Here is a 57,671-nt window from a genome sequence, read left to right on the forward strand (position 1 = left end):
CGCAGGGCTGCTCTGGACCCCCGCCTTCGCGGGGGAACAGGGTTTTTCCATAATCCTACAGCTGAAAATCCCCACACTCTCTAGAACAGAATGATATCCGTTGGAATCGTCATTGCGAGGACCCCGGACTTGATCCGGGGGACGCGGCAATCCAGAGTATGCGTAAACCGCTCTGGATTGCTTCCCCCGGCCTTCGCCGGGGTCGCAATGACGTAGCGGGTCAATGTAACGCCATCAGACTCTAGGTGACGATAAAGCGGCGCTGCGGCGGCACCTGCCCTCTTTGCGCCTTTGCGTGAAATCAATCAGCGCGCCGCCGCGTCGCTCCCGGCGCCGCTGTCGCCGCCCAGCGCGCGGAACAGCGCGATTCGGGTCTGCACGAGCAGCAGGCCCGTGCCGATTTCGCTGCGCCGTGCCGCATAGAGGCTGCGCTGCGCGTCGAGGCTGGCGAGGAAGCTGTCGACGCCGCCCTTGTAGCGCGCGTCGGTGAGCATCGCGGTGTCGGCCGCCGCCTCCGTGTTCGCCGCCGCGGCGCGGACGCGTTCCGATATCGTGCCCTGCACCGCGAGCGCGTCGGCGACGTCACGGAAGGCGGTCTGGATCGCGCCTTCATAGCTCGAAAGCGCGGCGTCGCGCTGCGCCTTGGTGACATCGACCCCGGCACGGCGGCCGCCGAAATCGAAGATCGTCGCCGTCGCGTCGCCCCCGGCGGACCAATTGAACGATCCGCCGTCGAACAGGCTCGACAGCGCATCGCTCGCGAATCCGAGCAGGCCGGTCAGCGAAATCGCCGGGAACAGCCGCGCGCGCGCGACGCCGATGTCGGCGTTGGCGGCGCGCAGGCGATATTCGGCCTCGATCACGTCGGGGCGGCGCAGCAATATCTGCGAACTGACTCCAGCGGGAAGCGACACGACCCCCGGCGTCACGTCGGCAAGCCCCGCGGGTAGCAGCGCGCGGTCGAACTCGGCACCGACGAGCAGCCGGATCAGGTTTTCGTCCTGCGCGAGCGCGGTCTGCTGCTGCGCGATCGAATCCTCGGCGGTCGCGAGAATCTGCTCGGCCTGACGCAGGTCGGTGCGCGGGGCGACCCCGCCGTCGAGCCGCGCCTTGGTCAGCCGCACGCTTTCGCGCGCATTGGCGGCGGTATCCCCGGCGATCCTGAGCAGGTCGCGGTCGGCGCCATAGGTGGCCCAGATGCCGGCAAGGTCGGCGATCAGCGCGAGGCGGACGGTGCGCGACGCCGCTTCGGTCGCGAGCGCGCTGTTGCGGTCGGCCTCGGCGGCATTGGCGAGGCGGCCGAACAGGTCGAGCTCGAACGCGGTGACACCGCCGCGCAGCGAGAAATCGCCGCTGCCGTTTCCATTGCCGCCCGAATCGGAATAGCCCGCGCCCGCGCTGATGCCGAGCGCGGGAAACTGGCCCGCGCGGCTGACCCGCGCCTGCGCGCGGGCGGCGGCGACATTGGCATAGGCCGTGCGCAGATCGCGGTTATTCTCCAGCGCCCGGTCGACAAGGGTTTGCAGGCGCGGATCGGTGAAGATCGTCTTGTACGACAGGATCGGCAGCGCTTCCTCGCTCTGAAGAAGATAGGCGTCGCCCACCGGCCAGCTTTGCGGCACCGGCGGCGGGGGCAGCACCGTCTTCGGCGCGAGCGAGCAGCCCGCCAGCAGGATCGGAACCGCGATCAGGAGCCCGCCTTTCATGCCGTCACCTCCGCGCCGCCGCCCTTCTTGCCGAAGCGCTGGCGCACCGCCGCGAGCCCGTCGCGCACGCCGCGACGGACGAGCACGAAGAAGAGCGGGATGAAGAAGATCGCGAGCAGCGCCGCGGTCAGCATCCCGCCGATCACCGCGGTGCCGATCGCGACGCGGCTGTTCGCGCCCGCGCCGGTCGCGATCGCGAGCGGCATCACGCCGAAGATGAAGGCGAAGCTGGTCATCAGGATCGGGCGCAGGCGGATGCGCGCCGCCTCGATCGCCGCCTCGATCACGCGCTTGCCCTTTCGTTCCTCCTGCTCGGCGAACTCGATCATCAGGATCGCGTTCTTCGCCGCGAGCCCCATCGTCGTCAGCAGGCCGATCTGGAGATAGACGTCGTTCTCCAGCCCGCGCAGCGTCACCGCGAACACCGACCCGACGAGGCCGAGCGGGACGATCAGGATGACCGCGAGCGGGATCGACCAGCTTTCGTAGAGCGCGGCGAGGCAGAGGAAGACGACGAGCAGCGACAGGCCATAGAGCAAGGGCGCCTGCCCCGACGCCTGGCGCTCCTGATAGGAGGAGCCCGCCCAGGCGACGCTGGTGCCCGGGATTTGCGCGGCCATCCGCTCCATCTCGTCCATCGCTTCGCCCGAACTGGTGCCCGCGGCGGGCTGGCCCGAGATTTCGAAGGCGGGAACGCCCTGGAAGCGCGAGGTGCTGGCGGGCGTCGTCGACCAGCCGATGGCGGCAAAGGCGGAGAAGGGCGACATCTGTCCGTCCGCCGAGCGGACATACCATTGGCCGAGATCTTCGGGCTTGGCGCGATAGGGCGCATCGCCCTGGACATAGACGCGCTTGACGCGGCCCTTGTCGATGAAGTCGTTGACGTAGCGCCCGCCCCATGCGGTCGCGAGCGTGCTGTTCACGTCGCTGTTGTTGAGACCGTAAGCGGTGAGCCGCTGCGTATCGATATCGACCTTCAGCGTCGCGACGTCGGGAAGGTCGGACAGGCGGACCGAAGTCAGTTTCGGATTGGCGTTCGCCATGTCGAGCAGCCGGTCGCGCGCCGCGGCGAATTCCGCGCGGCTCATCCCGCTGCGGTTCTGGAACTCCATCGTGAAGCCCGAAGTGTCGCCGAGGCCGCGCACCGCGCCGGGGACGAGCGCAAAGACCTGCGCATCGCGAAGGCCCGACAGCGCCTTGCGCGCGCGGTCGGCGATCGCGTCGGCGCTATTCTCCTTGCCCGGCCGCAGATCCCAGTCGACGAGGTTGACGAAGCCCTGCCCGGTGTTCTGGCCCGACGCACCGCCCCCGCCGCCGCCGGCGATCAGGAAGGTCGCGCCGACATTGGCTTTTTCCTTCGTCAGCAGATATTTCTCGACCTGATCGCGCACCGCAAGCGTGCGTTCCTGCGTCGCGCCCGCGGGCAGGCGGAACTGGACCGAAACGCGCCCCTGATCCTCGTTCGGCAGGAAGCCGCCGGGAAGCCGCACGAACATCACCGCGAGCAGCGCGACGATGAGGACGTAGATGCCAAGGAAGCGCCACTTGCGATCGACGACCTTGGTCACGCTGCCGACATAGCGCTTCACCGAACGGTCGAAGCGCGTGTTGAAGCCGTCCTGCGCGCGCTTCAGCACGGCGTGGAAACGCGGGAAGCGATGCGGACGATCGCTTTCGGCGCCGTGCGCCACGCGCGGTTTCAGCAAGGTCGAGGTCAGGGCCGGGCTGAGGATCAGCGCGACGAGTACCGACAGCCCCATCGCCGAGACGATGGTGACCGAGAATTGGCGATAAATGACCCCGGTCGATCCGCCGAAAAAGGCCATCGGCAGGAACACCGCCGACAGCACCAGCGCGATCGCGATCAGCGCGACCTGCAATTCCTTCATCGATTCGATCGTCGCCTCGCGCGCCGACATGCCCGGATTTTCTTCCATCAATCGCTCGACATTCTCGACGACGACGATCGCATCGTCGACGAGCAGGCCGATCGCCAGCGTCAGCCCGAACAGGGTCAGCGTGTTGATCGTGAAGCCCGCGATGTAGAAGATGCCGAAGGTTCCGAGCAGGACGACCGGCACCGCGATTGCGGGGACCAGCACCGCGCGCCAGCTTTGCAGGAAGACGAACATCACGAGGACGACGAGCAGGATCGCCTCGAGCAGCGATTTCCGCACCTCGCTGACCGACAATTTGATGAAGGCGGTCGCGTCGTTGGCATAGCTGTAGGCAAGGCCGTCGGGGAAATCGGCGGCAAGCTCTTCCATCCGCGCCTTGACGCGATCGGCGGTTTCGAGCGCGTCGGCCCCCGGCGACAGCGAGATCGACATGCCCGCGCCGGGGTGGCCGTTGACGCGGCTGACGGTCGTATAGCTTTCGGCGCCGATTTCGACCCGCGCGACATCCCTGAGCCGCACCGCCGACCCGTCGGGAAGCGTCTTGAGGACGATATTCTCGAACTGTTCGGGGGTCTGGAGGCGCGACTGGGCGGTAACGGTCGCGTTGAGCATCTGGCCCTTCGGCGCCGGCAGGCCGCCGACATCGCCCGCCGCGATCTCGCTGTTCTGCGCGCTGATCGCCGAAACGACGTCGCCGGGCATCAGCGAGACGGCGGCGAGCCGCTGCGGATTGAGCCAGATGCGCATCGCGTGCGGCGCGCCATAGACGTTGACGTCGCCGACTCCCTCGACGCGCGACAGCGGGTCCTGGATGTTCGACGCCATATAGTCGGACACGTCCTGGTTCGACCGCGTGTCGGTTTCGTCATAGACGCCGACGAGCAATAGCGAATCGGCGTTCGACTTGGTGACGCGCACCCCCTGCTGCTGCACCTGCTGCGGCAGGCGCGAGATCGCCGAGGCGATCTTGTTCTGCACCTGCACCTGCGCGATGTCGGGGTCGGTCCCCTTGGAGAAGATCGCCGAAATGCTGGCCTGCCCGCGCGAACTCGATTGCGAGCTGAAATAGAGGAGGCCGTCGATTCCGGTGAGCTGCTGTTCGAGCACCTGCGTGACGCTGTTCTCTATCGTCTCGGCCGACGCGCCCGGATAGCTCGCACGGATATTGACCTGCGTGGGGGCGATGTCGGGATATTGCTCGAGCGGCAGCGAGAAGAGCGCGCCCAGCCCGCCCAGCATGACGACGATCGCCAGCACCCAGGCGAAGATCGGCCGATCGATGAAGATACGCGACATGAGGGGCTATCGTCCTTTCGTCGCCGCACCCTTGTCCGCGGGCGCCCCGATCCGCTGCGGACTGCCGGCCGGAACCGGCTTGATCGGCGCCCCCTGCCGCAGGTTGCCGACCCCCTGGCTGATGACCTTGTCGCCGGGCTTCAACCCGCCGGTGACGACCCAGTTCGTCCCCACCGTGCGCTCGGCGACGATCTTGCGCCGCGCCGCCTTATTGTCCTTGCCGACCAGATAGACGAAGGCCGACCCGTCGAAATCGCGCTGCACCGCGGTCTGCGGTACGAGCATCGCAGCCGGATTGATCGCCTGGTCGAACAGCGCGGTCACGAACATGCCGGGAAGCAGCAGCCCCCCAGGGTTCGGGAAGCGCGCGCGCAGCGTCACGGTGCCGGTCTCCTCGCTCACCGTCACTTCGGAAAATTGCACCGTGCCGGGAAGGGCATAGTCGCTGCCGTCCTCCAGCTTCAGCCGCACCGAGGTGCCGCCCGGCGTCACCCCGCCGCTCGCGAGCGCCTGGCGCAGCCGGGTGAGGTCGGCGCTCGACTGCTGCATGTCGACATAGATGGGGTCGGTCTGCTGGATCACCGCGAGCGGGGCCGCCTGACTCGCGCTGACCAGCCCGCCCGGCGTCACCAGGCTGCGGCCGATGCGCCCGCTGATCGGCGCCGACAGGCTGGTGTAGCGCAGGTTGATGCGCGCGGTTTCGAGCGCGGCGGCATTTTGCGCCACCGCGGCGCGCGCGCTGCGCGCCTGCGCCAGCGCATCGGTATAATCCTGTTCGGCGACCGCCTGAATTTTCGCGAGCGGGGCGAAGCGCTTCGCTTTCTCCTCGGCCGCCTGCGCGCTGGCGCGGGCGCTGGCGAGGTTCGCTTCGGCCTGATCGACCGCCGCCTGATAAAGGCTCGCATCGATCTGATAGAGCGGCTGACCGGCACGGACGAAGCCGCCCTCGGTGAACAGGCGGCGGCGGATGACGCCGTTCACCTGCGGCCGCACCTCGCTCGTCTCGAAGGCGACGGTGCGTCCGCCGAGCGACGTGGTGACCGGCACCGGCTCCTGCCGGACGACGACATAGCCGACCTCGGCGGTGCGATTGCCGCCCTTCGCATCCTTGTCCGAACAGGCGCCGAGCGAAAGCGTCGCGATGCACAGAGCCCCGATCAGGAGCAGCGGCCTTGTCTTCGTCATCAGAATTCCGGTCTCGATTGGTGCCGGGCGGCTGGGGAGTCGGCGCTATTCAGCCGAACGGCAGGGGCCATGCAAGCGGTTTCGGGGCTTTGCGACAAAGTGCGACAATTTGGTTGCGCGCGATACCATCGCCGCGGCGATCGCGGTCCGGCGCCGATCCCGCGTCCTAAACGACGATCAGCGAAAAGACGATGAAGGCAATCAGCGCCTCGATCATCGCGCGCGAGGCATGCAGCGCTGCGCGCCAGCGGCTGACGCGCAAATGCTGCGCGAACCACAAAATCTGCAAGCTGCCGAACCAGAGCAGCGCGAAGGCGAGGAGCGCCAGCCCCGCGATTCCCGCCCCGAGCGGGTGCAACTGCAACAATATCCCGCTGCCCGAAACCATCAGCGCAAAGGGCGCGGCGACATAGCATTGGCTGTAGAAGGGCGCTTTCAGCGGTGCCCGGTCGAGCTTCACATGGCGCGCCTGCACCAGCCGCGCCGCCATGACGAGGGGAAACAGACTGAAAAAGGCGGCGCGCATCAGCACATAGGTCGAATCGTCGTTGACCAGCCCGCCGATGCCGGTCTTGTCGAGCACGACCGCGCTCTCGCCGACCGTCGACAGTTCGACCGCGTGGCTGATGACGAGCGTCAGCAGCAGGAACAGCGGCGGCGACAGCGTGTCGGTATATTGCCGCTCGGCCGGATCGTCCTGCTCGGCGTCCGAATAATCCATCATCTGCAAAGGCCGCGTCAGCGCGCGCCACAGCGTGACCGGATAGAAGATCAGCCATGACATCACTTCATAGAGAAGCTCGTCGAGCGATTTCAGGAGGTTGAAGAAGTTCATGGCGCGTGCCGCCTTCGACCCGCGCTCACGCCCGTGCGCCCGCCTCCTCGACCCCGGCACTGTTATGGCGCAAGGCTTTCAGCACCGTGTCGACGATCTGCGGCGCGTTGAGCCCCGCTTCGTCATATTGCGCCTCGGGCTTGTCCTGATCCTGAAAGACGTCGGGCAGCCGCATCGTGCGCAGTTTCAGCCCGGCGTCGATCAGCCCCTCGTCGCTCGCCAGCGTCAGCACATGCGCGCCGAGCCCGCCGATGCTGCCTTCCTCGATCGTCACGCAGACCTCATGGGCGGCCAGCGTCCTGCGGATCAGCTCCTCGTCGAGCGGCTTGGCGAAGCGCAGGTCGATCACGCTCGTCGACAGGCCGCGCGCTTCCAGCGTGTCGGCCGCCTTCAGCGCTTCGGCGAGCCGGGTGCCGAGCGACAGGATCGCGACCGTCTTGCCAGCCCGCACGACGCGGCCCTTACCGATTTCCAGTTTCTGCGGAACCTCGGGCAGCGCCACGCCGGTGCCGCTTCCGCGCGGGTAGCGGAAAGCGATCGGCCCCGCGTCATGTTCGGCGGCGGTATAGGTCATGTGGACGAGCTCGGCCTCGTCGGCCGCCGCCATCACCACCATATTGGGCAAGGTCGCGAGATAGGTGATGTCGAACGAACCCGCGTGGGTCGATCCGTCGGCGCCGACCAGCCCCGCGCGGTCGATCGCGAAGCGCACCGGCAGATTCTGGATCGCCACGTCGTGCACCACCTGATCATAGGCGCGCTGGAGGAAGGTCGAATAGATTGCCGCGAACGGCCGCATTCCCTGCGCGGCGAGCCCGGCGGCGAAGGTCACCGCATGTTGCTCGGCGATGCCGACGTCGAAGCTGCGGCCCGGATGCGCCTTCGCGAATTTATCGACCCCGGTCCCTGACGGCATCGCCGCGGTGATCGCGACGATCCGCTTGTCGGTCTCGGCGAGCTTCGCCAGCGTCTCGCCGAACACATTCTGATAGGCGGGCGGTCCCGGCGGCGCTTTTGCCTGCACGCCGGTGATGACGTCGAATTTCTGCACGCCATGATATTTGTCGGCCGCGGCTTCGGCGGGGGCATAGCCCTTGCCCTTCTGCGTCACCGCATGGATCAGCACCGGGCCATGGTCGCTGTCGCGGACATTTTCGAGCACCGGGATCAGATGGTCGAGATTATGCCCGTCGATCGGCCCGACATAGTAAAAGCCCAGTTCCTCGAACAAGGTGCCGCCCATCGCCATGCCGCGCGCGAATTCGTCGGTCTTCTTCGCCGCCTTGTGGAGCGGCTGCGGCAGCTTGCGCGCAAAGCGCCGCGCGATCTCGCGCAGCTCGACGAACGGCCGCGACGACACGAGCTTGGCGAGATAGGCCGAAAGCCCACCGACCGGCGGCGCGATCGACATGTCGTTGTCGTTCAAAATGACGATCAGCCGGTTGCCCGCGGCGGCGGCATTGTTCATCGCCTCATAGGCCATGCCCGCCGACATCGATCCGTCGCCGATCACCGCGATCGCGCGGCCGGGTTCTTGCCTAAGCTTGTTGGCGATCGCGAAACCGAGCGCGGCGCTGATCGAGGTCGACGAATGCGCGGCCCCGAACGGGTCATATTCGCTCTCGCTGCGCTTGGTGAAGCCGCTTAGTCCGCCGCCGGTGCGCAGCGTGCGGATACGGTCGCGGCGGCCGGTGACGATCTTGTGCGGATAGCATTGATGCCCGACGTCCCAGACGATCTTGTCGCGCGGCGTGTCGAACACATAGTGGAGCGCGACCGTCAGCTCGACGACGCCGAGTCCCGAACCCAGATGCCCGCCGGTGGTGCCGACGGCCGAAATCATCTCGGCGCGCAGCTCGTCGGCGAACTGGCGAAGATCTTCGGGCTTCAGCTTGCGGAGGTCGGCGGGGACATCCACCGTGTCGAGCAGCGGCGTATGCGGACGATCGGTCATCGCGGCGTCATACTGGTAACCGCAGATACTGTCGAACAAAAAGCCTCCCCTCCCTGCAAGGGAGGGGTGCGAAGACTTGGCAGCTTGCTGCCTAGTCGCAGCGGGGTGGGTAAGCGGCCCGAAGGAACGTCCGAAGGAAAGAACGCCTGCGGCGACCCACCCCCGGCCCCTCCCTTGCAGGGAGGGGAGCTATTCCTCTTCCTCGCGCCCTTTCATTGCATCGATCTGCGCATAGAGCCCGCGCACCATCAGGTCGGTGAACACCAGCATCGCCCCGACCATCGCGAGCAGCAGCACGACGGCGATCACCGGAAACGGCCCGATCGTCGCGATCGCCTCGCGCCGCGTCGCCGCCGCGATCAGCGCCGCGCCCGCGAGCAGCACATAGCCGATGAACCGTCCCGCGCGGCTCATCGGGAACCGATGCCCGCTCGCGCGGATAGAAAGAGGGGAAGGACGGAGCGATGCACGAAAGCCACGATGAAGCGAAAAGCCTTCCCCGGCAAGACGAAGTCTTTGCATTGTCGGGGCAATCCCATACACCCGCTCCCAGAGGGGCAAGAACATAGGATGGATATGCCCGATTTGACGCCGCTCTTCCGCTTCCTTCGCCTGGCGCCGATCCTTGCTTGCCTCGCGGTCTTCGCAGCGCCCGCCGCGGCCGAGGAAGCGGCGCCGCTTCCCTACGACCTGCCGCTCACCGCCGATCCGTCGCCGGTCGCCGCGCCCGCCGATGCGCCGGCGCGCTTCGTGCAGGACAGCGGCGACATCGACGAGAATATCCTGCTCCCCGCCGCGCGGCCGCAGGACGATCGAGAGGACCGCCGCTATGCGCGCGACTATTTCGCGCTCGCCGCGGGGGTGATCACCGTGCCGAGCTATAATGGCTCGGACGAGCGCAACGTCCTTCCCGCCTTCTATTTCCGCGGGCGCTACAAGGGCTACAGCTTCTCGACCCGCGGCACCAATTTCCAGGTCGATCTGATCCGCCAGAAGCGCGGACAGCGGACCGACATCAAGTTCGGCCCGATCATCAACCTGCGCAGCGACCGCACCGGCCGCATCAAGGATGCGCAGGTCGAGGCGCTCGGCGACCGCAAGGTGGCGGTCGAACTCGGCATTTCGGCGGGGATCACGCAATCGGGCATTATCACCAGCCGCTACGACCAGATCGGTTTCCGCGTCGTCGGGGTCAAGGATATCAGCGGCCGGCACGGAAGCTGGGTCGTCTCGCCGACGATCGATTATGGCACGCCGCTGTCGAAGCGCGCTTATATCGGCGTTTCGGCGTCGTTCAACGTCTATGGCAAGGGCTTCGGCCGCTATTATTTCGATGTCGACCCCATTGGCAGCGCGGCGAGCGGGCTGCCCGTCTATACCGGCGCGGGGCGCAAGGCGACGCTCGGCAAATATACGATCGGCATGGCCGGCGCCTATTCGCTGTCGGGCGATCTGCGCAAGGGCTTCGTGCTGATCGGCGGCGCGCAATATGGCCGGATGACAAGCCGTTTCGGGGCTTCACCGATCGTCGATGTCGCCGGGAGCCGCGACCAGTGGCTGATGGGCGGCGGGCTCGCCTATCAGTTCTAGAGTCGGTTTCCGCCGCTTCCACGTGAGTGGATCAACGCGCGGCATCGGCCGGCACCAGCAGGCTCCGATTCTCGCGCACCTCGGCATCCAGCCATTCGATGAAGGCGCGGATCCGCGGTTGCGGCGCGACGTCGCGGTGGAGCGCGAGCCAGAAGGCGCGCGCGATCACCTGATCGGCGCGGACGCGCACCAGCGCGGGGTCGTCCGCAGCCAGGAAACAGGGCAGGACGCCGACCCCGGCGCCGCCCGCGATCATCCGCCGCTGCGCGAGGATCGACGACGAGCGCACGGTGGCGCGCAGCCCCGGCTCGATCTCGCCCAGATAGTCGAGTTCGGGCGCATAGAGGATGTCGGGCATGTAACCGATCACCGGAATCCCCGCGCGCGCCAGCGGCGTCCGCTCGGCCGCATCCCGCCATTCGGGGCGATCGGCGGGCGCATAGAGGCCCAGGCTGTAATCCGACAGTTTGCGCGTGATCAGCGGGCCTTTTCGCGGCCGCGCGAGCAGGATCGCCATATCGGCTTCGCGCCGCGACGGGTCGAGGAAGCCCGACGAAGCGACGAGATCGATCTCCAGCTCGGGGTGCGCGGCGACGAAACCACCGAGCCGCGGCGCGATGAAGCTGTTGCCGAAGCCTTCGGAAACGCTGACCCGCAGCTGTCCCGACAGGCCCATTTCCTCGTCGCGCGCATGGATGCGCGCCGCCGCCGCCGCCATCGCTTCGGCGTGCGGCACGAGCGCGCGGCCCGCCGCGGTCAGGACGAAGCCGGTGGGCGCGCGCTCGAACAACGTCCGGCCGAGCGCGGTCTCGAGCGCGCTCACCCGGCGGCTGACCGTCGTCGCATCGACGTGCAGCGCGGCGCCCGCCCGCGCGAGCGTGCCGTGACGCGCGACGAACAGGAAATATTGCAGCTTGTCCCAATCCATTTGCCTGCAAATATGCAGTATCGTCCTGCAAGTCTATCCCTTGCAATCGGGCCGCAACTGGTCTGTGGCAGGGGCAAGATTTTACGGGAGACTCAACAGCTATGCGACAGATCGACCATCACATCGCCGGCGGCGCCGGTGGTTCGGGGCGCTTCGGCGACATCCTCGACCCCAACAACGGCGGCGTCCAGGCGCAGGTCGCGCTCGGCGACCGCGCCGTGCTCGACCGCGCCGTCGCCGCGGCAAAGAAGGCGCAGCCCGGCTGGGCGATGACCAATCCGCAGCGGCGTGCGCGCGTGATGTTCGAATTCAAGCGGCTGGTCGAGGCCAATCTGGAAGAGCTCGCGCAGATGCTGTCCGCCGAGCATGGCAAGGTGATCGCCGACGCGCGCGGCGACGTTCAGCGCGGGCTCGACGTCGTCGAATTCGCCTGCGCCGCGCCGCATGTGCTGAAGGGCGACTATACGATCGGCGCCGGTCCCGGCATCGACGTCTATTCGATGCGCCAGCCGATCGGCATCGGCGCGGGCATCACCCCGTTCAACTTCCCGGCGATGATCCCGCTGTGGATGGGCGCGATTGCGACCGTCGTCGGCAACGCCTTCATCCTGAAGCCCAGCGAGCGCGACCCGTCGGTTCCCGTGCGCCTGTCGGAGCTGTTCCTTGAGGCGGGGATGCCCGAGGGTATCTTCCAGACCGTCCACGGCGACAAGGAGATGGTCGACGCGATTCTCGACCACCCCGATATCGGCGCGGTCAGCTTCGTCGGCTCGTCGGACATCGCGCATTATGTCTATAACCGCGGCGTCGCGAACGGAAAGCGCGTGCAGGCAATGGGCGGCGCGAAGAACCACGGCATCGTCATGCCCGACGCCGACCTCGACCAGGTGGTGAACGACCTCACCGGCGCCGCCTTCGGCTCGGCGGGTGAGCGCTGCATGGCGCTGCCGGTCGTCGTGCCGGTCGGCGAGGACACCGCGAACCGCCTGCGCGACAAGCTCGTCCCCGCGATCGAGGCGCTGCGCGTCGGCGTGTCGACCGATGCCGAGGCGCATTATGGCCCGGTGGTCACCGAAGCGCACAAGCAGAAGGTCGAGGGCTGGATCCAGAAATGCGCCGACGAGGGCGCCGAACTGGTGATCGACGGCCGCGGCTTCACGCTGCAGGGGCATGAGAAGGGCTTCTTCGTCGGCCCGACCCTGTTCGACCATGTCACGCCCGAGATGGAAAGCTATAAGGAAGAAATCTTCGGCCCCGTGCTCCAGATCGTCCGCGCGGCGGATTTCGAGACCGCGCTCGAACTGCCGTCGAAGCACCAGTACGGCAACGGCGTCGCGATCTTCACCCGCAACGGCCACGCCGCGCGCGAATTCGCGGCGCGCGTCAATGTCGGCATGGTCGGCATCAACGTGCCGATCCCGGTGCCGGTCGCCTATCACACCTTCGGCGGCTGGAAGCGCTCGGCGTTCGGCGACACCAACCAGCACGGCATGGAAGGCGTGAAGTTCTGGACCAAGGTCAAGACCGTGACCGCGCGCTGGCCCGACGGATCGCCCGACGGGGGCAACGCTTTCGTCATCCCGACGATGGGCTAGGCAACCCCGTGCCTGCGCCGGACATTTCTCCTCTCGAAGGAGAAAGAACATGATCCGATATGCACTCCCCATGGGGCTTCTGCTGCTCGCTGCGTGCAGCGGCGGCGCCAAGGACGGCAGGGACGAGCAGTCCGGCGCCGGCGGCAGCGCCGCCAAGACGGCGCCGATGGTTCCCGAGGCGGCGCCCGCCGCACCGGCCGCGGCGCAGGAGAGCGTGCCCGACTATGTCGCCGACCCCGCGGTGAAGCCGCCCGCGAAGCTCGACCCCGGCATCGGCCAGGGCGACGCGGCGATTCCCGTCGCGCTTCAGGGGCGCTGGGGATTGGTCGCGGCCGACTGCACCTCGACCAAGGGCGACGCAAAGGGGCTGCTGACGATCGGCGCGGGGGACCTTCGCTTCTACGAATCGCAGGGAATCCTGGCGCATATCCGCGAACGCAGCGCGACGCGCCTCGTCGCCGATTACAAGTTCAGCGGCGAAGGCGAGGATTGGGACCGGCTGATGCAGCTCACGGTGCAGGACGGCGGCAAGACGCTCGTCCGCCGCGATTATGGCGAGGGTGCCGCGCCCAAGCCGATGCGCTATAGCCGTTGTGCCTGATGGCCAGAAAGGGAGATTCACGATGGACATTCGCCTGCTCGCAATCGCCGCTGCCGCCCTGCCCCTAGCCGCCTGTGCAGGCGGCGAAGGCCCCGCCGAATCGACCCCGCCGCCGACCGCCGCCATGACGTGCAACGCCGATGCGGGCGCGAGCTTCGTCGGTCAGACCGCGACGCCGGAACTGGGCGGCGCGATCGTCAAGGCGACCGGCGCGCGCACGCTGCGCTGGGGGCCGCCGCGTTCGGCGATGACGATGGATTACCGGCAGGACCGGGTGAATGTGATGTACGACGATGCGTACAAGATCACGCAGGTCACCTGTGGCTGACGCTTCGCGCCGCAATCATAGTTCCGCATCCCCGTTCGAACCGCTCTACGGCTATAGCCGCGCGGTTCGAGTGGGCCGCCGCATCGACGTCGCCGGCTGCGCGCCGATCGAGCCCGATGGTTCGTCGACCCCCGGCGACGCCGGGGCGCAGGCGGCGCGCTGCCTTGCGATCATCGGCGAAGCGCTCGAAGCGCTCGGCGGCAGTTTCGCCGACGTCGTGCGCACCCGCATGTACATCACCGACGCCGCCGATGCCGACCGTGTCGGCCATGCCCATGGCGCGATATTCAAGGACATCCGCCCCGCCGCGACGATGATCGTCATCCCCGCGCTGATCCGCCCCGAGTGGAAAGTGGAGATCGAGGCCGAGGCCATCCTTCCGGATTCGCCAGCATGACGACAGAGAAAAAGATATGACCGACCAGTTCCAGCTTACCGACGACCAACTCGCCATTCAGGACATGGCGCGTAAATTCACCGCCGATCGCATCACGCCCTTCGCGGCCGAATGGGACGAGACGCATCATTATCCCGTCGACGTGTGGAAGGCGGCGGGCGAGCTCGGTTTCGGCGCCATCTACGTCGCCGAGGAGTCGGGCGGCATCGGGCTCGGCCGGCTCGAGGCGGCGCTGATCATGGAGGCGATGGCCTATGGCTGCCCCGCAACCAGCGCCTATGTCTCGATCCACAATATGGCAACCTGGATGATCGACCGCTTCGGCGGCGCAGAGATCAAGGCGCGCTTCCTGCCCGAGCTCGTGAGCATGGAGAAGATCGCGAGCTATTGCCTGACCGAACCGGGTTCGGGGTCGGACGCCGCGGCGCTCAAGACGACCGCGAAAAAGGACGGCGACCATTATGTGCTCAACGGCACCAAGCAGTTCATTTCGGGCGCGGGCACGAACGACATCTATGTCTGCATGGTTCGCACCGGCGATGAGAAGTCGAAAGGCATCTCTTGCCTCGTCATCGAAAAGGATACGCCGGGCCTGAGCTTCGGCGCGCCCGAGAAGAAGCTCGGCTGGAACGCCTCGCCGACCGCGCAGGTGATCTTCGAGGATTGCCGCGTGCCCGCCGAAAATCTGGTCGGGGCCGAGGGCGACGGCTTCCGCTTCGCGATGGCGGGGCTCGACGGCGGGCGGCTCAACATCGGCGCCTGCTCGCTGGGCGGCGCGCAGCGCTGCCTCGACGAGGCGATCGCCTACACCAGGGACCGCCAGCAGTTCGGCCAGCCGATCGCCGATTTCCAGAACACCCAGTTCATGCTCGCCGACATGGCGACCGACCTCGAAGCGTCGCGCGCCTTGCTCTATCTCGCGGCGGCGAAGGTCACCGCCAACGCCCCCGACAAGTCGCGCTTCTCGGCGATGGCGAAGCGGCTCGCGACCGACAACGGCAGCAGGATCGTCAACGACGCGCTGCAATTGTTCGGCGGCTACGGCTATTTGAAGGATTATCCGATCGAGCGCTTCTGGCGCGACCTGCGCGTCCATTCGATCCTCGAAGGCACCAATCAGGTGATGCGGATGATCGTGGGAAGGGATCTGCTGCGCCAATGACCGAAGATGTTCTGATCAGCACCGATGGCCGCGTCGGCCGCCTGTCGCTCAATCGCCCCAAGGCGATCCACGCGCTCAACCTGCCGATGTGCGAGGCGATGATCGACGCGCTCGTCGGGTGGCGCGAGGATGGCGCCGTCGAGGCGGTGATCATCGACCATAGCGAGGGGCGTGGCTTCTGCGCCGGCGGCGATATCCGCATGCTCGCGGAAAGCGGCGCGAAAGACGGGAAGGAGGCGCGCGCCTTCTTCCACACCGAATATCGCCTCAACCATCTGCTCTTCACCTATCCCAAGCCGGTCGTCGCCTTCATGGACGGCATAACGATGGGCGGCGGGGTCGGCATTTCGCAGCCCGCGCCCTATCGCGTCGCGACCGAGCATACACGCTTCGCGATGCCCGAGACCGGGATCGGCCTGTTCCCCGACGTCGGCGGCGGCTGGTATTTGCCGCGGCTCGAAGGGCGCGTCGGCGTCTTTCTCGCGCTCACCGGCGCGCGGCTCGATGGCGCCGAATGCCTCGCGCTCGGCCTTGCCACCCATTATCTGCCGTCCGAAAAGCTCGCCGAAGCGAAGAAACGCATCGCGCAGCATCCGGACCGCATCGGCGGCATATTGGGCGAACTGTCGGTCACCGCGCCGCCCGCCGCGATCACCGGACAGATCGACCGGATCAACCGCCTGTTCGCCAGCGACCGCTATGAGGATATTCTCGCCGCGCTCGAGGCCGATGGCGGCGAATGGGCGTTGAAGGAACTTGGTGTCCTGCACGGCAAGAGCCCGCAGACCTGCAAGGTCGCGCTGCGCCAGCTCAAGGAAGGCGGCGCGATGCCCGACTTCGCGAGCCAGATGCGCCAGGAATATGCGATCGGCAGCCATGTCGTCGCGATGCACGACTTCATCGAAGGCGTCCGGGCGCTGATCATCGACAAGGACAACAGCCCGAAATGGGACCCGCCGACCCCCGAGGCGGTCACCGACGCCTGGATCGACGCAATCTTCGCGCCGTTGCCGGCGGATAAGGAATGGACGCCGCTTACCTGATCTTGCCACCCACTCTTCGTCACCCCGGACTTGATCCGGGGTCCCGCTTCTTCGACGTCGCAAAGCGGGATGCCGGATCAAGTCCGGCATGACGATAATCCGGAGACTGCTGGAATGACCTACGAAACCCTCCTTATCGAACAGCGCGGCGCCGTCACGCTGGTGACATTGAACCGCCCGCAGGCGTTGAATGCACTCAACTCGTCGGTGCTCGACGATCTGATCGCAGCCTTCGCGGCCTTCGAGGCCGCCCCCGATCAGCGCTGCGCCGTGCTCACCGGATCGGGCGACAAGGCCTTCGCCGCGGGCGCCGACATCAAGGAGATGGCCGACAAGCCCGCCGCCGATTTCTACCTTGAGGATTTCTTCGCGAAATGGACGAGCGATTTCGTGAAGAAGGTCCGCAAACCCTGGATCGCCGCTGTGAACGGTTTTGCCTTGGGCGGCGGCTGCGAACTGGCGATGATGGCCGATTTCATCATCGCGTCGGAGAAAGCGAAATTCGGCCAGCCCGAAATCAAGCTCGGCGTCGCGCCGGGAATGGGCGGGTCGCAGCGGCTGACCCGCGCGGTCGGCAAGGCGAAGGCGATGGAGATGTGCCTCACCGGCCGGATGATGGACGCCGCCGAGGCCGAACGTTCGGGGCTCGTCGCACGCGTCGTCACGCACGAGACGCTGGTCGACGAGGCGGTGAAGACCGCCGCGACGATCGCCGCCATGCCGCCGATGGCCGCGATGGTGAACAAGGACATGGTCAATGCCGCGTTCGAAACCACGCTGGACCAGGGCATTATATACGAACGCCGCCTGTTCCAGATTCTCGCCGCGACCGAGGACAAGGCCGAAGGCATGGCTGCCTTCATCGAAAAGCGCGAAGGCGTGTGGAAGGGGCGCTAGCTCTTTAGCCCTCTCCCCTTCAGGGGAGAGGGTTGGGAGAGGGGGGATGGCAAGAAGCAGGCCCCTCTCCAACTCCGGCTAGGCGCTCCGCGCCAAGCCTCCATATCCTCTCCCCCTGAAGGGGAGAGGGCGACGGAGAGAAATTATGAAAATCGCTTTCATCGGACTTGGGAACATGGGCGGCGGGATGGCCGCGAACCTCGCCAAGGCGGGCCACGACGTCCGCGCCTTCGACCTCAGCGAGGAAGCCCTCGGGCGCGCGGTCGAAGCCGGCTGCACTCGCGCCGCATCGGCCGCCGACGCCGTCACCGGCGCCGAGGCGGTAGTGACGATGCTCCCCGCGGGCAAGCATGTCGCCGGCGTATACGAAAGCGACGTCTTCCCGAACGCCGCGCCGGGCACCTTGCTGCTCGACTGCTCGACGATCGACGTCGCGACCGCACGGTCGAATATCGAGGCGGCGACGGCGAAAGGCTTCGTCGCGGTCGATGCGCCGGTCTCGGGCGGCATCGCCGCCGCCAATGCGGGCACGCTGACCTTCATGGTCGGCGGCACCGGTGAAGGCTTTGCGCGCGCCGAACCGATCCTCGCGAAGATGGGCAAGGCGGTGATCCATGCCGGCGGCGCGGGCGCGGGACAGGGCGCGAAGATCTGCAACAACATGCTGCTCGGCGCGTCGATGATCGCGACGTGCGAAACGCTCGCGCTCGCGCAGAAGCTCGGGCTCGATCCGCAGACCTTCTTCGACATCGCCAGCGTCTCGTCGGGGCAATGCTGGTCGCTGACCAGCTACGCGCCGCTCCCCGGGGTTGGACCGACGACCCCCGCCGACAATGATTACAAGGGCGGCTTCGCCGCGGCGCTGATGCTCAAGGACCTGCGCCTCGCGATGGAGGCCGCGGCGAGCGTCGACGCCGACGTCCCGATGGGGTCGAAGGCACGCGAACTCTACGAGGCCTTCGTCGCGGCCGATACCGACCACCGCGATTTCTCGGCGATCATCCAGACGCTTCAATCATAATCGTCATTCCGGCGAAGGCCGGAATCTCGACCTTGGATCATGACGACCCGGCCAGATCCCGGCCTTCGCCGGGATGACGGGAGTCAATAGAAATCCGCCGTCTCGCCGCCATCGCGGCGCTCGGTGCGATGAAGTTGCGTCGGCGCGCGGCGGTCGCCGGTCCGAATCTCCAGCCGATCGCCCACGCGCCGCACCTCGGCGGGGGCCAGGATGCGCGCCCGCGCGACGCCGGCCGCTGTCGCCCGGGGCGCCGGGACAGGCGGCGGCGTAGCGCTTCCGGCGAGAAACAGGGCGGCGATCAGGTGCATGGCGATCATGATCGCCGTAACGGCAGTCATGGCCACCATATTAACCCTGAATCACAAGAATCCGGCAGGATCGAAGGCGCTTCTCTGGTAAAAGAAAGACCGCCTGCCCCGCATCGGGACAGGCGGCCTCACTTTTATATGCGGAAGAACGCTTAGAATCCCGCTTTCGCCGCCGCCTTTTCCTTCAGCAGCGGGGCAACCTCGAAACCGTGGTTTTCCAGCGCCGCGGCGATCTTGTCGGTGCCTTCGATGCCGGCCCAGAACATCGGGCCGCCGCGATAGACCGGCCAGCCATAGCCATAGATCCACACGACATCGATATCGCTCGCGCGCTGCGCCTTGCCTTCGGCGAGGATCAGCGCGCCCTCGTTGACCATCGGATAGAGGGTGCGCTCGATGATCTCCTGATCGGTGATCGCGCGCTTTTCGACCCCCGCCTTCTTGCGGAACTCGTCGATGATCTCCTCGACCCGCGCGCTCGGCGTGGGGGTGCGCTTCTCGTCATAGTCGTAGAAGCCCGCCTGCTTCTTCTGTCCCCAGCGGCCCTCGGCGCAGAGCGCGTCGCGGATGCTCTCGATCCGGTTGGGATCGCGGTGCCAGCCGATGTCGACGCCGGCAAGGTCGCTCATCTGGAACGGGCCCATCGGCATGCCGAAATCGACATGGACCTTGTCGACCTGCTGCGGCGTCGCGCCTTCGAGCAGCAGCTTCTGCGCTTCGATCTGCCGCGGTGCGAGCATCCGGTTGCCGATGAAGCCGTGGCAGACGCCAGCGACGACCGCGACCTTGCCGATCTTCTTGCCAACGGCCATCGCGGTCGCGAGCACATCGTCGGCGGTCTTGTCGCCGCGCACCACCTCGAGCAGCTTCATCACATTGGCGGGCGAGAAGAAGTGCATGCCAAGCACGTCGCCGGGGCGGCTGGTCGACGCCGCGATCTCGTTGACGTCGAGATAGCTGGTGTTCGAGGCGAGGATCGCGCCGGGCTTGGCGATCTTGTCGAGCTTGCCGAAGATCTCCTTCTTGACGCCCATATCCTCATAGACCGCCTCGATGATCAGGTCGCAGTCGGCGAGCGCATCGAGTTCGAGCGCGGGGGTGATCAGCCCCATCATCTGGTCGACCTGTTCGGGCTTGAAGCGGCCCTTCGCGGCCGAGGCGTCGTAATTCTTGCGTACGACGCCGAGCCCGCGGTCGAGCGCCTCCTGCTGCATTTCGACGATCGTGCAGCGAAAGCCTTTCTGCAGGAAGTTCATCATGATGCCGCCGCCCATCGTGCCGGCGCCAATGATCCCGACATGCTTGATGTCGCGCAGCTTGATGTCCTTGGGCAGGCCGTCGATCTTCGCGGCCTGACGCTCGGCGAAGAAGATGTGGCGCTGCGCCGCCGACTGGCTGCCCATCATCAGCTTCATGAACTGCTCGCGCTCGAACGCCAGACCTTCGTCGAAGGGCAGCCGCGTCGCCGCCTCGACGCAGGCGAGATTGGCATAGGGCGCCTCGAAGCCGCGCCAGCGCTTGGCGTTGGCGGTCTTGAGCTGCTCGATCACCGCGACGTCGCCGAACACCGTGCGTTCGCGCGTCGGGCGCGGGCCGTCGGCGATCTTCGCGCGCGCAAAGGCGATCGCGTCGGCGGCGAGGCTGTCCTCACCCGCCAGTTCATCGACCAGGCCGAGCTCCTTCGCCTTGGCGGCGGGAAGCGGTTCGCCGAGCGAGGTCATCGTCGCCGCGGCTTCGACCCCGACGACGCGCGGCAGGCGCTGCGTGCCGCCCGCGCCCGGGAGCAGGCCGAGCTTGACCTCGGGCACGCCGAGCTTGGCCGAGGGCACCGCAACGCGATAGTGGCAGACGAGCGCGGTTTCGAGCCCACCGCCGAGCGCGGTGCCGTGGATCGCGGCGACGACGGGTTTCGACGCTGCCTCGATCATGTTGAGCACGGCGTTGAAATCGGGCCCGCGCGGGGCTTTTCCGAATTCGCTGATGTCGGCACCGGCGATGAAGGTGCCGCCATCGCAGCGCAGCACGATCGCCTTGACGCCATCGTCGGCGAGCGCGGCCTCGAAATGATCCTTCAGGCCCTGGCGGACGTGCCACGAGAGCGCGTTCACCGGGGGATTGTTGACGACGACGACGGCGACGTCGCCGTCCTTCTGCATCGTCACGCTGACGGGGGTTTCATCGGACATGGGAGAACTCCTTGGTCTGGAAAATCGTAAAAATCAGTCGTCGATCGCGGCGTGGACGAGCGTCTTGACCTCGCGCCGCACGGGATAGGTGGAGGAAGGCATGAGCTGGGTCATGAACACCATGCAAATCTCCTCGACCGGATCGACGAAGAAGCCGGTCGAGAACATGCCGCCCCAGTAGAAATCGCCCGCCGAGCCCGGAATCCCCGCGGCCGCCGGATCGAGCGTGACCGCAAAGCCGAGGCCGAAGCCGACCCCGGCATTCTCGTCCTCCGAAAAGATGCCGACGCTGTGCTGGGTCAGGTCGCCGCCGCCGACGAGGTGGTTCGACGTCATCAAGTCCAGCGTCTTGCGGCTGATGATCCGCGTGTCGCCGAGCTTGCCGCCGCCGAGCAGCATCAGGCAGAAACGGTGATAGTCGTGGAGCGTCGAGGCGAGCCCGCCGCCGCCCGAATGGAAGCTGCGGTCCTTGGCCCAGCGGCTGCGGTCGCCGCCGTCGAACTGCTGCATCTTGTCCTTCGGGTGAAAGGCATAGGCATCGGTCAGCCGGTGCTGCTGGTCGGCGGGCACCTTAAAGCCCGTATCGGCCATGCCGAGCGGACCGAAGACGCGTTCCTGCAGGACCTGGGCAAAAGGCTTGCCCTCGATCCGCTCGATCACCGCGCCGAGCACGTCGGTCGCCATCGAATAATTCCAGTGCGCGCCGGGGTCGAACTGGAGCGGAATCTTCGCCAGTCCCTCGATGAAGCTGTCCATCGTGAAGGCGGCGTCGAAATCGTCGATCTTGGTCTTGCGATAGGCGGCGTCGACGGGCGTGCGCTCCTGAAAACCATAGGTCAGCCCGGAGGTGTGGCGGAGCAGATCGACCATCAGGATCGGGCGCACCGGTGGCCGCGTCAGGAAGGGGACGTTGCCGCCGCCCGCGACGAAGACCCCGGTGTCCCTGAACTCGGGGCAGAACTTCACCAGCGGATCGGACAGCGCAACCTTGCCTTCCTCGAGCAGCATCATGAAGGCGATGCTGGTGATCGGCTTGGTCATGCTGGCGATGCGAAAGATCGCATCCTCTTTCAGCGCTTCGCCCGGCCGCGCTTCGCCGATGCAAGACAGATGCGCGATCTCGCCGCGCCGCGACACCAAAGTCGCCGCGTGCGGCAGGCGGCCGCTATCGACATATTTCGCCTGCAGGAAAGCGGGAATGCGGCCGAGCCGCTTTGCATCAAAACCATGACTCACGAAATGCGGACTCCTTCGAGAATGGCGGCGGCTTCGGCGAGCAGCGCCGGGTCGATCGCGAGGTCGGCCGCCCTGGCGGTTTCGCGAAGCTGGTCGGGCCTGCTCGCCCCGACGATCGCGCTCGTGATGCCGGGCTGCGCGAGCACCCAGGCGATCGCAAGCTGCGCCAGCGAGCAACCCGCCTTGTCGGCGACCGATTTCAGGCTCTGCACCGCTTCGAGCACCGGGCCGGTCAGGAACTGCTGCATATAATGCGCGTCGTCGCTCGTCGCCCGGCTTCCCTCGGGCAGCGCGGCGCCGGGGCGGTATTTGCCGCTGAGCACGCCCTGCGCAAGCGGCGACCAGACGATCTGGCCGATGCCGTTCGCGATGCTGATCGGGATGACTCTCTTTTCGGCGCGGCGATAGAGCAGGCTGTATTGCGGCTGGCTCGACACGAATTTGACTGATGGCGGCGCCAGCGCGAGCGCCGCCTCGATCTGTTCGGGCGCCCATTCGGAAAAGCCGATCGCGCGCGCCTTGCCGCTGCGCACGACCGCGCTCAGCGCTTCCATCGTCTCTTCGAGCGGGGTGTCGGGGTCGTAGCGATGGCATTGGTAGAGGTCGACATGGTCGGTCTGGAGGCGCGTCAGGCTCGCGTCGATCTGCTTCGCCACCTGCGCGGCCGACAGCCCCTTGTCGCTCTCGGTCATCGGGAAGAAGAGCTTGGTCGCGAGCACATAGCTATCGCGCGGCCGGCCCTTCAGCACATCGCCGAGGAAGCTCTCCGCCGCGCCGCGGCCATAGACGTTCGCGGTATCGATGAAATTGATGCCGGCATCGAACGACGCATCGATACAGGCGCGGCCCGCGCTGTCATCGACCCCGGCGCCATAGGTCAGCCAGCTGCCGAGGCAGATCGCCGAAACCTCGATCCCGCTGTCGCCGAGCTGCCGATACTGCATCGCCAAATCCTTTCCTTAGACACTCCTGCTTAGTGCGAGGTCTGGCCCAGAAGCTGGCGCGTAACCGGGTGCGAGCTGGTGAGGCCGCCGTCGACCGCGATCGCCTGTCCGTTGACATAGCTCGCCTGATCGCTGGCAAGGAAGAGCGCGACGTTCGCCAGCTCCTCGGGCTGCGCGGCGCGGCGGAGCGGATTGAGCTGGCCGAGCTTGTGCGTGACCTCCTTGGCGCGCGCATAATCGAAGGTCGGCTTGGTCATCCCGGTCTCCGTCAGGCCGGGACAGACGGCATTGACGCGCACGCCGCTCGTCGAAAGCTGCTGCGCCGCGACCTTGGCGAGGTTGATCACGCCCGCCTTCGACGCCGAATAGGCGCCCGGACCCGCGCCCGAATTGAGCCCCGCGACGCTGGCCGTGAGGACGATCGCGCCGCCGCGGCCCTGATCGACCATCGCTTTCCCGGCGTGCTTCACCATCAGCGCCGGGCCGATCAGGTTGACGCGCAGCGTTTCGGCCCACGCGGCGGGGTCGAAATCGAAGATGCCGCCCATGTCGCCGATGATCCCGGCGTTGGCGAAGGCGACGTCGAGGCCGCCATAGCTTTCCTTCGCGGTGGCGACGAGCTTCGCGACGTCGGCCTCGACCCCGGCGTCGATCTCCAGCGCGACGGCCTCGCCGCCCGCGTCCTTCACCGCCTTGGCGGTGTCGTGCACCGCCGCCGTCTTGTCGCCGATGACGAGCTTCGCGCCCTCGGCGGCGAAGCGCAGCGCGCTGGCGCGGCCGATGCCGCTGCCCGCGCCGGTGATGATCGCGATCTTGCCGTCCAATGCGCCCATCATGCGCCTCCCGAAATCGTGGCCCCGCCATCGCAGACGATGGTCTGGCCGGTGGTGAATGCCCCCGCCTTGCTGGCGAGGAAGACCGCGGCGCCCGCGATCTCGTGCGGTTCGCCGATTCGCTTCAGCGTCGAGGCGGCGGTCGAGCGGCGCAGATTCTCGGGATTCTCCCAGAGCGCGCGCGCCATGTCGGTGCGGATCAAGCCCGGAGCGATGCAATTGACGCGCACGCCGGCCTCGCCCAGCTCGACCGCATAGTTGCGCGCCATCTGCATGTCGGCGGCCTTCGAGATGCAATAGGCGCCGATGATCGGCGACCCCTTGAGTCCGCCGATCGAGCTGATGATCGTGATCGCGCCTTCGCCGCGTTCGACCATTTCGGGCGCGACCATGCTGATCAGCCAGTGGTTGGACAGGATATTATTGTCCATGATCTTTCGGAACTGCTCGTCGGCGATACCGAGGCCGGGGCCGTAATAGGGGTTCGACGCGGCGTTACAGACGAGCGCTGTGATCTTGCCGAAGCTCTTGCGCGTCGTATCGACGAGGGCCTGCAAATCCTCCTTCGACGAGATATTCGCCGGAACCGCGATCGCGGTGTCGTCGCCGAAGCGCGCGTTGATCTCGGCCGCCGTGGCCTCGCACGCGTCCTGCTTGCGGCTCGAGATCACGACCTTGGCGCCCTGCTCGGCCATCGCCTCGGCGATCGCCTTGCCGATGCCGCGCGACGATCCGGTGATCAGCGCGACCTGACCCGTCATGTCGAACAAGCTCATGCTCCGGCCTTCCTTGCAAAGTCCCACGCGCGCTGGGCGAGCGGCAGGACGCGTTCGGACATCGCCTTGGCGTGCGCCGATGAGGCGGTGCCGTCGATGACGCGCTTCTTGATCCCCTGCATGATCCCGGCGAGGCGGAAGAAATTATAGGCGAAATACCAGTTCATGTCGGGCACGCCGTCGCGGCCGGTGGCGGCGCAATAGCGCTCGACCACCTCGTCGAGCTCGGGAATGCCGAGCGCGGCGCGGTCGAGGTCCTGAACCCCCGAGCGCCCGCCATTCTCGGTCACCCACGCCATCGCCACATAGGTGAAATCGGCGAGCGGATCGCCGAGCGTCGACAGTTCCCAGTCGAGCACCGCGAGAACCTCGGGCCGGTCCTTCGCGAAGATCATATTGTCGATGCGATAATCGCCATGGACGACGCTGGTGCGCGTCTGTTCGGGCAGGGTCGCGGGCAGCCAGGCGATCAGCCGCTCCATCTCGTCCATCGTCTCGGTCTCGGACAGCTTGTACTGCTTGGTCCAGCGATCGACCTGGCGGCCGAAATAATTGCCGGGCTTGCCGAAGTCCGACAGCCCCGCCGCCTCGACATCGACATTGTGCAGCGCGGCGAGCGTGTCGATCATCGCATCATAGGTCGCGCGGCGATTCTCGGGCTTCGAACCGGGCATCGATCCGTCCCAGATCGTCTGGCCGTCGACCATCCCCATGACATAGAACCAGCTTCCGACCACGCTGTCGTCGGTGCAAAGTCCATATTGGCGCGCGACCGGAAAGCCGACCTTATGAAGGCCGGCCTGCACCTTATATTCGCGGTCGACCGCGTGCGCCGAGGGCAGCAGCGGCCCGAAGGGCTTGCGGCGGAGGACATAATTGCCCGACGGCGCCGAAATCTTGTAGGTCGGGTTCGACTGGCCGCCGGCGAACTTGCCCTGCGTCAGCGGCCCCTGAAAGCCCGCGACATTCGCTTCCATCCACGCCGTCAGCTTCGCTTCGTCGAGGAGGTCGTCGCCTTCGGGGGCGACGGTGCCGCTGAACAGCTTTTGCGCGTCGAGTCCCGTCGTCATTGGTCGAACACGATCACCGACCGCGCGGCATCGCCTTTCTTCATCTTGTCGAACCCTTCGTTGATCTTTTCGAGCGGAATCGTTTCGGCGACGATGCTGTCGAGGTCGAGCAGCCCGCGCAGGTAGAAATCGACGAGGCGCGGAATATCGACCGGGAAGCGGTTGCCGCCCATGATCGCACCCTGCAATTTCTTGCCCGAGAGCAGGTCCATCGCGCCGAGCCCGACCTTTTCCGAAAGCGGCATCATGCCGAGGATCGTCGCGGTGCCGCCGCGGCGAAGCGAGGCGACCGCGAGACTCGCCGAGGCCGGACGCCCGACCGCTTCGATCGCATGATCGACGCCGCCCTTCGTCAGCTCGACGATCTGCTTCGCGGCATCGTCGGCGAGCGCGTCCACCACATCCGTGGCGCCCAGCTTCTGCGCCAGCGCGCGCTTTTCGGGAACCGGGTCGGCGGCGATGATGCGCCCCGCGCCTGCGATCTTCGCGGCGTTGATCGTCGCGAGCCCGACGCCGCCGCAGCCGACGACCGCGACCGTCTCGCCCGGCGTCACCTTGCAGGCGTTGAAGATCGTCCCCGCGCCCGTCGTCACCGCGCAGCCGATCACCGCGGCGCGGTCGAGCGGCATGTCGGGGTCGATCGCGACGCAGGCATGTTCGTGGACCAGCATCACCTCCGAGAAGGCCGAGAGATTGAGCATCTGGTTGACCGGCGACCCGTCGGGACGCGTGATGCGCGGCGCCGATCCGACGGGGCGGCGCGTGTCGCCGCCCATGCACAGCGACATGCGGCCGCTGACGCAAAATTCGCAATGGCCGCAGAAGGCGCTGAGGCAGGTGACGACCGCATCGCCCGGCTTCACCGTGCGCACCTCGCTGCCGACCGCCTCGACGATCCCCGCCGCCTCATGGCCCGGAATCGCGGGCAGCGGGTGCGGATAGGCGCCGTCGATGAAATGCAGGTCCGAATGGCAGAGGCCGCAGGCGGCGGTGCGGATGCGCACCTCGTGCGGGCCGGGCTTGTCGACGACGATCTCTTCGATCTGCAGCGGTTTGCCCGGTTCGATCAGGACGGCGGCTTTGGTCATCAAAATCTCCATTTGGTCCCCCTCCCGCTCGCGGGAAGGGTTAGGGGAGGGCATGTCGAACTCGAAGCGGAACAGGCCCTCCCCCGGCCCCTCCCGCAAGCGGGAGGGGAGGCTAGCGCGAAACCCCGATGTCCCCCGACGAGAAGCCGGGATCGCTGGCGGGCGAATGCTTTGCCAGCTCGATGCGCGAGATCGCGCGCGCGTGGACCTCGTCGGGCCCGTCGGCGAGGCGCAGCGTGCGCTGGTGCGCATAGGCCTTGGCGAGACCGAAATCTTCGGACACGCCGCCGCCGCCATGCGCCTGGATCGCGTCGTCGATGATCTGCAGCGCCATGTTCGGCGCCTGCACCTTGATCATCGCGATCTCGGCCGCCGCCGACTTGTTGCCGACCTTGTCCATCATGTCGGCGGCCTTGAGGCAGAGCAGGCGCGTCATCTCGATATCGATGCGCGCGCGGGCGATGCGCTGTTCCCAGATGCTGTGCTCGGCGATCGTCTTGCCGAAGGCGGTGCGCGACTGGAGCCGCCTGCACATCTTTTCCAGCGCTTCCTCGGCGACGCCGATCGTGCGCATGCAATGGTGGATGCGACCCGGCCCGAGGCGCCCCTGCGCGATCTCGAAGCCGCGCCCCGCACCGAGCAGCATCGCGTCCTCGGCATTGACGCGCACGTCCTTGAGCTCGATCTCCATATGGCCGTGCGGCGCGTCGTCATAGCCGAAGACCGGCAGGTGGCGCTTGATGTGGATGCCGGGCGTGTCCATCGGCACCGCGAGCATCGACTGCTGCGCGTGGCGCTTCGCCTCGAAGTCGGTCTTGCCCATCACGATCGCGACCTTGCAGCGCGGATCGCCCGCACCCGACGACCACCATTTGGTGCCGTTGATCACATAATCATCGCCGTCGCGCGCGATCCGCGTCTCGATATTCGTCGCGTCGGACGAGGCGACCTGCGGCTCGGTCATCAGGAAGGCCGAGCGGATTTCGCCGTTCATCAGGGGCCCGAGCCATTTATCCTTCTGCGCGCGCGTGCCGTAGCGGTGGAACACCTCCATATTGCCGGTGTCGGGCGCCGAGCAGTTGAACACCTCGCTCGCGAAGCCGACGCGCCCCATCTCCTCGGCGCAGAGCGCATATTCGAGGTTGGTGAGGCCGGGGCCTTCGAATTCGAACGTCTCGTCGACATGGTGGTGCGCGCCGCTGCGCGGGGGCATGAACAGGTTCCAGATCCCCGCCGCCTTCGCCTCGGCCTTCAGATCCTCGACGATCTGGATCACCTTCCAGCGGTCGCCCGCCTCGTCCTGTTGCTTATAGGTCGGAACGGCGGGACGCACCTTGCGCTCGATGAACTCGCGCACCCGGCCCTGCCAATGCTGCTGCCGGTCGGTGAGATCGAAATCCATCTGCGTTCCTTTCCCTTTACGTTTACGTAAACCCTTGGACCGATTCGCCCGCCTTGCCAAGTCCCGCCGCGTAGAAAGTTGCCCCCGCGCGGCGAGTCGCGCAATCCTCCGTTACGGCCGCGGCGCTTCATCCGTCCTGCCGGCGAGCGCGGCGAGCCGGGCCTCGTGGCCGGCCCGGTCAATCGCATAGCGGCGCAGCCCGGCGGCCGCCATGATCGCGATCAAAATCATCAGTCCTGCGAAGACCCAGCCCATCGTTGCCGCGGCGCTCGCGGGCCAGTCCTCGGGCCGCACGCGCTCGCCGAGCCCGACATAGGCGACGAGCTGGCCGACGGTGAAGATGCCCAGCGCCTGGCCGAATTTCTGGGTCATCAGATAGCCGGCGAAAAAGACGCCTTCGATCCGCGTGCCATGGTCGATCTCGTGCGCCTCGACGATCTCGGCGACCATCGACGAGCAGGAGATATGGCCGACGACCAGCCCGAACAGCGAAATGGTCTGGAGGGTGAGGAGCAGCGCCATCGATGGCCAGCCGCCGAGTTCGGGCCACCAGCCGAGGTTGCGCGCCGCATAGGGCAGGAAGGCGACCGCGCCGCTGAACAGCACCGCGGCGATTGCCGTATCGCGCTTGCCGAAGCGGCGGTGCGCGAGGCCCACCGCGGCGAAGGCGCCGAACACCGCGACCGCGAGGCCGATCGGATAGAGGGCGAGCTGATCGTCGCTCAGCCGCCAGATATAGAGCATCGTGTAATTGGTCGCGGCGATCGTCGTCGCATAGCCGGTGACGACGAACAGCGCCCCGCTCGCCAGCGCGATGAAGGCGGGATTGCGAAAGGCGAGCGCGATGTCGGTCAGCATCGATGCGCCGTGCGCCTGCACGGGCGGCGGCGGCAGCGCCAGGATGCGTCGCTGCTGCCCGGCTGCCGAGCCGAGCGTCGAGACGAGGATCAGCGCCGCGCCGAACAGGCCGAAGGCGGCATAGCCCGACGGATCGAGCAGGCCGCTGCGCGCCGGATCGTCCGATTTCAGGAAATAGCCATAGGCGAGCGCGACCGCGAGCAGCCCGCCGAGCCAGCCGAACAGGAAGCGGAAGCGCATCAGCGTCGTGCGCTCGTCATAATCGCGCGTCAGTTCGGCGACGAGCGACACCGACGGAATCTCGCACGCCGAAACGAGCACGCGCACCGCGACGACGTTGAGGATCAGGCCGATGGTCGAATGCCGGGCGATGTCGGGCGAGACCCAGAGCAAGGCCCAGGCGATCGCCATCGGCAGCGCCGCGCCATAGAGCCACGGCAGTCGCCGCCCGAGCCGCGTCCGCGTCGCGTCGGACAGCCGCCCGATCAGCGGATCGACGAGCGCATCGACCAGCATCGCGCCGATCAGCACCAGCGACACGACCCGCGGGTCGAAGCCGAGCACCTGATTGTAATAGATCATGAAGAAGGTGGTGAGCCCCGCCTCCTTCACGCCCATGGTGACGCTGCCGAGCCCATGCGCGAGCTTGATCCGCGTCGGCAGCGGGGCGGTTGATGCGGTAGCGGTCATTGCAGACCGGCGGCTTCCGACGCGGCCAACGCCGCGACCCGCGCTTCATGGTCGGCGCGGTTGATCGGAAAGCGCGCGAAGGTCCAGGTCGAGGCGACCGTCGCGACGACGACGATCAGGCTGTAGCTGACCACGAGCCAGTCGATCACCTCGGGTGCGACCTGACCCGGAACCGCCTTCGACGGCAGCCCCGACAGGCTGATCAGCAGGCCGGTCAGCCCGATGCCGACCGCGGTCGCGCATTTCTGGACGAACATCCAGCCGGCGGCGAAAATTCCCTCGGTGCGGCGTCCGGTCTCGACCTGCGACGCCTCGACGACGTCGGCGAGCATCGACTGGCCCGAGATCATCACCATCACCGCATTGACGTTCGATATAAGGATGAAGGCCATCAGCAGATTGCTCGAAAAGGTCGATCCGATCGCCGGCCAATGCCCCGACAGGAACAGTGCGAAAGGCACGGTCCAGAAGATTGTGCTGATCACCCCGCACACCACCGCGACCTTCTTCTTGCCGAAGCGGTGATGGAGCGGCTGCACGACCACGAAGGCGATCATCACGCTCACCATCAGCAGCCATGGCAGCGCCGCGAAGGCGCCTTCGGAAAAGCGCCAGACATAAAGATAGAGGAAGTTAGAGATGGTGAAGGTCATCTGCGTGCTCGAAATCGCGATCAGCGATGCGCCGAGCAGGATCAGCGCGGCGGGATGGCGCAGCGCCTCGAAAATCTCGGCAAAGGCCTGTTTCGGCGATGCGGGCTCGGGTTTCGTTGCCGGCCAGTGCGCGACGCGGCGATGCTGGCCGAGCGCCGAGACGATCACCGTCACCCCCATGATCAGCGCGCCGCAGAGGCCATAGAGCCAATAGCCGGACGGGTTGAGCTGGCCGAATTCGTGCGTCGCGTCGGCGCGCAGGAAGACGGTGTTGGCGAGGAAGAAGACGAGCAGCCCGCCGCCCCAGGCGAAGAGGAAGCGAAAGCGGACGAGCGCGGTGCGTTCGTCATAGTCGCTCGTCAGTTCGGCGACGAGCGATTGCGACGGCACTTCGCAGCACGAAACGAGCGTCCGCACCAGCATCGCGACCACGACCAGATAGGCAAAGATATGCGTATGATCGGCGGGCGGCGACCACAGCAGCATCCACGCGAGCCCGAGCGGCAGCGGTGCGAGATAGAGCCACGGATGGCGGCGTCCCCAGCGCGTGTAGGTGCGGTCGGAGAAATAGCCGATCAGCGGATCGACGAAGGCGTCGGCGAGCAGCGCGAACATCAGCGCGAGCGACACCAGACTCGCGTCGAGCCCGACCACCTGGCTGTAGAAGATCAGCAGGAAGGTCGAAAAGCCGTTGTCCTTGACGCCATAGGCGACGCTGCCGAGCCCGTGATAGAGCTTGAGGCCCAGCGGCAGCCGCGTCTGCGGCGGCGTGTCGGCACTCACGCGGCGGTTCCGGCCTTGGCGGCTTCCTCCATCGCGGTCAGCGCGTCGAACATTCCCGGCGCCTCGGGGTCCCAGGCGTGGCGCTGGCCGATCGTCAGCCCGCCGTCGACGAGCATATGCGTGCCGGTCATGAACGAGCTGTCCTCGCTCGCCAGATAGGCGACGGCGTTGGCGATATCCTCGGGCTGGCCGCCGCGCGCGACCGGCTGCGCGTGCGCGCTCATGTCGGCGATGATAGCCTTCGCCGCGTCCTTGCTCGCGTCGGGCACTTCGAGCGACGAGGTGAAGATATTGGTGTTGATGAAGCCGGGGCAGATCGCGTTCACGCGGATGCCATATTGCGCAAGATCGGTCGCCGCCACCTTGGTCAGGTGGAGAACCCCCGCCTTGGCGACGGCATAGGCGGTCGGCGAATAGCCCGCGCCGAGCGCCGCGACGCTCGCGGTGTTGACGATGCTCGCGCCTTTCCGCCCCTTCATGTGCGGGCTGGCGTAGCGGATGCCCATCGCGACCGATTTCAGGATCAGGTCCATCGAGCGGTCCCACCCCTCGGGCGTGATCTCGTCGATCGGGGCGCGGTCGCCGCCCGCGGCGGCGTTGTTGAAGACGATGTCGATCCCGCCCGCCTTTTCGGCGGCGGCGTTCATCAACGCCTCGATGTCGCTCGGCACGGTGACGTCGCAGCGGACGAAATCGATCTTGCCGTTCGACGCGGCGGCGAGTGCTTTCCCACCCGCTTCGTCGATATCGGCGGCGAAGACATGGGCGCCTTCGCCCGCGAGTTTCAGCACCGCCGCCTTGCCGATGCCCGATGCCGCGCCGGTGACGACGGCGACCTTGCCTGCGAATCGCATATCTCTGCTCCCGTTTTCTTTTGCCACCTAGCTTAGGCGCGAAGCAGCCCCCGTCAACGGCGGGCAATCGGACGCTACGGCACCGTAACGGCAGGTTCGCGTGCCCAAGTTGACGCTTGCGTAAAGCTGGCGAATCCCCCTAATTTGCGGATCAGAAGAGGAGCCTTGACGATGAGCGATCTGGACGCCTTCCGCGCCGAAGTGTGCGCGTGGCTGGAAGCTAACTGTCCCCCCGAAATGCGCGAGCCCGTCCGCGACGAAGGCGACGTCTGCTGGGGCGGCCGCAAATGGGTGTTCAAGAACGACGCCCAGAAGCAATGGCTCGAAGCCTGCGTATCGAAGGGCTACACCGTCCCCGACTGGCCGAAAGCCTATGGCGGCGCCGGCCTCTCGCCCGAAGAGACCAAGATCCTCAAGCAGGAAATGAAGCGCATCAACGCGCGCTCGCCGCTCGACAGCTTCGGCATCTGGATGCTCGGCCCGGCGCTGCTCAAATTCGGCACCGAGGAGCAGAAGGTCCATTACCTCACCCAGATCGCGCGCGGCGAAATCCGCTGGTGCCAGGGCTATAGCGAACCCGGCTCGGGCAGCGACCTCGTGTCCTTGCAGACCTTCGGCGAGGACAAGGGCGATCACTGGGTCGTCAACGGGTCGAAGATCTGGACCAGCTACGCCGACAAGGCCGACTGGATTTTCTGCCTCGTCCGCACCGACAAGGCGAATAAATATCAGGGCATCACCTTCATGCTCTTCGACATGGAGAGCAAGGGCGTCACGACCAAGCCGATCCTGCTGATCAGCGGCAACTCGCCCTTCTGCGAAACCTTCTTCGACGATGTCGCGGTGCCCAAGACGCAGTTCGTCGGCGAAATCAACCGCGGCTGGGACGTCGCCAAATATCTGCTCGGCCACGAACGCGAGATGATCTCGGGCGGCGGCGCGGGCGGCGATATGGTCAGCATCGGCGGCGCCTTCGCCAAAGCGATCGGCAAGAACGATCATGGCGAGCTCGACGATCCGATCCTGCGTGCCGAGATGGCGGCGTTCGACGTCGATGTCTTCGCCTATCGCGCGATGGGCGAGCGCTTCATGGATATGTGGAAGACCGGCCGTGCGCATCCCGCGTCGTCGAACATGATGAAATATGTCGGCACCGAGCTCAACAAGCGCCGCCACGAGCTGGTCATGGCGGGCGGCGGCAGCGATGCGCTCGAATGGGACAGCGAGGAGAGCAAGGGCGGCGCCCGCGCGCGCACCTGGCTGCGCACCAAGGCCAATTCGATCGAAGGCGGGACGAGCGAAGTCATGCTCAACGTCATCGCCAAACGTATCCTCGACCTGCCCGGAGCCTGATCCATGCCGCTCTATCACAATGACGACCAGGCGATGCTCAAGGACAGCGTCGCGCCCTTCGTGGCCGAACAGGCTCCCGTCGCGCACCTCCGCAAGCTACGCGACGAGGCTGATGCGACCGGCTTCTCGCGCGACCTCTGGGCGCAGTTCACCGAAATGGGCCTGCCCGGAATGCTCGTTCCCGAGGCGCATGGCGGGCTCGGCATGGGGCATATGGAGGCAGGCATCGTGCTCGAGGAAATCGGCCGCAACCTGACCCCGTCGCCCTTCCTGTCGACCAGCGTCGGCGCGGTGGCCGCGCTCGCGAAGGCGGGCGGCACGCAGGCAGGCCGCTGGCTCCCCGCGATCGCCAGCGGCGAAGCGATCGTCGCGCTCGCGATCGACGAAGGCGCCAAGCACCGCCCCGACCGCATCGCGACCACCGCGACACGCGCCGGGAACGGCTTCCGCCTCGACGGCAAGAAGAGCTTCGTCCTCCACGGCCATGTCGCCGACATGAGCATCGTCGCGGCGAAGACCGACGGCGGCATCACCTTGTTCGCGGTGCCGAAGGACGCCAAGGGCCTGACCGCCGACCCGCGCCGCCTCGTGGACAGCAGCCTCGCGAGCCACGTCGCGCTCGACGGCGTCGAGGTCGATGCCGACGCGGTGATCGGCGAGGTCGACGCGGGGGGCGAGATTCTCGACGCTTTGCTCGCCGCGACGCGCACCGGCGTGGCGGCCGAGATGGTCGGCGTCGGGCAGGGCGCGATGGACCGGACCGTCACCTACCTCAAGGAACGCAAGCAGTTCGGCAAGCTGATCGGCGAGTTCCAGGGCCTCCAGCACCGCGCCGCACATCTCTATGGCGAAATGGAGGTCGCGCGCGCCACGGTGATGAAGGCGCAGCAACTGCTCGACGAAGGCAGCGAGGGCGCGAAGCTGATGGTGTCGGTCGCCAAGGCGAAGGCGGGTCGCGCCGCCAACCTCGCGGTGCGCGAAGGCGTGCAGATGCACGGCGGCATCGGCATGACCGACGAATATGACATCGGCCTCTACATGAAACGCGACCGCGCGCTGGCGGAATATATGGGCGACGTGCATTATCACATCGACCAGGTCGCGCGGATGAACGGGTACTAATCTCTTTCACCCCTCCCCTTCAGGGGAGGGGCCGGGGGTGGGGTCTCGCAACCTTACGCTACCCCGATAAACCCCACCCCAACCCCTCCCCTGAAGGAGAGGGGCTTTAAGAGGAGCCCCAAGCAATGAACCTCACTGACATGTTCGGCCTCGACGGCCGCATCGCGCTCGTCACCGGCGGATCGCGCGGGATCGGCAAGATGATCGTCGAGGGCTATCTCGCCGCGGGCTGCGCGCGCGTTTACATCTCGGCGCGCAAGAGTGCGCAGATCGAGGAAGCCGTCGCCGACTTCGAAACGCGCTATCCGGGCAAGGTGATCGGGCTTCCCGTCGACCTCTCGACCGTCGAGGGTTGCCGCGCGCTCGCCAAGGAGCTCGAAGCGCGCGAGGAACGGCTCGACATCCTCGTCAACAACGCGGGCGCCGCGTGGGGCGAGCCGTTCGAGGGCTTCCCCGAGGCGGGCTGGGACAAGGTGATGGACATCAACGTCAAATCGCCCTTCTTCCTCACGCAGGCGCTCCACGGCCTGCTCAAGGCCGCGGGCACGGCCGAGCGTCCGGCCAAGATCATCAACATCGGCTCGATCGACGGCATGCGCCTCAATCCGTGGGAGACCTACAGCTACCACGCGTCGAAGGCGGCGATTCTCTATCTCACCAAGCGCCTCGCCGCGCGGCTGGTAACCGACAACATCATCGTCACCGCGATCGCGCCGGGTGCTTTCCAGTCGGACATGAACAAGGCCGCGCGCGACCATGGCGACGCGGTCGCAAAAAGCATTCCGGTCAAGCGCATCGGCAACCCTGAGGATATGGCGGGCGCCGCGATCTTCCTCGCGTCGAAGGCGGGCGACTATGTCGTCGGCGACACGATCGCGGTCGATGGCGGGCTGGTCCACGGGGACCTCAAGACCAGCATCGATGCCTAGCGTCTGTCCCGATTGGGCGGGAGTTTCCAGGATAGCAGGCGCGTTCAAGTGACGGGAAGCCGCCGGATAAGCTTCCGATGCGTAAACACCCTTGGAATCCGCGCCGAGGCTCGCCCGATCATTCCGCCGCCGCCGCGCCCAATTGCCGGATATTTTCCAGATGGCGCGATCGATTGATCGGATAATAAGCGAGGCAGATGATCGCGATGACGGTCGCGATTGACAGCACCGCTATATAGATGCTCGCCAGATTCCGGAGCGTATCGGCGGCGACATGGCCGGGCTGTGCATTCTGCGGGAATTGGACGAAGGCGAGCAAGAGCCCGGCGAGCATGATTCCCATGCCCGATATCGCCTTGTTGACCATGGTTGCGGCGGAGAACAGCAGGCCTTCGGACCGACGGCCGGTTTCGAGCCGGATCTGGTCGGTCACGTCGGCAACCATCGACACCGCCAGGATGCCGCCCGCGATGGTCGTCATCATCCCGAATGAGAATTGCCCCATCAGCAACCACAGCAGCAGCGGATCGCCGTTGGCCGGGAACAGGCCGGCAAGGCGCAGAATCAGGGGCACGACGCTGGAAATCAGCGACAGACCGAACATCAGCATCGCCGCCGGCTTCTTGCCGAACCGCGCCGACAGCGGCAGCACCACGACAAAAGCCAGCAGGATACCGACGATCGCGGTCGACGCCACGGTGGCGATCTGGCTGGCGCTCAATTCCCAGAAATAGGTCGAGAAATAGACGGCGAGCGACAGGTTGAGACCCGACGCGACGGCGAAGAACAGGCTGGCGAGCAGGATCGAAATATAGGCGGGGTGCACCAATATGCCCAGCATCTCGCGCAGCATCCGTCCGGCCGGAACCTTCGGCGCCGGGGGGAGCAGCGGGCGTTTCAATATTTCCTTCTGCGTCCCGAGCGTCGAGATAAGCACCGCTAGCATCATGATCGCCGCCGCGACCCAGGCATAGGTGACATAGCCGCCCGCGTTCAGGTGGCCGACAGGCTGCGCGGCGGTCGGTCGCAGAAAATAGCCGAAGGTCAGCACCGTCATGGCGATGCCGCCGCACACGCCGAAGAAAAAGCGCGCGGCGACGAGCCTGGTTCGTTCGTCATAGTCGCTGGTGAATTCGGCGAGCAGCGCGGTCGATGGGATTTCGTAGAGGCTGATCGAGAAACGCACGAGAATCGCGGTGGCGACCAGCCATGCGAATTGCGCGCCGTGCGCCATGCCGGGCGGCATCCAAAGCAGGAGATAGGAGAGCGCGATCGGCAGCGCCGCCGCATACATAAAGGGGTGGCGGCGCCCCCAGCGCGTCCGGACATTGTCCGAATATTGGCCCAGCAACGGATCGAACAGCGCATCGGCGATCATCGCGATCATGATCGCCGACCCCACCCAGGCTGCGGGAAGCCCGACGACCTGGTTATAGAACAGCATCAAAAGCGCGTTGAAGCCATGATCCTTGATCCCGAACGCGATCGTGCCCGAGCCATAGAGCAACCGCGTCGAAAGCGGCAGCACGCCCGTCGGCGGGGAGGAAGGATTGTCCACCCGCCGCGCCTATCGGAACCGATATTCGAGCTGGAGGCCATAGGTTCGCGGCGGCGTCAGCGAATAGCTTTGCGCGACCGCGAGCGTCGGCGAGGATGCGAGCAGATTGCCGAGCGCGCTGTCATAGCCCGTGCTGTTGAACAGATTCTTCACATAGGCGATGACGCGGTAGCGGTCGTCACGGCCGGACCAGATCGCCCGCAGGTCGACCTGATCCCAGGACGGCATACGGTTATAGGCGCGGTTGAAGATGTTGCTGTACGCCGAACTGCGCCAGGCATAATTGCCCGACAGCGAGAAGGTGCCCGGTTCGAACGCGATGCTGTACATCGCGTTGAGGGCGACCTTGTGGCGCGGCGTGTCGGAAAGCCTTGCCCCGACGACGCTCTGCGGCTGCTGGCCGTTGGCGGCGGGCCCCGACGGCTGCGCGCCCGGCTGGACCGCCAGCGGGTCCTGCCCGTCGACGAAGCAGCATCCGTCGTCGATCCGCGAATGGCCGAAACCATAGTTGAACGACAGATGCAGCGGATTCGCCGGTTGCCACGCCAGCTCGACCTCGACGCCATAGCTTTTCGAGCTGGCGAGGTTGAAGAATTGGGTGAGCTGCGCGCCGCCGGGCTGCGACACGGTCAGCGGCACCTGAAGCCCCTGATAGTCGTAGTAGAAGCCCGCCAGATTGAAACGCAGCCTTTTGCCGACCGTCTGCTTATACCCCGCCTCGAAGGCGTCGATATGCTCGGCCCCGGTCTGCGGCAGCGCCGAAATGCCGCCGGCGTTGAAGCCGCCCGATTTATAGCCGCGGCTATACCGCAGAAAGGCCAGCTGATCCTGTGTCAGCTGCCATTCGACCGCGACGGTTCCGGTCACGGCGTCCCAGCTGTTCGCCAGACCGCGCCGCGCGATGCCCGTCGCCGGATCGATCGTGACGGGGGAGGTGACGCCCGGCGCCGGCAGGTAGGAAATCTGCGTGGGAGTCAGGTCCAGCGCCGGCGTATACGAGCCGAGCTGATCGGGCGAGACGCTCGGGTCGCAACCCAAGCATATGATCCTGAAGGCTTCGGTCCCGCTTTTCTTGTCATGGGTGTAGCGCAGGCCGCCGGTGATGCGGAGCGTATCGGAGATCTGATAATCGACCTGACCGAACGCGGCGATCGATTTCGTCGTCAGCGTCGACGCCGCGTAAACGAAATCGCCCAACGGATTGAGCGGCGCGGGCAACCCCGTGAGCGCGGTGGGCGCGCGCAGCTGCAACTGATCTGGCGCGTTGAAGTGTGATTCCTGCGATAATGTCTCCTGATAATAATAAACGCCGGCGACCCATTGGAATGGCCCGCCGGTGTTCGAGGTCAGGTTCAGCTCGCCGCTGCCGAATGATTTCTTGTTGCGCAGATTGAGCTGCGATGCGGGATATACCGTCAGCGCGGTGCAGCCCGGAAGAAAGAGGTCGCATAGTGAACCCGGCGTGACCGGGAAGGGATAGGAAACGACCCCGGTATCATCGAGCGCATAGGAATTCTCGATGCGATAATGCTGATAGCCGCCCAGCAGGTGGACGTCGAAGGCCGGGAGCGTCCATTTGATGTCGCCGGTCACCCCGAAATTGTCCCGCATCCGTTCGCGCTGGGTGGTGACGGTGCTGAAATGGCGAATATCGGTCGCGCCGGGCGGTTGCGGATTGGGGTTGAGCGCCACGACCCCGGGGACCAGATAGCCGAACGCCGATCCGGGTGTGATCGACCCGGTGGGGTAGGGCGCGAAATCATAGCCGTCGATCCGGTTGAGATTGCGCGGATTGAGGTCGGTGCGACCGGTGAAAAGCTTCACCCAGGCCGTGACATCGGGGCCCAGATCCGCCTCCAGCTGCAGTTCCAGATAGCGACGCTTGCCGCGGCCGCCTTCGCTGATCCCGCCGGCGTCGTTTTTGAAATAGCCGCGGTTCTGGTCGGAAAAGGCGCCCGCCAGCCGCGCGCGGAGCCCGCCCGTGAGCGCACCTGATACCGCCCCCTCCAGCGTGTAGAGGCCATAGTTGCCCACCGTGCCGCGCAGGTCGGCTGCGAACGCTTCGGTCGGCCGCCTGGAGATGGCGTTGATCGCGCCGCCGATCGAATTGCGCCCGTAAAGAGTGCCTTGCGGACCGCGCAGCACTTCGATGCGGTCGATGAAGAAATCGGATGCGGCGATCGAACTGGTCGACGCATCGTAAATGCCGTCGGTATAGGTCGACACGCCGGGGTCGCTGCCGTTGGTGTTGGTCTGCCGCCCGATCCCGCGAATGAAGACCCGATCATTGCTCGCCGAATAGCTGAGGCCCGGCGTGAAGTTCGCGACATCCTGCAGAGTCGTGATGCCGGCGAGCTGGCGCGCATCGGCCGTATAGGCCGAAATGGCGAGCGGCACGTCCTGCAGATTGACGCTGCGCTTTTCGGCGGTGACGACAATTTCGGCGAGCCCCGAAGCCCCGTCCGTCGTCGCGCTTTGATCCGCCGCCGGTTTTGCGTCCTGCGCCTGCGCCGCAGCCGGTATCGCCACGAATGCAACGCTCGCCAACATCCAAGACATATTTCGCATACCACGCCTCTCCCGCCGCCAGCGATTCTGCTGGTCGATTATTGGCGCGATGGGTCCGCGGACGCGGATCCCACGCTTTTTAAAGCGAAATGCCGTCGCGGCATCTCCCCCGGGGACTTTGTTATCGGTGTTTTATATATGAGTCTATAACGATATATCGAACTTGTGGCATTTGCCCGAATGGCGATCCCGTCAAGGCCCGCTCGATCGGGTCCTCCAGAGCGCGTCGGGACAGGCCATCCCGCTGACAAGCCAGGGATAGTGGGCGATGGATTCACGCTTTTGCCGATATAATAATTATAAGATAGATTTTTCTATGATTATAGAATTAACTGGAGCGGCGCATGGGAGTGCGGCGGGACAGATCGCCGCGACGATGGCGGAACAGGGGAGAAACGGGATGAGTGGGCCGCTTCGCGCGAAATATGGGCCGACAGGCAGGAGCACCCGCTGATGCCATCCGCCGCTTCCACCCTTGCCGACCTCAACGCGCGCGCCGTGCCCGACTGGTATCACGACGCCAAGTTCGGGATTTTCATCCATTGGGGCGCCTTTGCCATTCCCGGATTCGCCCCACGCCTCGGTTCGATCGGCGAGGCCTTTGCCAGGGACTATGACCGCGCGGTCGCGATGGTTCCCTATACCGAATGGTATTGCAATGCGATCAAGGTCCCGGGGACGCCCTCTGCCGAATTCCACCGGGCGCATTATGGCGATGCGCCTTATGAGGATTTCAAGCAGCCGTTCGAAGCCGGGCTCGATCGGTGGGACCCCGCCGCCTGGGCAGAGGCGTTTCGCGATGCCGGCGCGCGCTATGTCGTGCTCGTGACCAAGCATCACGATGGGCTTTGCCTGTGGCCCAGCCAGGTCGCGAACCCGCACCGGACTGGGTGGACGACCGGGCGCGACATCGTCGGCGACCTCGCCGCGGCGGTGCGCGCGGCGGGCTTGCGCTTCGGGGTCTATTATTCGGGCGGGATCGACTGGACCTTCAACCGGCGCCCGCTGCGAACGCTCGGGGATTTCCTCGCTTCGACGCCCGGCGGCGAATATCCCGCCTATGCGATGGCGCAGGTGCGCGAACTGATCGACCGCTACGAACCGTCGGTGTTGTGGAACGACATCAGCTGGCCGACGCGGGCCGGGCCGCTGTATCGGCTGTTCGCCGATTATTATCGCGCGGTTCCCGACGGCGTGGTCAACGATCGCTGGGTGGCGGCCAGCCTGCAGCGCGACGCCCTGAAGATCCCGCTGGTCCGGCGCTATGTCGATCGCAAGATCAAGGCGGCGATCGCCCGGCAAGGCGCCGATGCGTCGAAGGGGATCATTCCGCCGGAAATTCCGCACAGCGACTTTCGCACCCCCGAATATGCCGCCTTTGCCGAAATCCAGACCAGGAAATGGGAGGCGACCCGCGGGATGAGCCATAGCTTCGGCTTCAACCGCAACGACACCGAAGCCGATTACGCCAGCGCCGAAACGCTGATCCATGACTTCATCGATGCCGTGTCGCGCAACGGCAATCTGCTGCTCAATGTCGGGCCGCGCGCGACCGACGCGGCGATTCCGGGCGAACAGCTCGGCCGCCTCAGGCAGTTCGGGGCGTGGCTGCGCGCGAATGGCGATGCGATCTATGGCACGAGGCCGTGGGCGCGATCGGACGGCGAAACCGAATGCGGGCAGGCGGTGCGCTTCACCGCCGCGCCGGGGCGCGTGAATCTGATCTTCAAGGGCCCCGTTGCATCCACCCGACTCGTGATCAGGAATCTGACCGTCACGGGCGCGGGCAAGCGCCTCGACGACGGCAGTCCGGTCACGATCGAGCCGCAGGGACCGGATTTGCGGGTGACCTTCACCGACCCCTGCGCCGACCCGATCGGCACGGCCGTCGCGGTAGCGGTCTAGGGATTGTGGGGATTCAGCCATGTGCGGACTGATATGAGGATTCATCGTGTCGATCAGGATTCGCGCAGAGATTGCAGAGATTTTGGTTCACGCGGAGACGCGGAGAGGCCGGTTCGGGCCGACAGGCCCGCGCTTTTATTCGGGGATGCGGCAGGCCGCGGCGTTGCGGTAGGAAAGCCGCTTCGCGGCAACCCCGATCTCTCCGCGGCTCCGCGTGAACTTCGACTCTCCCTCTCTGCGATCTCTGCGCGAATCCCATCTACGCCAGCTTTCGCCGCCAAGCTGCCGCTTACATGGCTCGCAGCTCCGGGGCCGATCGCCCGGCCGGTTTGGAACCGGCGGAGGTGGAACGTCCTCCGCCGGTCCCGGCTGGGATCCCGCGGTCAGGTGGGGTTGACCGCGGGCACGAACGGCGATGCCGATGGGGACCAACTCAAAGGCACCCGTCCGTTCGCTTTCCCTTATAGACGAGGCGAGGCTTCGATGGCCGCGCCGAAACGCGCAGTTGCACCATATTGGAGATTATTGGTCGCCAGTTCGGCGATGAAGGCGAGGCGGAGCAGTTCGGCGACGCTGCCCGCGTCGGTGCGCCGCATGATGTTCGCGCGGTGAACCTCGACCGTGCGCGGGCTGAGATCGAGCCGCCGCGCGATCGCCTTGTTGCCGAGCCCGGCGGCGAGCGCGTCCAATATGTCGCGCTCGCGCGGAGTCAGCGCCGCAAGCCGGGTTTCGGCCTCGCGCCGCCGTGCGAGCGCCGCGCCCCGCGCCGCCCAATCGGCGACCGCGCCGTCGATCGTGCGGCGGACGAGGCGCGGGTCGAGCGGCGCGGGGAGCAGGTCGTGCGCGCCGCCGCGCAGGATCGCGCGGCTTTCCTCGATCGTCAGCCGGCTCGCGGCGACGAAAGCGGTGATGTCGCTGCGTCCGGCGATGCGGCCGAGCAGCGCTTCGCCGCCGGCGCCGCCGGGCTGGCGCCAGTGGAAGAGCAGGATCGCGCAGTCGGCGTCGGCGCCCGCCTCGACCCAGGCGTCGCCGCTCGCGAAGCTGCGGACGATCCGCCCGGGCCGGTCGGCAAGCGTGCGGAAACAGGCCGCGCGCTCGACCGCGTCGGGAAGGATCAGATGGATAGGCGCGCCCCGTTCGCTCACGGCCCCAGACTGGCGGCGCGCGCGCGCGCCGCCTAGCGCGGTCGGGTCGGCTTCGGCGTCAATCCGAAGCGATCGGCAGGTCGAGCGTGACGATCGTTCCGCGCGGATCGGCGCGCGCGATCGCCATCCGCCCGTCGTGCATGTGCGCGATCGTCAGGGCGAGCGACAGGCCCAGCCCCGCCCCCGAGCCGCCGCGCGCGGGATCGAGCCGGACGAAGCGCTTCGCCGCCTCGCCGATGCGGTCTTCGGGAATGCCGGGGCCGTCGTCGGCGACCGACAGCGCGACCCCCCTTCCCGCCCCGCGGACCGCCGCGAGCCGGATGACCGAGCCGCCGCGCGCATATTTGAGCGCATTGTCGATCAGGTTCGACAGCGCGCGGAGCAGCATTTCGCGATGCGCAACGACATCGAGTTCGCCGGGGGAATCGACGCGGATCGCGAAGCCTTCGTCCTCGGCGAGCGGGCCATAGACTTCGGCGAGATCCTCGAGCAGCGGGGTGAGCGCGAAGCGCGCGAACTGGTCGCGGCCGATCCCCGCCTCGGCGCGGCTGATCTCGAGCGCCGTGTCGAGCAGGCGGTGAAGGCTGTCGGCCTCGTCGATCGCGCCCGCAAGCGCGGTGGTGGCGGTTTCGTCCCGCGTGCGGCCGAGCGCCTGTTCAAGCACGGCTTTCAGCCGCGACACCGGCGACCGCAGGTCGTGTGCCATCGAATCGGTGACCATGCGCAGCTCGCCGACCAGCGTCTCGATCCGGTCGAGCATCGCGTTGATCGACACGCCGAGCCGGTCGAAAGCGTCGCCGGTCTCGTCGCGCTCGACGCGCGCGTCGAGCTTGCCGCCCGCGATCGCCGCGGCGGCGCGCGCGAAGGCATCGACGCGGCGCGCCAATATCCAGGCGGCGAGCGCCGCGACGATCGCCGCGAGCAGGATTCCCGCCGCGAGCGCATAGAGGAAAGCCGCCTGGCTGGCGCGCGCGAGCTGCGCCTGCGCTTCGAGCACTTCGCCGGTCAGCAGCACGCGGCCATCGGGGAGCCTGGTCGTGACGATCCCCATCTCCTCGGCGGCTTGCCCGCCCGCGCGGAACAGACTGATCCGGCGCCAATCCTCGGCCGGGCCGACCGTCGCGGGCCATTGCGCAAGATTGCCGGCGACCGGGGCGCCGCCGGGGCCCTTCAGCAGGACGACGAAATTGCGGTCGTCGCGTGCCGCCAGCCGGTCGCGGATCGCGCGAACGAGCCCGGCCTCGCCCTCGCGCCGATATTCCTCGGCGAAATCGTCGCGCGCGACCTCGGCAGCGGTGCGCGCGTCGGCGAGGATCGTCGCTTCGGTGAAGCGGTGGATGATCGTCAGGCCCAGCGCGAGCGCCGCGACCTGGACAAGCAGCAGCGCCAGCGCCAGCCGGACCGTCGTCGATTGCAGGAAGCCGCGCTGCATCGGGCGCTAGTCGGCCTTGCCGAGCATATAGCCCGCGCCGCGGATCGTGTGGACGAGCGGCCGCGCGAAGCCGTCGTCGACCTTGCGGCGCAGGCGGCTGACATGGACGTCGACGACATTGGTGCCGGGGTCGAAATGATATTCCCACACCCCCTCCAGCATCATCGTCCGCGTGACGACCCGTTCCTTGTGGCGCAGCAGATATTCGAGCAGGCGGAACTCGCGCGGCTGAAGGTCGATGCGCTTGCCCGCGCGCGTGACGCGGCGGCTCAGCAGGTTCATCTCCAGATCCTCGCAGGCGAGGACGGTCTCGACCTGCGTGCCGCCCGGGGGCCGCGCGATCAGCAGTTTCAGCCGCGCGAGCAGTTCGGAAAAAGCGAAGGGCTTGACCAGATAGTCGTTGGCGCCCGAGGTCAGTCCCTCGACCCGCGCGTCGACCGCGCCGAGGTTGGAGAGGATGAGCACCGGAGTCGCGACCTTCGCCGCGCGCAAGGCCGCGAGCACCGCCATCCCGTCCATCCCCGGCAGCATCCGGTCGAGGACGATCGCGTCGTAACTGCCGTCGGTCGCGTGGAACAGTCCGTCGCGGCCGTCGGCGGCATGATCGACGACGAAGCCTTCGCCGGTCAGGCTCTTGACGATGAAGTCCGCGGTGGTCGGGTCATCTTCGACGACGAGAATCTTTTGCGACATGCGGTTCCTTGGAGCGAACGGATGGGGCGCGGCCGGGCAGATGCTTATAGCGGCTCTCGCCCGCATGGCGAATATGAAGCAGCGGGCCGCTGCGCGCATCGCTTCGCATCGCTCGCCCGACCGACGAAAGCGAGGCGATCGGCCGACCGTCGATGCCGTCGATCACGTCGCCCGCCGCGATATCGGCCCTTGCCGCCGGACCATTGTCCTGGACGCTGGTGACGACCAGCGCGAGCGGCGCATGGGGGGCCTTGCGCTTGGCCTCATAAGTCAGGCCGGGAAGCTGGTCGGTTCGCTGCCGGTGCGGCGGGGCGACCAGATGAATGGCGAGGGCGATCACCGCCGCGAGCGTCAGCAGCAGGGCGCCCGCGGGCGGCATGGGTCGCGGCGTCGGGGGGCGGGGGGACACGGCCTGCACCGCCTAGGCCAGCACCAGCGACGGCGGGGCGGTCTTCTTTCCCGCCGGCGGGCGGCTGACGATGCGATGGACCGCCGCCATGCTCCGCGCGAACGCCATGCCGCGCGGGCCGGCGACATAGCGCGGTTCCCAGTGGGTCGCGAATTTCGCCTTGTAGCTTCGAAGGCCCCCGAAGCCGTAGAGCATCTCGCCGTGCCGGAACAGAAAGGCGGCGCCGCGCGCCCACGCCGGGGCGAGCTTGCGCCCGTCGACCCCCGCGAGCGGCGCGATGCCGAGCGTGAAGCGGCGATAGCCCTGTGCGCGCGCATGGTCCATCAGCCGGATGAACAGATAATCCATCACGCCATAGGGCAGGCTGGCGACGTGGCGCATCAGGTCGACCGACATCTCCTCGCGGTTCGCCGTCGCGAGAATATTGGCGAAAGCGACGATCCGTCCCCCGATCCGCACCACCGCGCAGGGGAAATGCGCGAGATAGCCGGGATCGAAATTGCCGAGGCTGAAGGCCTTTTCGCGTTGCCTTTTCGCGCGCAGCCAGTCGTCGGACACGGCTTGCAATTCGGCGACATGGTCCGGCACCCCAGCGGCGGGAAGGATCGCGAAGCTGGCGCCGTCCTGGACCGCGCGGCGTTCGGCATGACGAAGCGTCTTGGCGTGCGGGCCGGCAAGCGTGAAATCGGCGAGATCGACCTGCGCCTCCTCGCCATATTTGACGATGGCGAGGCCGAGGTCGATCGCATATGGCAGCGAACGCGCGCCGATCTGATAGAGAAGCAGGCGTCCCTGCGCAGCGTCGGCGCGTTCGCGCAATTTCCACAGCAGGTCGGACCAGCGCGCCTCGTTGCCGACGGGGTCGCCCATGACGATCCAGTTCGCGCCCTCCACCCGGTACATCAGAAAGGCGTCGCTCTCGTCGGCGAGCAGGAAGCGCTTGTCGCCGGTGAAGGCGAGGAAGGCGTCGGTGTGGTCGGCGAGCGCGAGCGCGGGCGCAAGCTGGTCGAAGCCGACCGCGGCCGTTTGCGCCGCGCGCGGCGACGGCGCGAACAGCCGCCAGAGCGCCAGCCCCGTCAGCAGCACCGCGATGCCGAACAGCGCACGCAGGAAGCGCGGCGCGTCGCCCCGCAGGCTGAACTGCCACCACAGACTGCTGTCATAGGCGACATGCTTGTAGGCGAAGAAGCCCGCAAAAGCCGACGCCAGGATCGCAGTCAGCGCGGCCGCGATCCAGCCGGTGGAGAGCGGCGCATCGATCAGCGACGTCCGGCGATAGAAGGCCGGACGGCTCCATTGCAGCGCCGTCGCGATGCCGGAGAGGATCAGCGCCTCCTCATAGTCGAACCCCTTGACGAGCGAAAAGAGAATCGCCGCGACCAGCAAGGCGCGCGTCGCCACGAAAGCGCCGTCGAGGCGGCGGAGCAGCCCCGGCGCCAGAAAGAGGAGCAGCGTGCCCGACAGGCTGGCGGCGAAATGCGAGGCCTCGACGAAAGGCAGCGGCACGAGATGCTTGAGGTCGTGCATCCGCGCCGCGTCGGCGGGGGTCGATCCCGACAAGAGCAGGATCAGCCCGCCCGCGAAGACAAGCGCGGCGAGCAGCGGCGGCGCCAGTTCGCGCAGCAGCGATTGCCCGGCGGCCGCGAACTCCCGCGCCGGGACATGCCACGCCCGGCTTTCATGCCACGCGAGGAGCAGCGCGGCGAGCAGCAGCGGGAGAAGATAATAAAGCACGCGATAGGCGAGCAGCGCCGCGAGCAGCTCTGCCTTGTCGCCGGGCACGGTGGCGATCACCACCGCCTCGAACACCCCGAGCCCGCCGGGGACGTGGCTGACCAGCGCCGCGACGATCGCGAGCGCATAGCCGAGGAAGAAGAGCGGCCACGCCGAGGGATCGGGGGCGGGAAGGAGAATGTAGAGCGCCGCGCTCGCGGCGGCGAGGTCGAGCGCGGCGACGAGGGTCATCGCCGCGCTCATCGCCGGGCCGGGAATCGGCGTGCGCCATCCGCCGATGTCGATCGCCTCGATGCCGAAGGTGCGCAGCAGCGGCGGAATACAGCAGAGCGCGACGACGACCATCCCCGCGACGTGAAGCGAAGACAGCGACAGGCCCCAATGCAGGATCGGCGATATCTGCGTGCTCGTCGCGGCGGCGAGCCCGGCGAGCAGGATCACGCCGCTCCAGAAGGCGAGGCTGGCGAGTGCGATGACGCTGCCGATTTCGCCGCCGCCGAGCCCCGCGGCGCGATAGACGCGGTAACGCGCCGAGCCGCCGGTGAGCAGCGCGAGCCCCAGATTGTGGCTGAGCGCATAGCTGGTGAAGGAGGCGAGCGCGGCGGTGCGCCACGGCAGCCGCTTGCCGAGGACGCTGAGGGCGAAACAGTCGTAGAGAGTGAGGAGCAGATAGCTGGTGGCGGTCAGCGCCAGCGCGCCGAGTATCTGCGCCGCCGACAGCGCGTCGAAGGCGTGGCGGATCGCGCGCGGGCGCACCGAGTGGAGCAGCCCGAAGAGCGCCGTAAGGCCGAGCATCGCAACGGCGAGCGCCGCGAGGATCGACAGCAACCGCCTGTTCGCGCGGCTCCACGCCGCCACCTGCGCCAGGACACGCGCGCCGATTCGCGCCGCCCTCATTGCCGGGTCCAGTCCTGCCGCTTGCAGAGCAGCCCGCCGAGAATGCAGCCCGAGATGCGGAGGCCGTTCGGCCCCTTCTGTTCGATCGTCGAATAGAAGCGGCGGCCCTGATCGGGAACATAGACCTGCCCGGTCCAGCGCGCGCTGCCGGTGCGGCGATAGCCGACGAGCAATTCGGTGCCGATCAGCGACTGCACCCCGGCATCGCGCGCGTCGGCCATCGCCTGCGGGCTTGCCCAGACGATATTGCCGCAGAGCAGTTCGCCGCACGGGCGGGTGCGGACGCGGACCGTGCCTTTCGGATTCTGCCAGACGCCGATCGGCGAAAGGACCGGCTGCGGCTGCGCCAGCCCGGCCGATACCGCCAGCAGAACCGCCATTGCCATCGTCTTCATCGCAAACTCCTCGTCATCGGGCGTCTCCGATCGCGCGCAGGATCGCCGCGGCGAGCGTCGCATCGTCGCCGTGCAGCCGGTGGCCGCCGGGCAGCACGACGCGGTGGACATTCGGCATCGCCAGTTCGGGGCACAGGCTGCCGCGCTCTTCGGCGCCGCGGATGCAGGTGACCGGCGCCCAGCTCAGCCGCGACGCGGTGGGCCAGGCGAGCGCGTCGGGAATCTCCCACCCCGCCAATTCGACCGGCGAGGCGCGAAAGACGATGTCGTGACCCGGAACGACCAGGATGACCGCACGGACCGGACCCCGCGCGGCGGGCGACAATTCGGCGAGCCCGGCGTGGAGCATGTCGGCGCCGAACGACTGGCCGATCAGCACGACCCGGCCGGTCCTGCCGAGCGCCAGGGCGCGGCGCATCGCCTGTGCGATCAGCGCCGCCGCTTCGGCCGCGGTGCGGCGCGGCGAGAAATAGGCAAGGCTGTTGACGGTGACGACCGCATAGCCGCGTGCGTGGAGCCGCGCCGCGACCTTCGGCGTCATGCCGATGCGGTCCCCCATGTCGCCCGACAGCATGACGATCGCGGGGCGGTCCGGGCCGGCCGCGGCAGCGGGCCGGTCGTGGAAGACGCCGCGCCGATACCAGCCGGCGTGGGCGTAACAGGCGACGGCGCCGAGCAGGACGAAAAGCAGCGCGAGCGCGGCCGCCCATATCCATGGTCTTCCCGATGATGGCCGTTTGCCGTTCGCCATGCGCCGCTTTTAGGCGCCCCACCCGCTCCGCAAGCTGACGCGCGGATTACGATATTGTCATCTGGCGGTCATGCCGCGGACGGGCGGCGGCGCCTAGCAAGGGGGTGTCCGGGTTTGATTGCGTTCCCGGACGACCCTGACCGCAGGAGGGCGCGGGTTTCACCCGGCACCCGCTAGCCCGCGCCCGCCTGCACCCGGCCAGCCCTCGCCCCTGGGGGCTGGCCGCTTTTCGTCCATGGGCAATGGATAAGTCGGCGCCGCTATGCTTTAATCGCGCGTCGAAGCAACTGCCGGAACGCGCGATGGCTGAAGATGCACCCCGCTACAAGACTTACAACAGCCCCGCCGGCGGCTGGGGCGCGGCGGCGGCGACCGCGAAGGTGCTGCTCGAACAGAGCGTCGTCACCAAGGGATCGCGCGCGCTGTTGGCGATGAACCAGCCCGGCGGCTTCAAATGCCCGAGCTGCGCCTTTCCCGACGCGGTCTGCACCAAGAAGCTCGAATTTTGCGAGAATGGCGCGAAGGCGCTCGCGCACGAGGCGACGAAATTCCGTGTCACCCGCGATTTCTTCGCGGCGCACAGCGTGACCGAGCTGATGGACCAGTCGGATTACTGGCTCGAGATGCAGGGGCGGCTCACCGAACCGATGCGCTACGACGCGGCGAGTGACCATTATGTGCCGGTCGGCTGGGACGAAGCGTTCGCGACGATCGGCCGCCACCTTCGCGGCCTCGACAGCCCGCACCACGCCGAATTCTATACCTCGGGCCGCACCCCGAACGAGGCGGCCTTTCTCTATTCGATCTTCGTGCGCGAGTATGGGACCAACAATTTCCCCGACTGCTCGAACATGTGCCACGAACCGACGAGCCGCGGCCTGCCGCCCGCGATCGGGGTCGGCAAGGGCACGGTGGTGCTCGACGATTTCGACCATGCCGAGGCGATCTTCGTCATCGGGCAGAACCCCGGCACCAATTCGCCGCGGATGATGACCAATCTGGTCGAGGCGCGGCGGCGCGGGGTGCCGATCGTCGCGGTCAATCCGATGCCCGAACGCGCGCTGATCCGCTTCACCGAGCCGCAGGACGTCGTGCAGATGGCGACCTTCGGCTCGACCCCGATCGCCAGCGAGTTCGTCCATATCCGCATCGGCGGCGACCTTGCTTTCCTCAAAGGCATGATGCGCGCGATGTTCGAGCGCGAGGCGGCGGGCGAGGTGATCTTCGACCGCGCCTTCATCGCCGAACATACCGAGGGCTTCGTGGCGCTGGAGGCGGATATAGCGGCGCAGGACTGGGCTGCGATGGTCGAGGCGTCGGGCATTTCGGAGGAGCAGATCCGCCGCTGCGCCGACATCTATGTTCGCTCGAAGGCGACGATCATCTGCTACGGCATGGGGATCACCCAGCACCAACTCGGGTCGAGCCTCGTCCAGCAGATCGCGAACATCCTGCTGCTCAAGGGCAATTTCGGTCGGCCGGGCGCCGGAATCTCGCCGATCCGCGGCCATTCGAACGTCCAGGGCGACCGCACCGTCGGCATCGACGAGAAACCGGCCGCGGCCTATCTCGACCGCGTCCGCGACGTTTTCGGCTTCGATCCGCCGCGCGAACACGGCCATCACACCGTCGAATCGGTCGAGGCGATGGAGCGGGGCTCCGCGCGCGTCTTCATCGGGCTAGGCGGCAATTTCGTGCGCGCGATTCCCGATACGGCCCGCGCCTATGACGCGATGCGCACGCTCGACCTGACCGTCGGCATCGCGACCAAGCTCAACCGCGGGCATCTCGTGCATGGGCGCGAGGCGCTGATCCTGCCGGTGATCGCGCGCTCGGAGCGGATCGAGACCGCGGCGGGCGAGCAGTTCGTGACGATCGAGGATTCGATGTCGAACGTCACCGCCTCGCGCGGCGTCCTTGATCCCGCAAGCGCCGACTGCAGGCCCGAGGTCGAGATCGTCTGCCGCATGGCGATGGCGGCGCTGCCCGAAAGCCGGGTCGACTGGGCGCGCTACATCGACGATTATGGCGCGATCCGCGACAAGATCGCCGAGGTTTATCCGGCGCTCTACGAAGGCTTTGCAGAGCGGATCGCGGCGCCGACGGGCTTTCACCTCGACGTCGCGCCGCGGCGCCGGGTGTGGCTGACCCCCAACGGCAAGGCGAATTTCCTGATCCTGCCGGGGCTTGCCGCCAATGCGCCGGTCGACGACCCCGACATGCTGCGGCTGGCGACGGTGCGCTCGCACGACCAGTTCAACACCACCATCTACAGCTACAACGACCGCTATCGGGGCGTTTACAACGACCGGATGATCCTGTTCGTCAATGCCGGGGATCGCGCGGCGCGCGGGCTCGATCCGGGGGCGAAGGTCGCGCTCGAAACGATCGCCGCCGACGGGTTCGCGCGGCGCGTCGAAGGACTGACGCTGATCGACTATCCGATGCCGCGCGGCGCGGTCGCGGGCTATTATCCCGAACTCAACCCGCTGCTGCCGCTCGAACTGTTCGACCGGGTCAGCGGCTGCCCCGCCGCCAAGTCGATCCCGGTGCGGATCGTCGCCGCGCCGCCGGCCGCCTGACATCGATGGGGTCGCGGCGCTTTGTTCCTGGCGAGCATGTCGCGCCGGCGCGGTTCCTGTTGTTCGCCGCGATCTTCGCGCTCGTCGCCGGGCTCGCGGCTGCCTGCGGCGTCCGCCCGCGCACGGCGCTGCTGGCCGGATTCGACATCGCGGCCTTTGTCTTTCTTGGCGCGCTCGCCCCGCTGTTCGCCGCCGATCCCGCCGCGATGCGGCGCACTGCCGCGCGCAACGACGCCAACCGCGCCGTGCTGCTCGCCCTGTCGGTTCTGCTGTCGCTGGTCGTTCTGTTCGCGGTGGGATCGCTCATTGCCAGCCCCGACGCGCTCGGCGCGGGCGACATCGCGCTGATCGTCGCGACGCTCCTGCTCGCCTGGCTGTTCGCCAATATGGTCTTCACGCTCCATTATGCGCATCTCTATTATCTGCAGGCGCGCGGGAAGGATCGCGGCGGGCTGGAGGTGCCGGGGGTGAAGGAACCCGGATATTGGGATTTCCTCTATTTCAGCTTCACGCTCGGCATGACCTTCCAGACGTCGGACGTCACCATATCGGGCGCGCATATGCGGCGCGTCGTGCTCGGCCATTGCATGGCGGCGTTCGTCTTCAACATGGGAATATTGGCGTTCACCGTGAACGCGATCGGCGGGTCCTGACCGGCGGCGATCGGCCCCCTGATACAGAGGGTCCCAACCTATCCCGTCACCAGCGCGCGCTGTTCGGCGCGGCCCATCGACAGCAGGATCGGGTCCGACGCCTGCCGCGCCATGAAATCGCCCTTGCCCGCGATGCCCTGCCACGCGATGCCGATCAGCGCCTGCGCGATCGCGCCGCCCAGCGTGTCGCCGGGGCCGGGCAGGATGACGACGTCGGGCGCGAACTCCCTGACCGCGACCTCGACCGACAGCGCGAAATCATAGGGCGCGAGAATCTGGTGGCCGAAGGTATAGTCCCACATCTCAATGGGATCGGACGCGAAGCGCCGCCAGATATGGCCGCGACCGTCGATCAGCGGGATCGCGGGCGCGCCGAACAGCGACGCGGGCAATTCGGCCTTCGCCTTGTCCGAGCTGCCGATCATCAGCGGGGTGTGAAAAGGACCATGCCCCGCGAGCCGCAGGGGATCGCGCCCCGGGGTCGGCGGCGCTTCGGCGGCGAGCGCGGCGAGACCCGCTTCATCGCCCGCGAGCACGAGCATTCCGGCAAGGTCGATCGACACCGCCAGCGCATGGCCCGGCCGCGCGCCGATATCGGCGACGAGCGCGAGCAATGTCTCGCGCAGCCCCGGCACCGGCCGCCAATCCGCGTCGACGATCTGCAGCAATATCTGCCCGCCCGGCCCGTGCGTCTGGCTGTTGAGCCCCATCGCATTGCTGATGCGAAAGCCGTCCTCGATCGACACCGCCCCGCCGAGCGCAAGCGCGCTATACCAGCCCATCGAATTGCCGAGCGCCGCGACGACGTCGTATTTTTCCCGGTCGATGCTCAGCCAGTCGAGCGCGGTGGCGGCATAGATCAGCGGCGCCGCGACATCGCCGCGCATATGCGTCGCGACGCTGAAGCGCTCGGCGCCGTCGAGTTCGCTGACCGTCGGCTGCCCGCGCACGCGGCGCTGCGCGTCGAAATCGGCGATGAGGCCGGCGAAGCGCGCGCCGTGGAGCCGCGCGATGCTGCCAAGCTCGCCCTTGCCATAGGTGCCGCGGCCGGGTGCGACTACGATCGCGGTCTTGCGGTCGCTCATGCCAGCAACTCCTTCGCCGCTGCCACAATCGAATCGCGGCTCGGCAGAGTCAGCGTCGCCGCCCGGCCCAGCGGGATGAAGCTGTCGTCGGCGGCGAGGCGCGCGAGCTTCTTCTCAGGCGTATGCTCGACGAACAGCGCCATCAGCGCTTCGCTCTGCGACCCGGTGATGCGGCATTCGTCGACGATCAGGATGCGCTTCGCATCGCCGACCGCGACGACGAGCGCCTCCTCGTTCACCGGATTCAGCCAGCGCAAATCGATCACGCGCGCTTTCACACCCTCGGCCGCGAGCAGTTTCTCGGCCTGCCGCGACAAATAATATCCATTGCCATAGGTGACGATCGCAAGGTCGGTGCCGTCGCCATGCACCCCGACCTCGCCGAACCGGATCGGCGCGCCCTCGCCCGGCGCCTCATAGACGCTGGTCCACAGGCCATCGCCATCCGCGTGCAGGTCGCGGGTCATGTAGAGCGCGATCGGCTCGACGAAGACGACGACGCGCTGCTCCTCGCGCGCCAGCCGCACGCATTCGCGCAGCATATGCACCGCATCGCGGCCGTTCGACGGCACCGCGAGGATCACCCCCGGAATGTCGCGGAACACCGCGAGGCTGTTGTCGTTGTGGAAATGGCCGCCGAAGCCCTTCTGATAGCCGAGCCCGGCGATGCGGATCACCATCGGGTTAGTATATTGGCCGTTCGAGAAGAAGCTCAAAGTCGCCGCCTCGCCGCGAATCTGATCCTCGGCATTGTGGACATAGGCGAGGAACTGAATCTCGGGCATCGGCACGAAGCCGTTGTGCGCCATGCCGATCGCAAGCCCCAGGATCGCCTGCTCGTCGAGCAAAGTATTGACGACGCGCGCCGAACCGAAGCGCTGGTGGAGCTTGGCGGTGACGTTGTAGACGCCGCCCTTCGGCCCGACATCCTCGCCCGCGACGACGATTTCCCTGTGCGCGAGCATCAGGTCGGCGAGTGCCCACGACAGCAGCCGCGCCATGTGCATCGGCTTGTCCATCTGCGCGGCGTCGCTGCCGAACAGCGCCTTGCGATCCTCGGCCGACGGCGTGTTCGCGCGGGCCAGATCGCGCTTCGGCGGCACGAGACTTGCCATCACCCCCGCGGGGGTGGTGATCTTCGGCCGCTTTATCGCCGCCTCGGCCTGCCGCGCGAGCGTGGCGCCGATCTCCGCATAGGCGTCGGCGACGTCGGCGGGGGTCATCCAGCCCTGCTCGGCCATCAGCGCCGCACCCGCGAGCAGCGGGTCGCGCGCCTCGTCGGCCTCGATCAACGCTTTCGGGAGATAGGCGCCCTGCACGTCCGACCCGGCATGACCATAAAGCCGCACCGTGCCCATGTGCAGGAACACCGGCTTGCGGGTGCGCCGCGCATGGTCGGCCGCCTCCTTCGCCCCGGCATAGGCCGAAACGAGATCGGTGCCGTCGCACCGGATATAGTGCAGCCCGGCGCGGTGGCGGAACTGCGCCTCGATCCACCCCGTCGGCGTGCGCGTCGAAATGCCGATGCCATTATCCTCGCAGAGGAAAATGAGCGGCATCGGCGAGCCCTGGAACGCCGACCAGCCCGCGGTGTTGAACGCGCCCTGCGCGGTCGAATGGTTCGCCGACGCGTCGCCGAAGCTCGCGAGCACCACCGCATCGCCGGGCAGCGGACAATCCTCCATCCCCAGCCTTCGCGCGATGCCGATCGAGAAAGCGGCGCCGACCGCCTTGGGCAGGTGCGAGGCGATCGTCGAGGTCTGCGGCGGGATGGCGAGCGGCTTCGACCCGATCACCTTGTGCCGCCCGCCCGAGATCGGGTCTTCGCTCGACGCCGCGAAGCTCAGCAGCATGTCCCACGTCGGCGTCCCGCCCGGAAGCTGGCGCGACCGGTGGAGCTGGAAGGCGTTCGAGCGGTAATGGAGAAACGCCATGTCGGTGACGCGCAGCGCCGCGGCGACGGCGGCATTGCCCTCGTGTCCCGACGATCCAATCGTATAGAAACCCTCGCCCCGCGCCTGTAACGCACGCGACAGGCGGTCCATCTGGCGGCTGGTCAATTGCGACAGGAAGATATCGGTCGCTTCCGCGCGCGACAGGCCGGCCGCAGCAGGATCGGGCGCATCGGCGCTCCGGGCCAGCGAACCGCTCGCCAGCGCGGCGAGGAATTTTTCATGTACTGCCTCAGCCGCGTCCACCGCCATCCTCCGTCCGCTTTGCCGATCCGGTTGCGAATGAAACCACCGGCTCTGGTCTGGCGCGCGCTAGAACCAGGCCGGCCGGCGCGCAAGCATCTCTTGCCTTCTCGCGGCGCGTCGCGCTACCACCTTCGCGATGACCGAGCAGGGCGGGGCACTCTTTTTCCTATGATGTCGCTGTGGATCGCGCAGGCGTCGGCAAGCGGCTCGCCGGAAACCGGCGACGGGCAGGGCTGGCTCCTCGATCCCGAGCTTCTGGGTCCCGGCTATAGCCAGACGATCGCGGGCGGCACGATCCAGACGGGCTTTCCGCCGCCACCGCCGCCGCGCGACAATCCGCAATGGGACCTCGGCTGGCTGCGCGATTTCTTCGAATGGACGGCGCCGGCGCTGAAGCCGTTGCTGTGGATCGGCGCCGCGGCGCTGCTGCTGCTCATCCTCTATCATTTCGTTCCCGCTTTCGCCGATTGGGTCGACAATCTCCGCTTCGGCCGCAAGCGCCGCGGCGAGGAAGCCGAGGAAAGCATCGGCGAGGCCGAGGCGGGCGCCGCGCGCGCGCGGCTTGCCGATGCCGACGCGCTCGCCGCCGCCGGGCGCTTCGCCGAGGCGGTGCACCTGCTCCTCTATCGCAGCGTCGACGACATCGCGGGGCGCCGCCCCGGCCTCGTCCGCCCGGCGATGACCTCGCGCGAGCTCGCGGCGGCGGCCGACCTGCCTTCGGTCGCGCGCCATGCCTTCAGCCGGATCGCCCGCGCGGTCGAGATCAGCCTGTTCGGCGGCCGCTCGATCGACGAAACCGCATGGCAGGAATGCCGCACCGCCTACGCCGAGCTCACCGTGCCGAAGAATTGGGCGCGGGCATGAACAGCGCGCGCGGCGGCAGCCATGGCTTCAACCCGCTGCTGATCGCGGGGCTGGTTCTCGTCGGCGTCGTCGCCTTCATCGCGCTCTGGGCGCTGGTCGCGCTCGGCCCGCAGCTATCGAGCGGCAACGACGGCGGCGGCCACGCACTGTCGAAAGCGGCGCCGGGTTTCGCCGCGATCGTCGACCTCGCCGAGCGCGCGGGCGCCGATGTCGAGCTGCGCCGCCACGTCGATTCCGCAAGCTCCGAAGAACCGGGCCCGTTGCTGATCCTCACCCCCAAGCATGAGAGCAGGCCCGAGGAGATCGCCGAACTGCTGAACCGCCAGGACGACCGCGTCCTGATCGTGCTGCCCAAATGGCAGACCCTTCGCATTCCCGGCCGGACGCCGAAGCCGGGTTGGGTCAGCTTCGGCATTCCGATCGCGCCCAGCAGCGCGCTGATCCCCGAAGCGCCGCTCGGCAAGGTCGATATTCGCACCCCGGACGCCAAGGCGCAGAGGGTCGCAGCCGACGTCGGAGGGCGGCGGTTTTCGGCCTATCTTCCCGAGGATGCGCAGGTCGTCGACGGCGACGGCATCGAACCGCTGATCGCCGGCGCGAACGGCGGCGCGGTGCTTGCGCGCGCAAAGGACCGCGACATCTATATCCTCGCCGACCCCGACCTGATCGACAATCTCGCCTTCGCGTCGCGCAACAGGGCGCGCGCGGCGGCGATGCTGATCGATGCCGTCGCCGAAGACGCCGCCGCCGACGGCTTTGCCTTCGACCTGACGCTGAACGGTTTCGGCGGCCAGCGCTCGCTGCTGCGTTTTGCCTTCGTACCGCCCTTCATCGGCATCACCCTCTGCCTGATCGCGGCGGGGCTGCTCGCGCTGTGGCAGGCGTGGGTGCGCTTCGGCCCGGCGCTGAAGCCCGGCCGCGCGATTCCGGTGTCGAAGGCGGCGCTGATCGCGAACAGCGCCGACCTCGTCCGCCAGGCGCGCCGCGAACTCGACGGCGCCGACGCCTATGTGGCGAGCCAGCGGAGCGCGATCGCGCGGCGGCTGCACGCCCCGACCGGGATCGACGCGCAGGCGACCGACGCCTGGATCGACCGGCGGCTGAAAGCGGGCAGCGACCTGTTCTCCGCGCTGGCGCGGCGGCTGCCGCTCGCGCGCAACAAACATGAGTTTCTGGAGGGCGCGCAGGCGCTCAGCGACATCAGGAAGGAATTACTCCGTGACGGCTAATATCGAGAGCGTCCAGGCGCTGGGCGCCGTGATCGAGGGCGAGGTCGCCAAG

48 protein-coding genes (1 of these 48 running past the window's edge) are annotated in these 57,671 nt (G+C 67.1%); 18 read left to right on the forward strand and 30 right to left on the reverse strand.

The window, feature by feature from the left end:
* Window positions 1–305: 305 nt before the first annotated feature.
* The 6 genes from OJI97_RS03515 to OJI97_RS03540 all read right to left on the reverse strand — a co-directional run bounded on the left by OJI97_RS03515 (window position 306) and on the right by OJI97_RS03540 (window position 9,288).
* Window positions 306–1,706, reverse strand: coding sequence for an efflux transporter outer membrane subunit (locus OJI97_RS03515; protein WP_297661159.1), 1,401 nt, complete (start codon window positions 1,704–1,706; stop codon window positions 306–308).
* Entirely contained in the window at window positions 1,703–4,900 is a 3,198-nt protein-coding gene (locus OJI97_RS03520) for an efflux RND transporter permease subunit (protein WP_297661161.1), read from the reverse strand. Before OJI97_RS03520 ends, OJI97_RS03515 begins: the two co-directional genes overlap by 4 nt.
* Before the next feature lie 6 nt (window positions 4,901–4,906).
* The gene (locus OJI97_RS03525) at window positions 4,907–6,085 is read right to left on the reverse strand and encodes an efflux RND transporter periplasmic adaptor subunit (RefSeq protein WP_297661163.1); all 1,179 of its coding nucleotides are present in this window, start codon (window positions 6,083–6,085) and stop codon (window positions 4,907–4,909) included.
* Window positions 6,086–6,251: 166 nt separating this feature from the next.
* Window positions 6,252–6,920 carry a hypothetical protein gene (locus OJI97_RS03530; RefSeq protein WP_297661164.1) on the reverse strand — a complete coding sequence of 223 codons (669 nt, stop codon included), beginning with the start codon at window positions 6,918–6,920 and terminating at the stop codon, window positions 6,252–6,254.
* A gap of 25 nt (window positions 6,921–6,945) precedes the next feature.
* A complete protein-coding gene (gene dxs / locus OJI97_RS03535; protein ID WP_297661273.1) occupies window positions 6,946–8,874 on the reverse strand; it encodes a 1-deoxy-D-xylulose-5-phosphate synthase in 1,929 nt (642 codons plus the stop codon).
* A gap of 189 nt (window positions 8,875–9,063) precedes the next feature.
* On the reverse strand, window positions 9,064–9,288 hold the full coding sequence (locus tag OJI97_RS03540) for a hypothetical protein (protein WP_297661166.1): 225 nt from the start codon (window positions 9,286–9,288) through the stop codon (window positions 9,064–9,066).
* Between the two features lie 162 nt (window positions 9,289–9,450).
* Between OJI97_RS03540 and OJI97_RS03545 the strand changes: the two genes are divergently transcribed.
* Complete coding sequence (locus OJI97_RS03545) at window positions 9,451–10,464, forward strand: MipA/OmpV family protein (RefSeq protein WP_297661168.1); 1,014 nt, start codon at window positions 9,451–9,453, stop codon at window positions 10,462–10,464.
* Window positions 10,465–10,495: 31 nt separating this feature from the next.
* Here OJI97_RS03545 and OJI97_RS03550 read toward each other — a convergent pair whose 3' ends face one another.
* Window positions 10,496–11,392, reverse strand: coding sequence for a LysR family transcriptional regulator (locus tag OJI97_RS03550; RefSeq protein ID WP_297661170.1), 897 nt, complete (start codon window positions 11,390–11,392; stop codon window positions 10,496–10,498).
* 101 nt (window positions 11,393–11,493) lie between these two features.
* Between OJI97_RS03550 and OJI97_RS03555 the strand changes: the two genes are divergently transcribed.
* The 8 genes from OJI97_RS03555 to mmsB all read left to right on the forward strand — a co-directional run bounded on the left by OJI97_RS03555 (window position 11,494) and on the right by mmsB (window position 18,436).
* Window positions 11,494–12,987, forward strand: coding sequence for a CoA-acylating methylmalonate-semialdehyde dehydrogenase (locus OJI97_RS03555; RefSeq protein ID WP_297661172.1), 1,494 nt, complete (start codon window positions 11,494–11,496; stop codon window positions 12,985–12,987).
* 49 nt (window positions 12,988–13,036) lie between these two features.
* Complete coding sequence (locus tag OJI97_RS03560) at window positions 13,037–13,588, forward strand: hypothetical protein (protein ID WP_297661174.1); 552 nt, start codon at window positions 13,037–13,039, stop codon at window positions 13,586–13,588.
* A gap of 22 nt (window positions 13,589–13,610) precedes the next feature.
* Window positions 13,611–13,916 carry an I78 family peptidase inhibitor gene (locus OJI97_RS03565; RefSeq protein ID WP_297661176.1) on the forward strand — a complete coding sequence of 102 codons (306 nt, stop codon included), beginning with the start codon at window positions 13,611–13,613 and terminating at the stop codon, window positions 13,914–13,916.
* Window positions 13,909–14,313: a RidA family protein gene (locus OJI97_RS03570; RefSeq protein WP_297661178.1), complete on the forward strand. Its 405-nt coding sequence runs from the start codon at window positions 13,909–13,911 to the stop codon at window positions 14,311–14,313. Before OJI97_RS03565 ends, OJI97_RS03570 begins: the two co-directional genes overlap by 8 nt.
* A 16-nt stretch (window positions 14,314–14,329) precedes the next feature.
* Window positions 14,330–15,475, forward strand: coding sequence for an acyl-CoA dehydrogenase family protein (locus tag OJI97_RS03575; RefSeq protein ID WP_297661180.1), 1,146 nt, complete (start codon window positions 14,330–14,332; stop codon window positions 15,473–15,475).
* Complete coding sequence (locus OJI97_RS03580) at window positions 15,472–16,518, forward strand: enoyl-CoA hydratase/isomerase family protein (RefSeq protein WP_297661182.1); 1,047 nt, start codon at window positions 15,472–15,474, stop codon at window positions 16,516–16,518. Before OJI97_RS03575 ends, OJI97_RS03580 begins: the two co-directional genes overlap by 4 nt.
* Window positions 16,519–16,632: 114 nt before the next feature.
* Window positions 16,633–17,415: an enoyl-CoA hydratase-related protein gene (locus tag OJI97_RS03585; RefSeq protein WP_297661184.1), complete on the forward strand. Its 783-nt coding sequence runs from the start codon at window positions 16,633–16,635 to the stop codon at window positions 17,413–17,415.
* 145 nt (window positions 17,416–17,560) lie between these two features.
* The gene (gene mmsB / locus OJI97_RS03590; protein WP_297661186.1) at window positions 17,561–18,436 is read left to right on the forward strand and encodes a 3-hydroxyisobutyrate dehydrogenase; all 876 of its coding nucleotides are present in this window, start codon (window positions 17,561–17,563) and stop codon (window positions 18,434–18,436) included.
* A gap of 83 nt (window positions 18,437–18,519) precedes the next feature.
* On the opposite strand, the gene OJI97_RS03595 is transcribed toward mmsB, so the two are convergent.
* The 12 genes from OJI97_RS03595 to OJI97_RS03650 all read right to left on the reverse strand — a co-directional run bounded on the left by OJI97_RS03595 (window position 18,520) and on the right by OJI97_RS03650 (window position 32,117).
* Window positions 18,520–18,783 carry a hypothetical protein gene (locus OJI97_RS03595; RefSeq protein ID WP_297661188.1) on the reverse strand — a complete coding sequence of 88 codons (264 nt, stop codon included), beginning with the start codon at window positions 18,781–18,783 and terminating at the stop codon, window positions 18,520–18,522.
* A 113-nt stretch (window positions 18,784–18,896) separates the two neighbouring features.
* Entirely contained in the window at window positions 18,897–20,930 is a 2,034-nt protein-coding gene (locus OJI97_RS03600) for a 3-hydroxyacyl-CoA dehydrogenase NAD-binding domain-containing protein (RefSeq protein WP_297661190.1), read from the reverse strand.
* A 33-nt stretch (window positions 20,931–20,963) separates the two neighbouring features.
* Complete coding sequence (locus tag OJI97_RS03605) at window positions 20,964–22,166, reverse strand: serine hydrolase (protein ID WP_297661192.1); 1,203 nt, start codon at window positions 22,164–22,166, stop codon at window positions 20,964–20,966.
* A complete protein-coding gene (locus OJI97_RS03610; protein WP_297661194.1) occupies window positions 22,163–23,110 on the reverse strand; it encodes an aldo/keto reductase family protein in 948 nt (315 codons plus the stop codon). The genes OJI97_RS03605 and OJI97_RS03610 overlap by 4 nt, the downstream gene beginning before the upstream one ends.
* A 29-nt stretch (window positions 23,111–23,139) precedes the next feature.
* On the reverse strand, window positions 23,140–23,943 hold the full coding sequence (locus OJI97_RS03615) for an SDR family NAD(P)-dependent oxidoreductase (RefSeq protein WP_297661275.1): 804 nt from the start codon (window positions 23,941–23,943) through the stop codon (window positions 23,140–23,142).
* Entirely contained in the window at window positions 23,943–24,719 is a 777-nt protein-coding gene (locus OJI97_RS03620) for an SDR family NAD(P)-dependent oxidoreductase (protein ID WP_297661196.1), read from the reverse strand. Before OJI97_RS03620 ends, OJI97_RS03615 begins: the two co-directional genes overlap by 1 nt.
* Window positions 24,716–25,789 carry a phosphotransferase family protein gene (locus OJI97_RS03625; RefSeq protein ID WP_297661198.1) on the reverse strand — a complete coding sequence of 358 codons (1,074 nt, stop codon included), beginning with the start codon at window positions 25,787–25,789 and terminating at the stop codon, window positions 24,716–24,718. The genes OJI97_RS03620 and OJI97_RS03625 overlap by 4 nt, the downstream gene beginning before the upstream one ends.
* A complete protein-coding gene (locus OJI97_RS03630; protein ID WP_297661200.1) occupies window positions 25,786–26,877 on the reverse strand; it encodes a Zn-dependent alcohol dehydrogenase in 1,092 nt (363 codons plus the stop codon). The genes OJI97_RS03625 and OJI97_RS03630 overlap by 4 nt, the downstream gene beginning before the upstream one ends.
* Window positions 26,878–26,989: 112 nt before the next feature.
* On the reverse strand, window positions 26,990–28,279 hold the full coding sequence (locus OJI97_RS03635; RefSeq protein ID WP_297661201.1) for an acyl-CoA dehydrogenase family protein: 1,290 nt from the start codon (window positions 28,277–28,279) through the stop codon (window positions 26,990–26,992).
* Between the two features lie 111 nt (window positions 28,280–28,390).
* Window positions 28,391–29,827, reverse strand: coding sequence for an MFS transporter (locus tag OJI97_RS03640; RefSeq protein ID WP_297661202.1), 1,437 nt, complete (start codon window positions 29,825–29,827; stop codon window positions 28,391–28,393).
* Window positions 29,824–31,263 (reverse strand): MFS transporter, encoded by a 1,440-nt coding sequence (locus OJI97_RS03645; RefSeq protein WP_297661203.1) that lies wholly within the window; start codon window positions 31,261–31,263, stop codon window positions 29,824–29,826. Before OJI97_RS03645 ends, OJI97_RS03640 begins: the two co-directional genes overlap by 4 nt.
* Window positions 31,260–32,117 carry an SDR family NAD(P)-dependent oxidoreductase gene (locus OJI97_RS03650; protein ID WP_297661204.1) on the reverse strand — a complete coding sequence of 286 codons (858 nt, stop codon included), beginning with the start codon at window positions 32,115–32,117 and terminating at the stop codon, window positions 31,260–31,262. Before OJI97_RS03650 ends, OJI97_RS03645 begins: the two co-directional genes overlap by 4 nt.
* A gap of 171 nt (window positions 32,118–32,288) precedes the next feature.
* Between OJI97_RS03650 and OJI97_RS03655 the strand changes: the two genes are divergently transcribed.
* The 3 genes from OJI97_RS03655 to OJI97_RS03665 all read left to right on the forward strand — a co-directional run bounded on the left by OJI97_RS03655 (window position 32,289) and on the right by OJI97_RS03665 (window position 35,521).
* Window positions 32,289–33,470, forward strand: a complete 1,182-nt coding sequence (locus OJI97_RS03655; RefSeq protein ID WP_297661205.1) for an acyl-CoA dehydrogenase family protein — start codon at window positions 32,289–32,291, stop codon at window positions 33,468–33,470.
* A 3-nt stretch (window positions 33,471–33,473) separates the two neighbouring features.
* Window positions 33,474–34,592 carry an acyl-CoA dehydrogenase family protein gene (locus OJI97_RS03660; RefSeq protein WP_297661207.1) on the forward strand — a complete coding sequence of 373 codons (1,119 nt, stop codon included), beginning with the start codon at window positions 33,474–33,476 and terminating at the stop codon, window positions 34,590–34,592.
* Between the two features lie 125 nt (window positions 34,593–34,717).
* Window positions 34,718–35,521, forward strand: coding sequence for an SDR family oxidoreductase (locus tag OJI97_RS03665; RefSeq protein ID WP_297661209.1), 804 nt, complete (start codon window positions 34,718–34,720; stop codon window positions 35,519–35,521).
* A 118-nt stretch (window positions 35,522–35,639) separates the two neighbouring features.
* On the opposite strand, the gene OJI97_RS03670 is transcribed toward OJI97_RS03665, so the two are convergent.
* Both OJI97_RS03670 and OJI97_RS03675 read right to left on the reverse strand, forming a co-directional pair.
* Entirely contained in the window at window positions 35,640–37,079 is a 1,440-nt protein-coding gene (locus tag OJI97_RS03670; protein WP_297661211.1) for an MFS transporter, read from the reverse strand.
* 9 nt (window positions 37,080–37,088) lie between these two features.
* A complete protein-coding gene (locus OJI97_RS03675) occupies window positions 37,089–39,608 on the reverse strand; it encodes a TonB-dependent receptor (protein WP_297661213.1) in 2,520 nt (839 codons plus the stop codon).
* Window positions 39,609–40,100: 492 nt separating this feature from the next.
* Between OJI97_RS03675 and OJI97_RS03680 the strand changes: the two genes are divergently transcribed.
* A complete protein-coding gene (locus tag OJI97_RS03680; protein WP_297661214.1) occupies window positions 40,101–41,552 on the forward strand; it encodes an alpha-L-fucosidase in 1,452 nt (483 codons plus the stop codon).
* A 461-nt stretch (window positions 41,553–42,013) separates the two neighbouring features.
* Here OJI97_RS03680 and OJI97_RS03685 read toward each other — a convergent pair whose 3' ends face one another.
* The 7 genes from OJI97_RS03685 to OJI97_RS03715 are packed head-to-tail and all read right to left on the reverse strand — an operon-like array spanning window position 42,014 to window position 49,008.
* Complete coding sequence (locus OJI97_RS03685; protein WP_297661216.1) at window positions 42,014–42,697, reverse strand: LuxR C-terminal-related transcriptional regulator; 684 nt, start codon at window positions 42,695–42,697, stop codon at window positions 42,014–42,016.
* A gap of 58 nt (window positions 42,698–42,755) precedes the next feature.
* Window positions 42,756–44,129, reverse strand: a complete 1,374-nt coding sequence (locus tag OJI97_RS03690) for an ATP-binding protein (protein ID WP_297661218.1) — start codon at window positions 44,127–44,129, stop codon at window positions 42,756–42,758.
* 6 nt (window positions 44,130–44,135) lie between these two features.
* Window positions 44,136–44,822 (reverse strand): response regulator transcription factor, encoded by a 687-nt coding sequence (locus OJI97_RS03695; protein ID WP_297661220.1) that lies wholly within the window; start codon window positions 44,820–44,822, stop codon window positions 44,136–44,138.
* Window positions 44,791–45,201 carry a PDZ domain-containing protein gene (locus OJI97_RS03700; RefSeq protein WP_297661222.1) on the reverse strand — a complete coding sequence of 137 codons (411 nt, stop codon included), beginning with the start codon at window positions 45,199–45,201 and terminating at the stop codon, window positions 44,791–44,793. Before OJI97_RS03700 ends, OJI97_RS03695 begins: the two co-directional genes overlap by 32 nt.
* A 42-nt stretch (window positions 45,202–45,243) precedes the next feature.
* On the reverse strand, window positions 45,244–47,862 hold the full coding sequence (gene mprF, locus OJI97_RS03705) for a bifunctional lysylphosphatidylglycerol flippase/synthetase MprF (protein ID WP_297661224.1): 2,619 nt from the start codon (window positions 47,860–47,862) through the stop codon (window positions 45,244–45,246).
* Window positions 47,859–48,257, reverse strand: coding sequence for a DUF2147 domain-containing protein (locus OJI97_RS03710; protein ID WP_297661226.1), 399 nt, complete (start codon window positions 48,255–48,257; stop codon window positions 47,859–47,861). The genes mprF and OJI97_RS03710 overlap by 4 nt, the downstream gene beginning before the upstream one ends.
* A gap of 13 nt (window positions 48,258–48,270) precedes the next feature.
* On the reverse strand, window positions 48,271–49,008 hold the full coding sequence (locus OJI97_RS03715; protein ID WP_297661228.1) for an AcvB/VirJ family lysyl-phosphatidylglycerol hydrolase: 738 nt from the start codon (window positions 49,006–49,008) through the stop codon (window positions 48,271–48,273).
* Between the two features lie 302 nt (window positions 49,009–49,310).
* Between OJI97_RS03715 and OJI97_RS03720 the strand changes: the two genes are divergently transcribed.
* Together OJI97_RS03720 and OJI97_RS03725 are read left to right on the forward strand one after the other, a co-directional pair.
* Window positions 49,311–51,590 carry an FdhF/YdeP family oxidoreductase gene (locus OJI97_RS03720; RefSeq protein ID WP_297661230.1) on the forward strand — a complete coding sequence of 760 codons (2,280 nt, stop codon included), beginning with the start codon at window positions 49,311–49,313 and terminating at the stop codon, window positions 51,588–51,590.
* Between the two features lie 59 nt (window positions 51,591–51,649).
* Entirely contained in the window at window positions 51,650–52,243 is a 594-nt protein-coding gene (locus OJI97_RS03725) for a DUF1345 domain-containing protein (protein WP_297661233.1), read from the forward strand.
* Between the two features lie 38 nt (window positions 52,244–52,281).
* Here OJI97_RS03725 and OJI97_RS03730 read toward each other — a convergent pair whose 3' ends face one another.
* Both OJI97_RS03730 and OJI97_RS03735 read right to left on the reverse strand, forming a co-directional pair.
* Window positions 52,282–53,328: an ACP S-malonyltransferase gene (locus tag OJI97_RS03730; protein WP_297661235.1), complete on the reverse strand. Its 1,047-nt coding sequence runs from the start codon at window positions 53,326–53,328 to the stop codon at window positions 52,282–52,284.
* Entirely contained in the window at window positions 53,325–55,532 is a 2,208-nt protein-coding gene (locus OJI97_RS03735; RefSeq protein ID WP_297661237.1) for an alpha-ketoacid dehydrogenase subunit alpha/beta, read from the reverse strand. Before OJI97_RS03735 ends, OJI97_RS03730 begins: the two co-directional genes overlap by 4 nt.
* Before the next feature lie 165 nt (window positions 55,533–55,697).
* Here OJI97_RS03735 and OJI97_RS03740 point away from each other — a divergent pair, with 165 nt between their 5' ends.
* The 3 genes in view from OJI97_RS03740 to OJI97_RS03750 are tightly spaced (each overlapping or abutting the next) and all read left to right on the forward strand, a layout consistent with a single transcriptional unit that may run on beyond the window.
* Window positions 55,698–56,390: a DUF4129 domain-containing protein gene (locus OJI97_RS03740; RefSeq protein WP_297661239.1), complete on the forward strand. Its 693-nt coding sequence runs from the start codon at window positions 55,698–55,700 to the stop codon at window positions 56,388–56,390.
* On the forward strand, window positions 56,387–57,619 hold the full coding sequence (locus OJI97_RS03745) for a DUF4350 domain-containing protein (RefSeq protein WP_297661242.1): 1,233 nt from the start codon (window positions 56,387–56,389) through the stop codon (window positions 57,617–57,619). Before OJI97_RS03740 ends, OJI97_RS03745 begins: the two co-directional genes overlap by 4 nt.
* A protein-coding gene (locus OJI97_RS03750) for a MoxR family ATPase (RefSeq protein WP_297661244.1) crosses the window boundary here: on the forward strand, window positions 57,609–57,671 show its 5' portion. It continues 900 nt past the right edge of the window; 63 of the gene's 963 nt are visible here — the first part of the coding sequence; it begins with the start codon at window positions 57,609–57,611; the stop codon falls past the right edge of the window. The genes OJI97_RS03745 and OJI97_RS03750 overlap by 11 nt, the downstream gene beginning before the upstream one ends.

It is taken from the genome of Sphingopyxis sp. (assembly GCF_025869345.1).
Classification (GTDB): domain Bacteria; phylum Pseudomonadota; class Alphaproteobacteria; order Sphingomonadales; family Sphingomonadaceae; genus Sphingopyxis.

Bases quoted from the DNA above. Each gene is read 5' to 3' on its own strand.
- OJI97_RS03515 (WP_297661159.1), bottom strand. From the start codon at position 1,706: ATGAAAGGCGGGCTCCTGATCGCGGTTCCGATCCTGCTGGCGGGCTGC.
- OJI97_RS03520 (WP_297661161.1), bottom strand. From the start codon at position 4,900: ATGTCGCGTATCTTCATCGATCGGCCGATCTTCGCCTGGGTGCTGGCG.
- OJI97_RS03525 (WP_297661163.1), bottom strand. From the start codon at position 6,085: ATGACGAAGACAAGGCCGCTGCTCCTGATCGGGGCTCTGTGCATCGCG.
- OJI97_RS03530 (WP_297661164.1), bottom strand. From the start codon at position 6,920: ATGAACTTCTTCAACCTCCTGAAATCGCTCGACGAGCTTCTCTATGAA.
- dxs (WP_297661273.1), bottom strand. From the start codon at position 8,874: ATGACCGATCGTCCGCATACGCCGCTGCTCGACACGGTGGATGTCCCC.
- OJI97_RS03540 (WP_297661166.1), bottom strand. From the start codon at position 9,288: ATGAGCCGCGCGGGACGGTTCATCGGCTATGTGCTGCTCGCGGGCGCG.
- OJI97_RS03545 (WP_297661168.1), top strand. From the start codon at position 9,451: ATGCCCGATTTGACGCCGCTCTTCCGCTTCCTTCGCCTGGCGCCGATC.
- OJI97_RS03550 (WP_297661170.1), bottom strand. From the start codon at position 11,392: ATGGATTGGGACAAGCTGCAATATTTCCTGTTCGTCGCGCGTCACGGC.
- OJI97_RS03555 (WP_297661172.1), top strand. From the start codon at position 11,494: ATGCGACAGATCGACCATCACATCGCCGGCGGCGCCGGTGGTTCGGGG.
- OJI97_RS03560 (WP_297661174.1), top strand. From the start codon at position 13,037: ATGATCCGATATGCACTCCCCATGGGGCTTCTGCTGCTCGCTGCGTGC.
- OJI97_RS03565 (WP_297661176.1), top strand. From the start codon at position 13,611: ATGGACATTCGCCTGCTCGCAATCGCCGCTGCCGCCCTGCCCCTAGCC.
- OJI97_RS03575 (WP_297661180.1), top strand. From the start codon at position 14,330: ATGACCGACCAGTTCCAGCTTACCGACGACCAACTCGCCATTCAGGAC.
- OJI97_RS03580 (WP_297661182.1), top strand. From the start codon at position 15,472: ATGACCGAAGATGTTCTGATCAGCACCGATGGCCGCGTCGGCCGCCTG.
- OJI97_RS03585 (WP_297661184.1), top strand. From the start codon at position 16,633: ATGACCTACGAAACCCTCCTTATCGAACAGCGCGGCGCCGTCACGCTG.
- mmsB (WP_297661186.1), top strand. From the start codon at position 17,561: ATGAAAATCGCTTTCATCGGACTTGGGAACATGGGCGGCGGGATGGCC.
- OJI97_RS03595 (WP_297661188.1), bottom strand. From the start codon at position 18,783: ATGGTGGCCATGACTGCCGTTACGGCGATCATGATCGCCATGCACCTG.
- OJI97_RS03600 (WP_297661190.1), bottom strand. From the start codon at position 20,930: ATGTCCGATGAAACCCCCGTCAGCGTGACGATGCAGAAGGACGGCGAC.
- OJI97_RS03610 (WP_297661194.1), bottom strand. From the start codon at position 23,110: ATGCAGTATCGGCAGCTCGGCGACAGCGGGATCGAGGTTTCGGCGATC.
- OJI97_RS03615 (WP_297661275.1), bottom strand. From the start codon at position 23,943: ATGGGCGCATTGGACGGCAAGATCGCGATCATCACCGGCGCGGGCAGC.
- OJI97_RS03620 (WP_297661196.1), bottom strand. From the start codon at position 24,719: ATGAGCTTGTTCGACATGACGGGTCAGGTCGCGCTGATCACCGGATCG.
- OJI97_RS03625 (WP_297661198.1), bottom strand. From the start codon at position 25,789: ATGACGACGGGACTCGACGCGCAAAAGCTGTTCAGCGGCACCGTCGCC.
- OJI97_RS03630 (WP_297661200.1), bottom strand. From the start codon at position 26,877: ATGACCAAAGCCGCCGTCCTGATCGAACCGGGCAAACCGCTGCAGATC.
- OJI97_RS03635 (WP_297661201.1), bottom strand. From the start codon at position 28,279: ATGGATTTCGATCTCACCGACCGGCAGCAGCATTGGCAGGGCCGGGTG.
- OJI97_RS03640 (WP_297661202.1), bottom strand. From the start codon at position 29,827: ATGACCGCTACCGCATCAACCGCCCCGCTGCCGACGCGGATCAAGCTC.
- OJI97_RS03650 (WP_297661204.1), bottom strand. From the start codon at position 32,117: ATGCGATTCGCAGGCAAGGTCGCCGTCGTCACCGGCGCGGCATCGGGC.
- OJI97_RS03655 (WP_297661205.1), top strand. From the start codon at position 32,289: ATGAGCGATCTGGACGCCTTCCGCGCCGAAGTGTGCGCGTGGCTGGAA.
- OJI97_RS03660 (WP_297661207.1), top strand. From the start codon at position 33,474: ATGCCGCTCTATCACAATGACGACCAGGCGATGCTCAAGGACAGCGTC.
- OJI97_RS03665 (WP_297661209.1), top strand. From the start codon at position 34,718: ATGAACCTCACTGACATGTTCGGCCTCGACGGCCGCATCGCGCTCGTC.
- OJI97_RS03680 (WP_297661214.1), top strand. From the start codon at position 40,101: ATGCCATCCGCCGCTTCCACCCTTGCCGACCTCAACGCGCGCGCCGTG.
- OJI97_RS03690 (WP_297661218.1), bottom strand. From the start codon at position 44,129: ATGCAGCGCGGCTTCCTGCAATCGACGACGGTCCGGCTGGCGCTGGCG.
- OJI97_RS03695 (WP_297661220.1), bottom strand. From the start codon at position 44,822: ATGTCGCAAAAGATTCTCGTCGTCGAAGATGACCCGACCACCGCGGAC.
- OJI97_RS03700 (WP_297661222.1), bottom strand. From the start codon at position 45,201: ATGCCGCCCGCGGGCGCCCTGCTGCTGACGCTCGCGGCGGTGATCGCC.
- mprF (WP_297661224.1), bottom strand. From the start codon at position 47,862: ATGAGGGCGGCGCGAATCGGCGCGCGTGTCCTGGCGCAGGTGGCGGCG.
- OJI97_RS03710 (WP_297661226.1), bottom strand. From the start codon at position 48,257: ATGAAGACGATGGCAATGGCGGTTCTGCTGGCGGTATCGGCCGGGCTG.
- OJI97_RS03715 (WP_297661228.1), bottom strand. From the start codon at position 49,008: ATGGCGAACGGCAAACGGCCATCATCGGGAAGACCATGGATATGGGCG.
- OJI97_RS03720 (WP_297661230.1), top strand. From the start codon at position 49,311: ATGGCTGAAGATGCACCCCGCTACAAGACTTACAACAGCCCCGCCGGC.
- OJI97_RS03730 (WP_297661235.1), bottom strand. From the start codon at position 53,328: ATGAGCGACCGCAAGACCGCGATCGTAGTCGCACCCGGCCGCGGCACC.
- OJI97_RS03735 (WP_297661237.1), bottom strand. From the start codon at position 55,532: ATGGCGGTGGACGCGGCTGAGGCAGTACATGAAAAATTCCTCGCCGCG.
- OJI97_RS03740 (WP_297661239.1), top strand. From the start codon at position 55,698: ATGTCGCTGTGGATCGCGCAGGCGTCGGCAAGCGGCTCGCCGGAAACC.
- OJI97_RS03745 (WP_297661242.1), top strand. From the start codon at position 56,387: ATGAACAGCGCGCGCGGCGGCAGCCATGGCTTCAACCCGCTGCTGATC.